We start from the raw sequence: 55366 nt of genomic DNA on the forward strand, positions 1-55366 counted from the left end.
CTTTCTTTTATTTTATTACATGAGAATGGATATTTTAAGAAAAAATAAAGGCTGTCGAGATTTTCTCGACAGCCTGAAAGAGCCTCCGGCTCTTTTTTGTTTAATCAAATGCAGTTTTTTTATCCGGATGACGCTGAAAGTCAAAAAGCATGCTGAGCTGTGACTGTGTGTTTCGTTTTGGAGAAAGCGGAGGGAGCCTGTCTTCCGGAAAAAAAGCGGCATGGTTCGTCTCAATCCCGGTTTTCTGCTGCCCGCCCGTTATGCTGCATTCAATGAAGATCTTATAGTAATGATAAGGCTGAGGGGGGTGAGGATGCTTATGGCTGTCCAGCACGGCCAGTAATCGAGAAGGCACTGTATCGTAACCCGACTCTTCTTTGATTTCCTTGATCACATTTTCAGCGGGTGATAAACCAATTTCACAAAACCCGCCTGGGAGTGACCACAGCTCGTCATGCTTCTCCCGGACAAGCAATATGCGATTCTCTCGAAATACCGCGCCGCGAACATCCGCCTTCGGTGTCGGATAGCCTTTCTCGCCCTTCCATAAATCAGTGATGACTTCAATGTCCTTCTCCGAGTAATCCGCCATCATCTCTGCGCTGAGCTTCATCAGCTCTTCGTACCTTTCCCTGTCATAAACATCCTTGGAAAAAGCAAGCCCCGCCTGTGCGATCGCCTGAATCCGCTGGGCCCGTTCCAGCCATTTGGTTTGCATAATTGATCACCTCACTACCATTTTATACTATCAATCTCTTTTAAATTAAAAAAGCATGCTCCGATTTTCCGGTGACATGCTCAAAAGATACCTTAATTCAGTTTTACGAAATATGTAATATCCTCTGTTTCAAAATTTAAAAATGATGGACTATATGACAGATTAAGGTTTTTTTCTCCTTTTGGAATCACGAAACTGACTGTGCCTGTTACCTTTTTACCCGAGGCTAACTTTCCTGATTTAAGGCTTGTTTTCAGGTCAGCAGTAGATACTATGTTTGCTCTGATTGATTGATCTTTGCCATCTTTCAATTCAAAACCGCCACTCGTATAATTGAAAGACTTGTCGCTTGTATTTTCGATCGTTACCTCAGCTATTAAAAATTCTTGATTATTATTTATTGTTTTTTCTTTCTCCCCAATTTTTGTCTTATACTCGCCTTGTTCTGCCGTCGTATATACTTTATTGACCGAGAAATTTGTGCTGGAAGCTTTAAAAGTTTCGCCTACTTTATGCACCTTTTCATCCGTTTTGGTTTCTTTTTCCTCTGTTTTCTTTTCCGTTGCTGTTGCTTCTTTCTTTTCTGTCTTTTGCTCAGCTGACGCATCACTGGACTGGCTACATGCAGAAAGCGCAAATCCAATCGTTAGCACAAACAAAATGAATAATGCTTTTTTCATTGCTGTTCCTCCATCTAAAGTAATCGTTTTCTATTATAATCACGCTTTTCCTTTTCTTAACAGGGAACAAAGTAACAAATTACTCTATCATATCCATTCATAGTATAGGTCAGCCAATGACATAGATATTTATCCTTTACTGGAAAAAATACTGGACAGGCCGGTGATGGCTTATCATTTTCCAAAACAAAAGCTTCTTTGTCTTGTTTCTAATTTAGATATTTCCTCCCAGTTCTAAAGACTCATCTCATACAAAAACCCGAGCTGGCATTAGCCGGCTCGGGCGGGTGTCAATCTCGCTTATCCATTCCCCTTTTCTCTCGGGGTTCCTGATGATGTTTTTGATGTTCCGGAGGCTGAGTTGTGCGTTCCAGCTCCTTTGTATCTTGTCCCATTCCTTTTAAAAAGGAGAAGAGCAGCGTAACCGCTTTGTTGATTTCCGGGTCTTTAAGCGAACGGATGATATCAAAATAACCTGTTTTCTCTTCGCTGTTCTTCTGTTCTACCGCGTTCGCCACACCGGCATTCACTTTCAAAATGAGCGGCTCCAGCTGTTTGACATCCAGCATGCCGAGCGTTCCAAACAAGAGAAGCAGGTTTTTAAGCATATTGGCCATTTCCTCTGTATCTGCCTTTTTCACTAGGATGTCAAGGACTTTATCACCTTGGCCAAAAAGGCCGCGGAGCAAAGGCAGCACGCCCCGTTCGTTCATGTGCCCAAGCATATGCAGGGTCTCCAGAACGGCTTCTTTGTTGTCGACTAAGGCATCTTCGATTTCTTCCAAATCACGTTTGCGCTGATCTTCTTCGGTCACCTGTACTTTCTGAATGCGTTTAATCGCTTTAGCCATTGTGCCCAATCCCCCTTTTCACAGCATCGCCAGGGAAGATGTAATCCTTCCGCGCCCATTTTTTATGAACCTGCACACCGATTTGCGGCTGCGGATTTCCGTTGCGGTGATTGATTTTAGGCAGCGGATTGATTCCATCCTGCTTCAAAATTTCCATCTTCGCTGATGTTTCTTTGTACGCAGGCGTGTCGGTATCCTTGTCCGCGTGGCTGCCTGTTAACAGGTTGATCGCCGCTTCCCCAGAATCGTTCATTGGCAGATACACTTCCTTCCCTTTGACACGATCAGTGATCAGGCATTTCACCTTCACATTTCCAAAAGGCGACGTGAGTCTGACAAGGGTCCCGTTCTGGATCCCCCGTTCTGCCGCAAGCTCTGGAGAAATTTCTAAGAATACATGCGGCGTTTTTTCAGAAATGCCTTTTGATTTATACGTCAGGTTTCCTTCATGGAAATGCTCCAAGAGTCTGCCGTTATTTACATGGATGTCATATTCCTCACCGAACTCCTCAGGCTCAGTCCATTGAACCGGATAAAGAATCGCTTTGCCGTCCGGAAAAGGAAAGCGTTCTGTAAAGAGTAAAGGTGAATCCTTCCCATCAGCACTTACAGGCCATTGCAGGGAGTTGTAGCCCTCAAGACGTTCATAAGTTACTCCTGCATAAATTGGTGACAGCATTGCAGCTTCTTCCATAATGTCGGAAGGATGCTCATAATTCCAATTAGCCCCAAGCTTATTCGCTACCGCCATAATAATCTGCCAGTCCGGCTTTGATTCACCCATAGGTTCAAATACCTGGTATAAACGCTGAATACGGCGTTCAGTGTTTGTAAAGGTTCCTTCTTTTTCAAGGCTCGGGCTCGCAGGAAGAACAACATCTGCAAATTCTGCCGTCCGAGATAGGAAAATGTCCTGCACAACAAAGAAATCAAGTTTTTCATATGCTGCGTGTACATGATTGATATTAGAATCGACAAGGCCCATTTCTTCCCCTTTTACATACATCGCTTTCAGCTGGCCGGAATGGATTTTTTCAATCATTTCATGGTTGGTCATGCCCGGCTCCTTCGGCAGCTGCACACCCCAAGCTTGTTCGTATTTCTTGCGGACTTGTTCATCCTTCACTTTTTCATAGCCCGGCAGGCTGTCTGGCATGCTTCCGAAGTCACTTGCTCCCTGCACGTTGTTATGGCCGCGTAATGGATAAGAACCCGCACCCGGTTTTCCGTAGTTTCCTGTGACAAGCAGCAAATTTGAAATCGCAGTGCTTGTATCGCTGCCTCCAATGTGCTGTGTCACGCCCATGGCCCACAACGCGCACACACTGTCAGCCTCATGAATCATTTCAGCCATTTGAATCAGGGTTTGTTTATCAATTCCGGTTTTCTCCTCTGCATATTCAAGTGTGTACGGCGCAAGGCTTTTCACGTATTCATCCCGGCCGTTGACCCTTTCCTGCAAAAAGCGTTCATCGGCCTTGCCGTTTTCAATCAGATATTTGGCGATGGCATTCAGCCAGACGATATCTGATCCGGCACGCGGCTGAACAAATAGATCAGAACGCTCAGCCATTTCGTGTTTTCTGATATCAGCCACGATAACCTTCTGCCCTCTCAGCTTGTGAGCCCGTTTAATGCGGGTAGACAATACCGGATGCGACTCTGATGTGTTCGAACCGATAATTAAAACAAGATCTGCCTGGGCGATATCTGTAATCGATCCTGAGTCACCGCCGTATCCGACTGTCCGGAACAGGCCGGCAGAAGCCGGCGACTGGCAATAGCGCGAGCAGTTATCCACATTATTTGTGCCGATAACCCCTCTGGCCAGCTTTTGCATCAGGTAGGATTCTTCATTCGTACATTTAGACGACGTGATAAAAGCAAGTGAGTCAGGGCCACATTCTTCTTTCAATTCAGTGAACTTGCTTGCGATCAGTGTTAAGGCTTCCTCCCACTCTGCTTCCCGGAAATGGTCGCCTTCGCGGATGAGCGGTTTTGTCAGACGCTCCTCGCTGTTTACAAAATCCCAGCCGAACTTGCCTTTTACACAAGTGGAAATGCCATTGGCAGGCGCCTCCTCCTGCGGCTCCACTTTCAGAATATCTCTGCCTTTTGTCCAAACATCAAAACTGCAGCCGACACCGCAATAGGTGCAGACGGTTTTGGTTTTTTTGATTCGTTCATCACGCATGGCAGATTCCATGTCAGAAATGGCGAGAATCGAGCCGTATCCTGTCTCTACGCCTTTCGTAATCTCGATCATCGGGCGCAGTGATTCGTTATTGATGCCTGTTAAATATCCGGCTTCCCCTTCCATTCCTTTTTCCATCATCGCGTTGCACGGACATACGGTTGAGCAATGGCCGCAAGACACACATGACGACTCGTTAATCGGCACGTCATGATCCCAAATGACGCGCGGGCGTTCCCGCTCCCAGTCAATCGTCAGTGTTTCTGTCACCTGTACGTCTTGGCATGCTTCGACACAGCGGCCGCACAAAATACATTGATCAGGATCATACCGGTAAAATGGATGGGATTCATCCTTATGATAAGGCTTTTGATCAAACGGGATGCTTTGGTGATTGATTTTCATTTCCTTCACCGTATTATGTATTTCGCATCCTCCATTGTTGTAATCGCAAACTGTACAGTAAAGCTCATGATTATATAAGATTTTATCCATCCCGATGACCTGTGCCTTTTTCACGTCAGACGCAAGCGTATCAATGACATCGCCATCCTTTATTTCAGCTGAACACGATCTCTTCAGTTCACCATTGATGCTGACGATACACGTATCACATGTTTCTATCGGCCCAAGGCTCGGATGATAGCATACTTGCGGCACTTCGATTGAACTGTTATTCAAAAGCTGCAGCACCGTCTGGTCTCCGGCTGTCTCCATCTCAACGCCGTTTATGGTTACTTTTTTTGTGTCCGCCATCTCCATTCCCCTTTCTTGCGTTTATATACCGAATTACCCATTTCAGTTCCCTTACATGTGCTGATTAAAACATACAGAGCGCATACAAATGTTTTAATGGACGAACACCGGGAAACGTCATGATAGACAAAAAAGGGAGGGATAACCATGAAGAAAACCATTTCCGCATTAACAGCGGCAGCAGCACTGTCAGGCACTGTTTTTGGCTTGGGGACGGCAATTCCGGAAAAAGCTGCCGCTCAGACAAATCCGCCTGCTGAAGAAACAACCTCATCATCCGCTGAGCTTGTAAAAAATCTTTATAATACCGCTTTTACAGGTGAACTGCCGCAGCAGGTACAAGGTCTTACGATTAACAAAAGCACAAAAGGGGATGTCCATGCCAAGATGGGAGAACCGGAAAGACCGGCTGGAGGAAACAATATGTTTGATCTATACAGCTGGAATATGGGAAATCCCGGCTACGGCTTTTCCTATAACAAAGACATGACCATTTCAGAAATCCGTTACTTTGGAACCGGAGTAGAACGCCGTCTGAATCTTGGAGGGGTTACACCGGATGTGCTGAGCGATCAAATTGGCCCCGCCGACCGAATTTTAACCGTCCCATTCACGGATGAAATCGACTATATCTATGATACAGGCCGTTATGAGCTCCATTTCGTCGTTGGAAAAGACCAGACAGCCGACCATGTCAATCTAAGAGCAAGATAAAAGCACTTGCGGCTCAGCCGCTTTTTTTATGGACAAAGTGAGGATGGATTCCTTACAATACATGGGAGGAAAATACGAGAAGAGGTATCAATCATTAATGAGTAGGAAACGGTTCATATATGCGGCCTTTACAATCCTCATCATTGGGTTGGGACTGGGGTCAAGAGCATTCTCTAGTTTTCTCCCGGATATCGTCAATGCCTATCTCGGAGATGCACTGTGGGCCGCAATGATTTTTACGGGCTGCGGCTTTCTGTTTCAGACGATGAAAACCATCACAACAGGCATTATCAGCCTTTTATTTTGCGTTATTATCGAATGCAGCCAGCTGTACCATGCTGAGTGGATCGACCGGATCAGGGGCACTTCGCTCGGCGGCCTCGTGCTGGGGTACGGATTTTTATGGAGCGATATCATAGCTTATACGATGGGAATTGTCACCTGCACACTCATAGAGCTGATCCATCAAAACATCAAAAAGCGCCGCTGACGTGACGCTTTTTCTTATGTCGAGAACAGCCCGCATTGAGACAGAATCGTCTCTGTATCCAAGAGTGTGGCCTCCTTTATATCGACCCGGTGTTTATTCATAAAAGACTGAACAGCGTGATATCCAACCGCATATCCGGCAAAAGCAGATAATCCCGCCGGCTCGAAGCCTTGCGCTTTCGCTATTTGATCTCCAAACATGTAACGGCTCACCTCCGAAAAGCCTTTTACATCAATCACCTCTTTTATGACTTCAATGGAATATTGCAAATCGTCCCGATCAAAGCGAGTAACCCAAGGGCCTAATTGTTCTTCGCCAAAGAGCTCCCGCGCAAACGACTCAGCCAGCCCTTCAATGACAAGATAATCCCCGACCGACACAGAACCTCGCTGAAAATCAAAATACGAAAACCGCAGATTATGGTGAAATTCATGGGCAATCATCGATGAAATCCTCAGAAGGTTATAGCTGTTCGGATACATCCAAACGTGAATAAAGCCTGGAATTCCCCCAAACCCGCAATACCCTTTTTGCAGCTTCAGCTTGCTTGGATCAGCAATGTAAAGCCCGAACCTCATTTCTTCCGCATTTACTCGCAGCTTTTCACGCTCGGCAAAATGTATACACTGCTGCAGCGCAGATTCAGCAGTCTCGGCAATATGCAATTGCTGCAGTTTTCTTAATGCTTTCTGTCCGGTTTCAGCATCACACACATCCAAATAACCAAGCATCTTTACAGCCATGATTACATCATATCCATTCGGTGTCTTCGCTTTTAGGGGAACCTGTATGGCGCTCCACATTTTTTCAAACGGTCCCATCATCGTATACCGAAATTCGTCCGCTCTTTCGTGTTCTTCCATCGAAAACAGCTTTTCATATTGCTGAAAGGTCTGTTCTATTACGATATTCATCCTAATCCCTCCTTACAAAAAAATATACGGTATGCCGCAGCGTAGGGGTCAACAGAAAAAATTAAGCCTTTCTGCCCTATAAAATCGAAGCCGGCCGCCGATAGGTAAGGCATAGGAGGTGTAGCAATGGATATTCCTGCATTATCAGTTGCCATGCATCAAGCAAATCTGGCCCAAAATATTGATATCGCTTTAACGAAAAAGATGCTGGACACTGCCCAGCAAAATGCTGACCAAACCCTTAAGCTGATTCAGCATCCGACGCTCGGACAAAAAATTGACCTGAAAGCTTAGCTTCACACCCCAGGCGGCCAAGTACTCCATCCTCCCGGCCGCCTTTATTTTTCACAAAAAAGCATGCATGTTTTGGCCTTTCCTCCGTATGATTTATTGTTTGTCATTTTAAGGAGGTCAGGAAGAAATGAAAAGAATGGTTCAAAAGGTGTCTTTGGTGTTGTTCGCATTCTTATTTATTTTTGCCATAAAGGGAGCACCCGCTCATGCGGAAACACATGCCTACGATGGAAAAAGCCCTTATTACAATGATTGTGCGTCCAGCGCCACCACAAAAAAATCTTCTAACTTAGTGAACGCAAACAATCAAGTCATCGGAGTCGTCGAGCTCAAGTTCAGCAGTACATGCAAAACGGCATGGGCAAAAATAACGATGAACAACACCTTGACAACAGGCTATGAAGCAAACGCGGAAATAACCCGGAACACAGACAAAAAGAGATATAACTGTGACTCTGCGGGCGGCAATGGCAAAGCGGTGGCAGGCCAAAAATCTTGTTATACGCCTATGGTCTATGACTTAGACCCGAGAACCTCCTACGCTTTCGGTAAATATTCAGGCCCCAACCTGAATGTATGGGCAACCACAGGCTCTTATTAAAAAGAAAAAAGGCTGTCCAACGGGCATTTCCCGCGACAGCCTTTCCACATTTATTTCGCTTCCCTTTGTTTTTTTACCTCTTCCAGCTGAGTGACCGTCACCAATTGATAGCCTTGATCGGTCAGTCTTTTGATAATCTCATCGGCCGCATCAGCAGAAGTGCCGTAAATGTCATGAATTAAAATCGTCTTTCCGTCAGCCGCGTGGCTCATGACTCGGTTGACAATTGTATTTTTATTTCGGTCTTTCCAATCTTCCGGATCAATGTCCCATAACGCGACATCCATTTTCAGCTTGCTGCGCAGTTCATCATTAATGCCGCCATATGGAGGACGCACAAGCGTCGGACGATACCCGCTTATTTTTTCAATCATGTCCTGCGTGTCATTGATCTGCTTGACAGCCTCTTTCACTGAAAGCCTTGTGAGAAGCGGATGGCTCCATGAGTGGTTCCCCACTTCATTTCCTTCTTTCAGCATTCTTTTTAACGTTTCCGGATAATATTGAACCCTGCTGCCCAGCACAAAAAACGTTGCATGCCCTTCATATTTCTTCAAGGAGTCCAGAATCTGATTTGTTGTCGCAGGATTCGGGCCGTCGTCGAAAGTAAGCGCAATGACTTTTTTATTCGGATCAACTGTTTCTTCTTTGGGTAATGAAATGACTTCGTGCTTCGGTTTTTGTTCTTTGATTTTATTTTTGTTTTTCGCTTTATCAATATACTGTTCTTTCAATATATCTTTCAAAAGATATTTCTTAATCGCAATCGACTGCTCTCCAAGATAGCCCGCAGCGACTTGATATGTATCAAAATAAAACTCGATATAATCTTCCTTGACGGCAAAACGGCTGAAATTTTCTTTTGCCGGTGCAGTTCCTTCTTTTAACAATTCGTCGTCCGCTGCAATGTCCTTATTCTTTTTAAGCTCATGATAAGCGATCAGCGAAAGCTTTTGTAAATAATCAGAGTCCTTTTTGAAAATATCATCAATAGAAAGAAAGGCTTCCTTGCTAAAATCAAAGTTAAATGTTTTTTTTACGGTTTGTCCATGCGCGCCGCCTATGTATTTATATTCATTAAAGACCACTGCCGCTGTCTGCTTGGCATAATGAACAATTTCATAATCGATGTTGAGTTCATTGCGCTTTTTTGTATGCTCCTGGTCAGCATCTTTCGTTTCCTTCTGAAATTGGCTAACCTCTTTCTCTGCGAAACTCTTTAATGCCGCATCCATTTTTTTATTTTTAAAGACAGGGTAGTTGACCGCGTAATTGAAGGTTTTCCCGTCATTCACAAGCGTTGCGATCTCCACATCTCCATACTGAGAATCGGTTTTCACCTGATTCATGACCGTTTCTTTTTTTGATGTATTATGGCAAAAGCCAATAAGCCCTGCCGCACAAACAACTGCTAATAATACTTGAAACCATTTGATTCTTCTCGCCAACAACACAAACTCCTTCTTTCGTAATCACTTCGATTTATATCCCATCAAAAGATTCAGATGATGTTCTTTATGCTCATTCGTACTCAATTAGAAATATTTTTGTAACATTAAAGTAACATTTATTTCACTTTTGTAATAATAGGAGATTTAGAAGTTCTTGTCAATCCCTTTCTGAGGATTTACTCAATTAAAAAAACAATTTGATCGATGGACATACACCCATTTCCCATATCAGGAATAAGGTAAACAGAATAAAAAATGCTAGGGAGGTAACCCCCTTGGAATTTCCTGTTAATTACGATCAGTTTGAGCAAGTTTCACCTTTTGATGAAAGACAGCCATATTACTACCCGCGTCCGCGCCCTAGACCGCCATTTTATCCGCCTTATTATTACCCAAGACCGTTTTATCCGTTTTATCCGCGTCCGCCTTACTACTACCCTCGCCCTCCTTACTACCCTTGGTACGGGTACGGCGGCGGGTACGGCGGCGGATATGGAGGATACAACAGATAGCAGGCGGTGTTTACCGAAAATGGGGGCAGTCCAGCTCCCCTTTTTTTGTATAAAAATTGACAATATCATGACAAATACAGGAAATAATTGTGATCTAGCTGGCCTCTTGGTACGATAACAAAAGCATGCAGTTTTGGAGGAGGCGTCTATTTTTGGAGAATTCAAGAGTTTCTGCTCCGATTTCTGAAACAAAATACATAAAAGCCTCGAACCGGGTATCCGTTTACGATTTTATAAAGCTTGCAAAACCCGGCATTATCATATCAAACTCGATAGCAGCCTTCGGCGGATTTTGGATCGCATTTGTGAGCTCAGAAATACCATTAACAGGACTCGCTTTTTTTATGACAATGATAACGGCAATGCTTGGAACCGCGTTCGTCATGGCCTCCGGCACTGTCTACAACAACTATTTTGATCGGCATATGGATGCAAAAATGGAACGCACCCGCAGCAGGGCCTCAGTCACAGGAAAAATGCCGCCGGCTTTGATCTTAACGTATGGCTCTGTTTTAGGAATATCAGGTCTTGCCATGCTGTATTTCCTCAACCCTTTAACTGCAATTCTCGGACTGGCCGCCTTTATTTTTTATGCCATCATCTATACAGTATGGGTGAAACGGGCCTCGGTATGGAGCACGTTTGTCGGAAGCTTTCCGGGAGCTGCTCCGCCGCTGATGGGTTATTGTGCCATCACAGGAGAAATCAATGTAACCGCCGTCATGTTATATGCCATTATGTTTCTGTGGCAGCCCCCGCATTTTTGGGCTATTGGGATAAGACGCAAAGAGGAATATCGGGCGGCTGGTGTCCCGCTCTTGCCTGTTGTAAAAGGAAATCATGTAACGAAAGTAAAAATGATTCAATATATTGCTGTCCTGGTGCCGGTCACGCTATTATTTCCTTTTTCTCTCGGCACCGGCCATATAAGCCCATTTTATTTTTTAACTGCCTTGGTTCTCGGAGGTATATGGATCAAAAAAAGCATGCAAGGATTCAAAACAGACGATGACGTAAAGTGGGCAAAGGATATGTTTGTCTACTCACTCATTTATTTTTGCTTGCTGTTTTTTGTCATGATGATTGATTCATTTGTAATGTTATTAATCTGATGATTTTATGCAAAAAGAGCCACACATTAATGTGACTCTTTTTTGTTTGGAAAAACAGTCTCTAATAGAAATGTCAGGATAATAAACACAGCCGCACAAATCAAAAATCGGACGATTTCAGTCAAAATCCAGCTATGGGCAATACTCATATCATCGGTTTCCTGGAGGGCTGCACATATTGAAAAAATAGTGAGTATGTATTTTAGGATTTCTTTGTTCATGGACACCATCACTTTCTGGATATGATCACCAATATCCAAAATAACACATAGCTGAGAGCGGCAAAAGCCGAAAGAGCAAAAAAGTACCAGCCCAGTCTGAACTAAAGCTCCAATGAAATACATACTGGCTCTCCATTCTAAGATATGAAATATTACAGATTAAGATCCTTTCCATTGTCAGCTATCCCAATCCGGAATAAAGAAAAAATTGTCCAACCACCTACATGATGATAATATATGATCTGCTTTTCTCATGTTCATTGATTTGGAGGCGTACGATGAAAGGGATTGTTTTAGTTGTTCAGCTTGGATTTTCATTCATGGCTTTTCTGTTTTTAGCCGCTGTCAATTGGTATCAAGGAAGCGAGCTTGTTTCAGATCAATTCGATTGGAATTACACAGCCAAATTTTCAAAGCTCCTTAAAGGCATTGACACCATCACCAGCCCCAAACAAATTTCACAGCTGGATTTTTTCATATACTCTGCGAAACACTATCCGGTCATAAGTATACTGATGATCTGTTCGTTTTTATATGTGTTAGTATCACTTTTTTTGCTGATTCGCGATTGCCACACGGCTCGGTAAAGAATATGTCATTACCACATGCCCCATTGAAATACCATAAAAGGAGCACCGTTATGATCCTCCCCCTTTTTTTTCTTTAATCGCCAGTTCATCTAGAGGATATGACAAGGCGTAGCTCGCTCCGCGCACTTGATTGCTAAGCATTCCACGATTAGTGCGCGATTTACATCTTCTCTATATTCGTATGGTCAATCAGAACTGCGTTTATATGATCCGAATTTGAATGTTCTTGCCTCATTGGTTATTTTCGGTTTCACCTTTTGTTTTTCCATCTTTCGGAACTTTTCTCTCGCTCTTTCGTATAACCTTACAGGAGGTATCACATGATGAAAGAGTATGAATTCGTTAGAGTCGAACTTAGTACCATGAGAAGAAGACCCAAAGAAGACTACCAACAAATCATTCGTGACTATGCTCAAAAAGGATGGAAGTTTATTCAGGTTTTCGCCCCTAGTATAGACGGGTATGGAGCAGCTGCTTATTTTGAAATGATATTTGAAAGAGATGTGGAAGATGCTTAGTCTTTATGGCTAAGCATTTTTACCATTGAGTAACTTATATTTATAAATGACAAATCATAAAAAGCTTACAATTAGTAAGCTTTTTTGACCCTTCATGACAAAGAAAGACTCTAGTTTTTTCAATCGTGCTTCAAACTTCGCTTTCGTTTTCGCTCGATAAAGTCCATGCATCAGTTCGATGCTTAATCATTTACTTTCCCAGTATACACATAGATCACCTGTCTTAGAAATTCAGCTAATCCCTCACCATGTTGATCGTAATATCGTTTAAAGCGCTCATCTGATACATACATCTCTCCTAGACCTGCATGAGCTTCTTTGCTGTAGTCGCTCCAATGATAAAGAAGCCATTTTTTGTGCAATTTCGCCGCTTTCAAGGCATCTTCACTTTTTGGATCTCCTTCTTCAAATGCTTTTTTAAGTTTTTCAAACATTTCTTTTTCTGTAGCGGTCAGCTCTTCATATTGCTCCTTTGTCATATTCAATACTTTTTGGTTAGTTTCTTCCACCGCTTCTTCTCCATACTTTTGGCGTATTTCCGCTCCGTATTTCCTCTCGTTTTCTTCCACAAGCTCTTTTTTAAATCCTATAAATTTCTCTTCATTTCTCATCTTCTCGTTTCTCTCCTCTGCATGAATTGTTTTCTCTACATTTTGTATAAGACTATCGATCCGGGCTCTTTCTTCTAGAAGCTCTGCATGATGATCCTTTAATGCTTTATGACGATTAAAAGATGGGGAAAAGATTAATTTTTTTATCTCCTCTAATTGGAAACCTAACTCTCGATAAAATAAAATGTGCTGTAATTCGTTGATTTCTTTTTCCCCATAAATTCGGTATCCTGATGAATTAATCCGTGCTGGCTTTAAAAGGTTAATCTCATCATAATACCTAAGCGTTCTTGTGCTGACTCCCGCTAATTTGGCTAACTTCTGAATGGTATATTCCATTTCTTCTCCCTCCTTATACATTAACCGTACACTTTGACGTAACGTGAATGTCAAAGCTTTTTTTTAAAAAAAGATCTCCTTGAATTTTCAAGGAGATGATTTATCTGCAACATGTCATATACCGAAACTTATTTGATGGCTCTATTAAGAAGTTCTTTTAAAAGTTGATTGAACTCCTCCTGTTGTTTTATATTTTTGCGGCCATTTCGATTAATTGCTGCTAGTTCACAGACAATTCCAGCCGAAATGAAAAACAATAAACCTTCAAGCATATAGCATCCTCCAACGTTTAAGAGATAGTCAACTGTGTTTGTTCATTTTCTAAAGACTGCTTATCATTTTTATCTTCCTTACGCTGAAAAATGTTATTTAGAATAAGCGCTGTCATGACAAGCAGTGTTCCTGCTACATCAAAAGTGGTTATTTTAGATCCTTGTATCATCATGATTAACAATGTAGTAATGGGAACAAAGTTAATAAATAAAATCCCGTTAATGGGTGATAAAATTTTAACACCATAGTTCCAGCTAAGGAGAGCTACGATACCTGGTAAAGTAATCATAAATAATAAGTCATACTTAATTTCAGCAATCACATTTATACTAGGTATGGACACGTATCCTTGAGCGGTGAGCGCAGCTGTTAGAATACCTGTTACAGCTGTACCGAATAAACACGTCAATGTTGAATAGCGAAGTGTAGACCATTCTTGAAATAGCTGTCCCCCCATTGTATAGATTACCCATCCCACAACACCCATTAAAATAAAGGTTAGCGAAAACAGGTTATCTCTCAATGTATAAAAGAAACCCATATCGCCTTTGGTAATAACGAATGCGGCTCCAAGAAAAGCAATTATAATAGATATAATCTTATATTTTTTCGGTTTCACATGTTTATATCCCCACAGGATAAAAATAGAAATGATTGGCATAAGTGCCTCTGCAATAGACGCAGTCATGATTCCAGACTTCCCCATCAACCTTTGGCCCCAAAAAATAAAAACGTTGTATACAGTAAACGCCATTACACCAAAAAAAATGAGCAATTTTGCTTTACCCTCTAAACGAAATGATTTCTTCCCCTCCCTTACCAATAATAAAATCACTAAGATAACTGCTACCACGCCATATCGAATAGATGAAAAATATAATGGATCAACAAATGCTAATGCATGATCTGCAACTGGAAACATTGCGCCCCACGACATACTTGCTACTAAACATGTGAGGACACCAATGAATAATTGACCGTTTTTCATTGCCATTCCCCTCCTTTTCTTGTATTGACAATGAGAATTATAAAAAGAAGGATGACATCATGTAAAATGAATAAAAATGATGAAAAACATCATTTATAATGATATTTTAAATGAAGGAGGGATACTAAATGGAACTGCGAGACTTACAAATTTTCCAAAGCGTTGCCCATCACAAAAGTATTACCAGCGCTGCAAAGGAATTAAGCTATGTACAATCCAATGTAACAGCACGTATTAAGCAATTAGAAAACGAACTCAAAACACCTCTTTTCAATCGGCATAAAAAAGGGGTCACATTAAATCCCGAGGGCCGAAAAATGCTTGAATACGTTAACAAAATCTTGAAAGATGTTGAAGAGCTAAAACAAGTCTTTCTTGATAGTGATATCCCCTCTGGAATATTAAAAATCGGTACAGTGGAAACAGTGAGGATACTGCCGACCATCTTAGCCTCCTATTATAAAAAGTATCCAAACGTGGATTTATCATTGCAGGCTGGTTTAACGGAGGAGCTTATTGAGAAGGTAACCAACCACGAATTAGACGGGGCTTTTATATCAGGGCCAATTAAGCATTCATTTCTCGAACAATATGATGTCTATACTGAAAAACTTACTCTAGTAACGGCAAATAAAACGTTTCAAATAGAGGATTTTATGACGACGCCGATCCTTGTGTCTAATCAAGGATGCGGATATCGTTCCAGACTGGAACATTGGCTCAAAGATGAAGGTTTACTGCCAAAAAGAATTTTGGAGTTTAACATTCTAGAGACCATTTTAAATAGTGTTGCACTTGGTCTTGGAATCACAGTCGTACCCGAATCTGCCATAACACATCTTTCAGCCGCAGGTAAGGTTTATTGTCACCCGCTGCCTGAGAAATATAGCATGATCTCAACCATCTTTATTCGGCACAAAGACGCTTACATGACAAATTCGATGCGCAGCCTGCTGATGACGATTAGTGAGCATCAAAGGATGAGTATGTCTTAAGGAAGTCTGCTACTGCTTTGTTCTCACCGCCAAACTTATGCATATTCCTGTTAGCTGCAAATAGCTTTTCATAATTAAGAGCAGGCACCATCTCTGCTCCCCCTTTACTCCTTATCATCCGTTTATTTGGACCCAGACGGTTTCTTACTATTTGAAATCATACTGATTTCTTGATCGTTTTTTTCTGTTATCAAGTTCATGAATTTTTTTGGTGCGGCACATATTACGGATACGTTATATAGAGAGAAAATAATGAATATGCATTGTGACAAACTTGTTATAGAGAGGACAATTAATTCTCGATTCATGGTAAATGAACATAAAAAGAATCACATGTATGGATATCAAATAGAAGAGAGGCTAAAGAGATGGTTCTCCTTGAAACGGATCGGTTACTATTAAAAACGATTGATGTTAACCTTCTAGACGCTGCATCTAAACTGGATCATCAGGCTATTATAGACCTGGGTTATAAAACAAATGGGGAATGGCCAAACTCCGATTTTTTTGAAGCAATTCCTTATTTCCGCGAGATTTTAATCAAAAATAAAGGAACAAGAGGATTTGATTCATGGATCATTTTAAAGAAGGATGATTATGAAATTGTCGGAGGAACTGGGTTTTTAGGCGACCCTGATACGGATGGCATGGTTGAAATCGGTTTTGCAACAAATAAAAGTCACCGCCGTAAAGGTTATTGTTTTGAGGCTGCTCAAAAGTTAATCAACTGGGCATTAAGCGAAGAGAATGTTAACTGTATTGCGGCAAGATGTGAACATGGCAATATGGGATCACAGCATATTTTGAAGAAGTTAGGGTTTAAACTGGACCGTGAAGAAAAAGACTTTATCCATTGGAGATACGCTAAAGTGTAAAACATATCCTTCACTTATAAGAAAGCAGGCTCTATGCCTGCTTTTTCAAGCTATTTTCCTCTATGCTTTTTTTTAGCTTTTTGCTTTCTGATGAGATACTTTTGTTCTTTTCTTTTTTCTCTTTGTTCTTTCGTTATATGTTTTTTCTTTTGCTTCTTCGCTTCCAACTCTTGTTTCATCGCATCCTGTGCCTTTAAGGATGCTCCGGCACGTTTCAATTCCTTCGAAACCTGACGTTGCAATCTTTTCGGATTTATCTTTTTCTGATCTTGGGCCTTTACACTAACTCCTTCCTGCTCAGACTGGGACAGAGTCTTTAAGAGTTGTCTATTAACAAAATCTAATACTTCAGAATCCTTCGGCTCTTTTCCAAACAAATGCTGAGAGGCCTTTAGTTTTCCGTTTTTCACAACCTCAATAACTCCTACCCAAAACTGACCATTGTAGTAAATCGTTAATTTCATAACGATTCCCCCCTCTTTTAAATGATGAAAGAATGATGGACATCCCGAGGAGGGGAAGGTTACTGACATGATAAAAATGCATTCGGACTACCAACCGAATCGTGTTTTTTCATTCTTCTGCTTAAATTTTATCAATTTTTCCCTTTAGAGAAAAGATATTAAAGAATAAGTCATGCATCAGCTTGAACCTTTTTTCTCTATTCAAAATCAAGGAATCCAAAGAAGACTGAAAAAGATTAAATAGTTGCATTCTCTTCTTTTAATAGAATAATTTCCTTTTGTTTCGCAAAAGCCGGCAGCTGTCAGGCGTTCACATAAAGCGTGGATACCACTATTTACATACCCCTTTATGAAAACAGCCTCTGCCAACCAGTTTCATCTTTGTACGAAAAACGGAACTAACTCAAGTTCATTCGAGTCAGCTCCGCTTGATTATTAGTCCAAGTTTTGGTCGATGGTTCCCTCAAAATAGTCATCACTGACTTGTTCATGCGTTTCAGCCAAACCCTGTTCCAATTGTGTGGTTCCTTTGTAATCTGACGGTTCAAAATATCTTCCTGCGACATCCATATTTTCGTTTGCTTCTTCTTTGTTATTGGTTTGCTCGTTCTTACCTAATGTCTCTGACTTAGGATCGCCATTTTGATTAAAATTAAAGTCCTTGTCGATTTCAGAAAATCTTTTATAATCATCAGGTCTGTCTGCTCCATTTTTTTGAGTCACATCATCCACTCCCATTCCTTATCAATCAATATGACAGGCCAAAAACAATTGGCCCAGATCTTGATATCAGGCTTTCCATTGAAACAAAACTTATTTGGTCCTCTTTGAACCTGTGCCATGTTTTTTAGGGTCATCTGCTTTGAATGCTGTTTCAGTCTCATGATCATTTCTTATTTGTTCAATACTTGAATTTTGAATCCCTTTTTTAGTCATGCTTTCACCTCTTTTCTGAAAACATTGGAATATCAGCTTCCCCCTTATTCTGTCTTTTGAGCAGGCATTCATTCACCCCTTTTGACCAATAACAAAAAAACTCTTAAGAGTGACCATTCGTCATTAGTTCTGTATCTGCCAAAGCATAATTTATCTTTCAGTCAACACAATAAGTTTAAAGAATGTAATATGCCAGAAACTGTTCCGTTTACTGTAAGAAAAACACTTTTTGTTAGAGGATCAGCCAGCATGAAAACAAGTCTAGAATTATGTATTAAGCCTAATTGCTGATGTGACTGCCGTTGGATCAGATACATTCATGCCTAGTCCAATCTGGTGTTTTTTCATTGAATCGGAAAAGCAGATTAGATTGAAAAAAGCCCTTCTCTCTGAGAAAGGCTAAGTAATGGTAATGACATTTACACAATCGGTTCATACGTTAAACCCCGCCATATTAATGAAGGCGGCGGGTGTATTCGCAAAGGGTGCAGCCGGTTTCTTTACATTTGCTGCTTATTTGATTACGAAATCACCGTATTCTGCTGAATGGATATTGATCGGTCCGTTCAGATTGTAGTTATTCGACTTGGCGATAGAGCGAAGCACGTCCACACGGGCAACCGATTCTCTCCACTCATCACGAGTGTCCGGATCTGCTGGATTCATCAGGTCGTCATAACGCACGTCCAGAAATTTATTTAACCATTTCTTCTCATCTATTCCGTCTTTAGGTGAGCCGCCTGCCTTTTTGTTCGTGCGTTTGATCAAGGCATAAAAAGAGTCAGGGTCATCACCATCGCCATGCTGAATAACTGTATCGTACATCACAGCTTTTGCCAGTGCCGTTTTCAATCCGGCATTCTCTGATCGTTTCATGGCAGGCTGATAATACAAGCGATCATTTACCTTGTCTTGGGCGGCACGGAAATCTTTATCATATCCAAGCGAACGCCAGGCAGAAGCAAATCCCTTGAGGTTGCTTATGTCATCGCTTTCTTCTTCGGCCAGACGGCGCAATTCAGGAAGATACTTTTTCAGTTTGTTATTCGGTACTGCCTTTGTGTATACTTCAACTACTTCCAATGCATCCCCGGTAGCCGTTGTAAAGCCTGCCCGGCCGCATGTATAGCCTCTTCCATCACCCAAGGGTTCCACATATCCGTATTGGATTTCCGTCGTACCGTTTTCAAAGATACTGGTCAGCTGTTCCGCCCGGCGCTTTTGATCCTTGTTCAGTCCGGCCGCAAAAACCGTATCACTCATCATCAGGGTAAAAAACATGGTAAAAATAAATGATGAAATCGCTGCCTTCTTCCAGAAACCTGCTTTTTTCTCCAAACTGATTTTCATTCTATTACCCCTTTCTACATATTGTAATTACGGACTCAGTATACATGAAGGGGCTGCCCTTTTGTTGAAAATACATCGATTTGTCAATATTTTGAATCTTAATTACTACTCTTAATGGTAATAGATTGCGGCTTGAACCTTATCCTCTCATTTAAAAGACAGACATCATTTTCACCACAGAGAGATTCTTGAGAGAAAAGGCTTTCCGACAAGGACTTCACTTGTTATCATTCGTTCCAATTTTAAAAGTAATCATTGCCAATCAGCTATCGGAGAAACTGTAACGAATAGGAATTCATGTAAGTCAAAAAAAAGAATCCTTCTTTGTAAGGACTCTTCCCAATACCAAGATGTTTTTATTTAAACCATGCTTTCTTTAAATTGCTGGTAAAGTTATTATCATTAAAAGGAACATTTGCTTTACCGAAATCTGTTGTATGTAATGCATTCCTTGCGGCAGGAGTTAAATCATCCCATCCGATTAACGGTTGAGTTCCGCCTACTACATCATCGCTCATAAGTAATTCATGGTTCAGCGGCCAAGTGCTGTCATATGCAATCAAAGGATGATGATCTCTCATGTTGCTTCCACTTGGTGCTGCATTTGTGAATTTTCCGTGTCCGGAATATGCAATGGATAAAACTTTTGGATGTTGATTTGCTGGATTATCAATCCATACAACGATTCCTTCCCAGTCATGTCTGTGACCTAATTTTGGAGAGGCTTCATCTTTTGGAAAATACCAGGAATACATAATTGCCCAAACACCATTGTACCAAGCAGAACGCGAATATACTTGTCCAGTATTTTTGCTGCAATGTCCTTCAGGCGCTCCAGTAGGCTCTAAACCTCCACTTGTATTGCCTTGTGCATCGACTGCAGGAAAAGGCACGCACCCGCTATAAACCTTCAAATATGGCTGAAAACGTTTCGCCGCTTTTTGAGTAACAGTGGCAGGCGCTACCTCTTTAAAGCCGACAACCTTGTCATGATCGATTACTGCTGCATTCGCTGTTGAAACAATGCTGACAGAAGCGAAAACGGATAAAAAGAGAGCCAAGAAAAATTTGTTCATGATTCCAACTCCTTTTGACAATATAGACAATTATTAGTTATCAAAAATTCGAGTTGAAATCAATGTCATTTTTACAAACTTCACACATTTTGTTTCTAAAGTATTATTTGAATTTTTCTTATGTTTTAAATTCGGTAAAAAGTATTCATTTCAAAAACGTGTCACAAACACACAATAAGCCCCATCCACTAAGGACAGAGCTTTTTGTCATTTTAGAGCCTTTCAAGCACGTTTTTCGTCTGTAGCACCGCCAGCAGAAAGCATCAGAAAAGAATACTAAAACTTCTCTGCACGAAGAGTCGGTTCTTCTGCAAACAATGTGATGTGCTGTTTCCTTACTCATCTTTTTTATCTTTATCGGCATCTTCATTATCCTCAACCGGATCTTCAGGATCATTCTCATTATCTTTTTCATCATCTTTATTGATCGTATCGTCCTCATCAACACCCGGCGCATTGTTACCGTTATTATCCTGATCGTTCTCCTCAACATCTGGAGTGTTGTCTTGATCATTATTATTTTGATCATTATTACAGCCCATTAATATAAAAGTGGATAGACATAACGCAGTTATTATTTGCAACCATTTTTTACTCATTTCCACCCTCCTCTCTTCTTTTTAATCCATATAAGTTTGTCCATTAAGTTCACTTTGATTCGTTCCATTCTAAATGTCTTCTTGATCAGCATATTAATTCAATCCTTTGCGAAAACTATAAACAAAGGTGCTTAGAAAGTGGTTAAGAAGAAAAAGGAATAACTATTCAATATGCAGTTAACCATGTTAAACCAAATAATGTAAGATCATTCATGCCGATATCCTGCAGCACAAAATTCTTTAAAAGTTGTTCTCTATCTTGAATATGTAGTTACCTTATGAGTTCTTCAGGCTATAAAAAACACCCCAATCGCTAAACTCATTGTCTAACAATTGGGGCGCAATTTACGATTCATTTATAATCTTAGGATTTGCTCCATATTGATTCTCTATTGTTTCACTATCTTGGCAGTTAAAGATCAGCACAATAATAGGACCGACCACCGGAATAAAGCCTATAAATATCCACCAGCCACTTTTGCCGATATCATGCAATCTGCGGATACTGAGAGCAAGAGACGGAAGAAAAACAGCTAACTGATAAAGAAAGATCAGAATATATGCCAGTAATCCCCCGCCATATCCAATTACATATCCTACTTGAGAACCGGCATATCCTTCTGCCGCCAATGGGCCTGATGTTAATAATCCAACTAGTATTAATGATAGCAGTAATAAAATAAAACAAATGATGCCATTAAAGAGATGAAACATCCAATATTCCTTTCGCCGAGCTCTCCCTTCAAAATTGACATAGTTCTTTAAGCCATTCCAATACCATTTCATATCATTTCCTCCGTTACCAACACTGTAAATTACTGAAAAACATATCCATTATATCATAAAAATGATTAAAAATAGCGAGGGCTATAAAACTAGTCAATGGCAAAAAGACCTTATTATCAAAGAACTTTCTATACAAAAAATGAAGGCAGTCTTTAAAACAAAAATGGACAAGCTGATTGTCCTCACTCCTTTAGTTCCATTCTTAGTCAACTGACAACAAAACAGGAATTAACGAAATACGCCAACATACACTTTGTATGAATGTAAACGAAGGAGTGGTTACTTTGTATCAGTACTTTTATGTTCCTGTGTTAATTCCTCACTTAACACCTGCTCATCACACGCAAAGAAATCAAGACTTTCCAGAAAGACAGCGAAGAAGAGAAATAACATTGAATGTAGATGGCTTTATACCGCCATCTTCTACCGAGGATCTCGGAGACGGCTTTTATTCTTACGCATGGACTAACCAACAGGTCATAGATCCCGGTGAATACCTTGTTTGTTATCTTGAAGGAAGAGATATAAAGGTAATAAATGGCGGGTTTAATCCACGTGATTATGCTCCAATGTATGCAATAGGCAGTTTTCCGAGGAGAAGAAACCAGTGGGTGATTACGATTCATAATCCTCTTCAAACCCAAAGAGCCCTATCACTTTATCTCATTGCGAAAAGATAACACAAAACAAAAACGGCAGGAACGCCTTTATCAGCGTTTCCTGCCGTTTTTTCGTGTATGATTCCGCCTAGGTTCGAACCAGTGGCCTCTCCCCTGTCAAGGTAGGGACTATATGCCGATACGAACTGACGTTTTATTTTAAAAACCATATTTTATAGGGTTTTCTAACAAGAATTTCTGATAAAAAACCTTTTGTTTTGACTAAAAAGTTTGTCCCCTATTCGTCCCCATCTATTCCCAAATGGCATTACAACATACTTCGTCTATTCACTGTGATCGAATCCTTTCACCTAACTTATATTTGGTTATCAGAAATAGCCCTATTAATAAATTATTAGTGAATTTGGCCATACCATATCATATAAACTTCATATATTAATATTGATTAAAATAATAGGAGGGCTTAAATTGGGTTATTATAAAAAATATAAAGAAGAGTGTTACACTTGGAAAAAAACTTATTACAAAAAGTATTATGACCACGATAAGAAGCATTATGATTGCGACAAAAAGTATTATGACTGCGATAAGAAGCATTATGATTGCGACAATAAGTATTATGATTTTGATCATGACAAGAAGTATGATGATGATCACGATTACCATTACGATAAAAAGTATTATGATGACGATGATCATTATTATGATTTTGTTGAATCGTATAAAAAACATCACTAAATCTCTTAAATATCTATAAAAGTTTCTTATATTTAATACGCTTTATATCAAGTGATGTGAAAATAGAAAAGCTCCCTATTGTGTGGGAGCTTTTCTTAGAAAATTGAGATTTTATGTTCCTATCCAGGTTGAACTTTTCAATGATTTTGACCCTAAAAAGGGACAGGATCAATGAATCTCTAAGCCAAAAAATCAAGTTTGCCCTTTTATTTCAAAGCCTATTGAATTGTACATCTGATGACTTCTGAATGAAAATGATGATTGTTGGCAGAGTTGGACAACAATCCGCCAACACTTTACTACTTAATTACAGGTGGTTGATTCTTAGCCATTGAATGTCTCTTTTTTAAGGAACCTTTTACTCATTCACATTGCTTTTCATTAACCATTCTACTTCCGTTAATTCTTGTTTTTGAACGTCTTTTGTGTGTTTTTTCGTGAAATGTTCTTTAACAGCTTCTTCGTTTTCCCAAATCTCCCAAAGCATTATTTTGCGTTCTGATGGTTCAAGCGGATATGCATGGAATGTAATACACCCTTCTTCTTTGTTTGTTTCTTCCTCAAGTTTTTTAAATTCCTTCATTATTTCATTAAGGTCTTTATCACTGATGATTTTTAAGCATGCCGTTATGTAATGCATCGAAATTCCTCCTCACATCATTTTATGACTTTTCATTATAACATTTTCTTGAAAAATGTAGATGTCATTTATAAATCATTAAACGACATCGATAGCCTTTTAGACCAATTTTCTATAAATTCTAAAGCAAGCTAAAGGGTCGATATCAGACGATATGGTCCTTATTTATGTTTATTCCGAACATTTTTAATCTAAATAGAGGGACTTTTCAAAAAATAATCTATTAGAGGGGTCCTTAGTGGTATAAAAATAAAATATATGTAAATAAAAGGAGGTATTTGATTGTCTGTTTCGGATTTAATCCCATATCATTATGTAACTACAGACATTAATCATTGGTATGTTGTAATAAAGCAGGGACGAGTTGAGAAAGCAAAAGAAATGAAAAGAAAAGTTGAAAAAGAATTCGATATGATGGAGAAAAATGAAAAGGTTGCAGTCTATCTTCAGCTATTAAAGCTACGGCACGAAATAATGCTGTCGTATCTCGAACCTGACTCTGTTAAAAATATAGATGGTGTTTATTCTGATCTTAAAAAGACAAGGGAGAATATGGCCCCTGAATCCCTTACGAATATAATAGAGTTCTATTATCATTTTTTTACCGGTATGTATCATTTCAGAACAAGAGATTTAGTTATTGCCTTAACATATTATCGCGAAGCCGAAAAATATCTTGATTTATTAGATGAAAACGCAAATACAGATAAGGCCGAGTTCTATTTTAAAGTATCAGAGGTCTATTACTATATGAAAGAGACTCATTTCTCAATGAATTATGCTCAGCGAGCATATTCTATATTTAAAGAGCAAAAAGATGCTCAGGGTAACCTTACATATGGCAAAGAAATGGTCCAATGTCAGTTTGTTGTTTTTGGGAACTGGCTAGATAAAATGTGTTATGAGGATGCTTTAGAAACAGCTGAAAAAGCCTTAAATGATGCTATAAAAATAGGGGAGCAACATTTAATTGGTTCAGCTCATTTTAACGTAGGATTATGTTATAATAACCTTGAATAACTTGACAATACTGAGAAACATTTTCAAATTTCCTATGAAATTCATAAGGATCGAAAACACATTTATGAGTCCAAAGCGATTTTTAATCTTGCATATGTCAAAGCAAAGAAAAATGATTTAAAGACTGCAGTAGAATTATACCAGGAAGGTCAGAAGGTTGCTGCCCGACACAACAACCAGGAAGTAACCGAGAAATTAAAACTGGTTAAAGGCCTTTATTTATCATTCGACTTACAAACACTTAGAGAAGTGTTCAAGTTCTTCGAAGAGAAAAACCTTTACGGTGATATGGAAGAATACGCTGTTGCTGTTGCTGATTTTTTGACCAACAAAGAAGACAGATATGATGCGGTTGATTTTTATCAAATGGCAATTGAAGCACGCAAACAAATTCAAAGGGGGAAACATTTAAATGAAAAAATGTAAAATTGCAATTTGTTTAGCGCTCTTGCTTGGCGTTGTTGGAGTATCTAGCGCTTCATACGCTCTTTCTGAGCAGTCCACTTATAAGGTCGCAGATAGAGCAGCAACTTAATATGAAATTAACCCCATTTTGGACTTTACAAATGGGGTTTTTATTTTATCTTCTCAACTCAATTTTTATTCTTGGGTTTTCATTAAATCATATACTGCATTAATAAAACCGACAACCCCTACAAAAAGTAAAAAACCCTTGCTGCGCAAGGGTTTAAGCTATGATTCCGACTGGGCTCGAACCAGCGACCTCTACCCTGTCAAGGTAGCGCTCTCCCAGCTGAGCTACGGAATCATGATATGTATGTGTTGCTGGGTATGTTGTTGTCTTTCTGACAAGTTCTATTATATAACCTTGACTTCTATTCGTCAACTGCTTTTTCAGAAAAACTTTTTTCGGACTTGCTGTTATGTTCATCGGCTATTATAATATGTCTTAATTTTCTAACAATAGGGGGTGATGGGGTTTTGCATTCTTTGATTTCTTCTGATGATGTATGGGTATTATGGGGATTTATTGCGGTGTGGGCGGCAGTGAGCATCGGGCTGGAGCAGCGCTTTAAGTGGGCGTCCGCTGTGTCTGGCGCTATTATCGCGCTCGCAGGTGCAATGGTGTTTACAAATATAGGAGTGCTTCCTGTTGAATCCCCTGTTTACGATACCGTATGGTCATATGTGGTGCCGCTGGCGATTCCTCTTTTGCTGTTTCAGATCAATGTGCGGCAGATTTTTAAGGAAAGCAGGCGTTTGCTGTTTATTTTTCTTATAAGCTCCTTAGGGACAGTGGTTGGCAGCATCATCGCTTTTTTTCTATTAAAACAGCATATTCCCTATCTAGATAAGATCGGCGGGATGATCAGTGCCTCCTATATTGGCGGCGGGATTAATTTTGCGGCGATGGCTGCGAAATTTGAGGCACCGGGCGAATATGTGTCGGCAACGGTTGTGGCAGATAACTTCATGATGGCGCTGTTGTTTTTTATTTTAATCAGCATTCCCGCACTCAAATGGTTTCGCCGGCATTATGCGATGCCGTTTGAAGATCAGGCAAAAGCGGAAGGAAACAGCGGTAACAGCGCGGAAAGCTATTGGAAGCGGAAAGACATTTCATTAAAGGATATTGCCTTTAACGCTGGAGCTGCTTTTGCCCTTGTTGCGGTAAGCGGTAAGATTTCCGGCTATTTCAAAATTACGTTTTCTCATCCCCTTTTGACCGGGACGCTTGGCGATCAGTACCTTGTGCTTACGTCTTTAACCGTTCTTATCATCTTTCTGTTCCCTCGTTTTTTTGAAAGGCTCAATGGATCTCAGGAGCTTGGCACCTACTTGATTTATTTGTTTTTTGTGGTGATTGGCATTCCTGCAGATCTCCGTTTAATCATCACAAATGCGCCTCTTATTCTCTTATTTGTCTTTATCATCGCCATCAGCAATTTAGCGGTTTCCTTAGCTGTCGGTAAATTGTTCCGCGTGCGCCTTGAGGAAATTCTGCTTGCCGTAAACGCCACAGTCGGCGGCCCTACAACAGCAGCTGCGATGGCGATTGCCAAAGGGTGGCGGGAGCTTGTTGCACCGATTATGCTGGTCGGCACACTCGGCTACTTGATCGGCAATTATGTTGGCACCTTTATGGGAAATTGGTTTTCTTCCTTTTTATAAAAAGGATTTTCACACTTTCCTCAGAATACTATGTAAGAGAAATTGCTGATGCGAGAACGGAGAGATCACTGTATGTTAAAAGGACATACCATTTATATAAGACCTTTAGAAACAGAAGATGCTGAAGTGAATCTTCGGCTGCAAAGCGAAAACCGGGCATTTTTTGAACAGTTCTCCATGATTCGCGCAGACGATTACTATACGATTGAAGGGCAGAGAAAAAGGATCGAACAATATCAGAAAAGACTGGAAAATGACCAAGAGTATCACTTCGGCATCTTCACAAATAAAGACCATACATTAATCGGGACGGTTTCCCTTTTCCAAATCATCCGCGGAGCGCTGCAATGCGCGTTTATTGGATACTTTTTAGATAAAGCCCATAACGGAAAGGGCCTTATGACAGAGGCGGTCAGACTGATTGTTGATTATGCGTTTTACGATCTGAAGCTGCATCGTATTGAAGCCGGTGTCATGCCTCGCAATCTGGGGTCCATGCGCGTATTAGAAAAAGCGGGATTTCATAAAGAGGGCATTGCCCGAAAAAACGTGAAAATCAACGGAAAATGGGAGGATCATCAAGTACTGGCGATTCTGAATCCTGATGATGAAAAATAAAAAGAAGCCGGGATATCGCCCGGCTTCTTTTTTAACGCGCAGCTACAGGCGCAATTTCTTTTAGCGCTTGTTCGAAATCGCGTTCTAAATCATCTGCATGTTCGACTCCCACACTTAGACGGAGCAGGCCGTCTGTGATGCCGCGTTTTTCACGTTCTTCCTTAGGCATTGCTGCGTGAGACATCGTTGCCGGATAGGACAAAATCGATTCCACGGCGCCAAGGCTCACAGCAAAGACCGGAAGTGATACATTCTCTACTAATTTCCTAACGGCCTCCTTGCTTTCTAGCTCAAAGGAAAGCACGGCTCCCGCTCCCATCGACTGACTTTTATGGGTTTGGGCCCCCGGATGATCAGACAGCCCCGGATAATACACGCGTTTCACCGCCGGATGCTTCCGGAAAAATTCCGCAAGCCGCTGCGCTGTTTGGCTCGCTTTTTCTAAACGGACCTGCAATGTTTTTAAGCCGCGCAGCACAAGCCAGCAATCTTGCACGCCAAGGACGGCGCCGAACGAGTTTTGCAGCTTATACAGCTGCTTCCCAAGCTCTTCATCCTTGACAGCAGCCAGTCCTGACAGCACATCGCTGTGTCCGCTCAGGAATTTTGTTGCGCTGTGAAGCACGATATCCACGCCGAGATCAAGCGGACGCTGCAGTGCCGGTGTCATGAATGTATTATCCAGAAAGGTCAGACAGCCGTTTTCTTTTGCAAGCTGGACAACCGCTTTAATATCAGTAATTCCAAGTGTCGGATTTGACGGTGTCTCCATATAAATGACCTTTGTGTTTGGCTGGATATTCCGCGCCACTTCGTTGATATCCGTCATATCAACAAACGTGTGCTCAATGCCAAAACGGGTCAAAACCTCTGTCACCATGCGGAAGGTTCCGCCGTATACATCTTCTGTCACAAGAACGTGATCGCCCTGTGAGAGAAGTAAAAATGCTGTTGAGATCGCAGCCATGCCTGAACTGAAAGCAAACCCTCTCGTTCCGCCTTCCAGGGCGGCAATTGTTTCTTCGAGAGCTGTTCTTGTCGGCGTGCCTGAGCGGCTGTAATCATATGCGCCAAATTCTTCAAATGAAGATTGATGGAAGGTCGATGCGTGCTGGATCGGTACACTGACCGCCCCGGTTGCACCGTCTGTTTTAAATGGATTGTGCACGAGCTGGGTTTCCAGCGTCCAATTGTGATTACTCAAATGAAACAGCTCCCTCTTTGACCTGACATAACGCCTGCTTTAGGTCCTCTTTTAAATCTTCCGCATGTTCAATTCCGACTGAAAAACGCAGAAGACGGTTACAGACGCCGTTTGCGATACGGATGTCTTCAGGAATATCCATGTGCGTCTGTGTGGCAGGGTATGTAATAAAGCTCTCCACCCCGCCGAGGCTTTCTGCAAAGCAAATCGTTTTCAGTGCTTTTAGAAATGGATTCACCCACTCTTCTTTTTGCAGACGGAAGGACAGCATGCCTCCTTTTCCCGGGTAAAGCACATCCTTGATTTCTTCTTGCTTCTCTAAAAAGGCCGCAAGCTCTTGCGCGTTCGCCTGATGCTGGCGCATTCTGAGACTGAGTGTCTTCATTCCTCTCATCAAAAGCCATGAGTCAAACGGAGGCAGGACGGCGCCGATGGCGTTTTGATGCTGAAACATTTCTTCTCCAAGCTGTTCATCCTTTACAACAACAAGGCCCGCGAGCAAATCGTTATGGCCGCCTAAATATTTGGTTGCGCTGTGAATGACAATGTCGGCGCCAAGCTCAAGCGGGCGCTGCAAAACCGGTGTATAAAATGTGTTATCAACAATCACCAGAAGACCGTGCTCTTTTGAGATCCGGACGATCTTTTCAATGTCCGCCTCCTGCATCAGCGGATTTGTCGGTGTTTCCACAAACACCGCTTTTGTATTTGGTGTAATCTTGGAGCGTAAACAGTCCTCATCGCTGAAATCATCATAATAAAAGGTCAAGCCGTATTTTTTCCATTCATTTTCAAACAGACGGTACGTGCCGCCATACAAATCCGATGAAACGATCAGTTCATCCCCGCTTTTAAACAGCGCCATAATCGTTTGAATCGCTGCCATTCCTGAACTGAAGGCAAGCCCTCTCGCTCCGTTTTCTAAACTGGCAATCGCGTCCTCAACAAGCTGGCGTGTCGGGTTTTTTGTCCGAACATAATCAAATCCGGTCGATTCGCCGATCCCTCTGTGGCGGTATGCAGTTGATAAATAAATAGGGGGACTCACTGTTCCCGTTACTTCGTCGCTTCGGTTTCCGATTTGGGCTAATTTCGTTTCAACGTGCTGTGACATATAGCTGACACCTTCCCTTTTCAAAATAAAAACCCCTTCTTCATAAGAAGAAGGGGTTTAACGCTTCTTCTTATCTTCCAAGCATAGTTCGCTTGCTGGATTTAGCACCTTGGCGCTTTGCACGTATGCAAAACAAGCCGGTTGCTGAGGTTTCTAAGGGCCAGTCCCTCCACCTCTCACGATAAGAAATATCGATTTCAATTTTCTGATTGTTTTATATTAGCGCAATTTGCAGTTTATTTCAATACTTTTTTCTTCGGGCACCGAACTGTTTAAAGAGAGAAATTTCTAATAATTCATGGTACAATAATTTCAAACGCAAGAAAGTCTAGTGATGTCCTGGAGGAATGTATTATGGCACCGAAAAACGGCACAGTTCAAGAAAAGAAGCTCTTTTCAAAAGAGCTTAACGAGGAAATGACAGTACTCGTTTATCTGCCGTCAAACTACTCCCCTCTTTATAAATATCATCTTATTATCGCGCAGGACGGCCACGATTATTTCAGGCTGGGGAGAATCGGCAGACAAGTGGAGGAATTGCTGTCCAAAAGAGAAATAGACCGATGCATTATTATCGGTGTTCCTTACAAGGATGTAAAAGAACGCAGAAAAACCTATCATCCGGAAGGTTCTAAGTTTTCGGCATATAAACGATTTATTGCCCACGAGCTAGTTCCTTTTGCGGACCATGAATTTCCGACGTACCAAGTCGGCTACGGGCGGACACTGATCGGTGATTCTCTCGGAGCGACCGTTTCTCTTATGACAGCGCTTGATTATCCGAATATGTTTGGTAACATCATCATGCAGTCTCCCTATGTAGATCAACATGTATTAAAAGCCGTGAAACAGTCAGACGACATCAAACACCTCTCTCTTTATCACCAAATCGGAACAAAAGAAACAGACGTCCATACGACAGACGGCAATATTTTGGACTTCACAGAACCGAATCAGGAGCTGAAAAAGCTTTTGGAGGAAAAGCTTTCCGATTATTATTTTGAGCCATTTGACGGAGACCACAAGTGGACATACTGGCAGCCGCTCATTACGCCGGCTCTGAAAAAAATGCTCTAACATACTTTATTTTCAGGAGGGACATACTATGAAATATGGAATTGTTTTATTTCCATCAAAAAAACTGCAAGATCTCGCGAACTCTTACAGAAAGCGCTATGATCCGAGCTATTCCCTGATCCCGCCTCATTTGACGCTGAGATCTTCATTTGAATTTACGGAAGAGGAAGCCGGTGAATTGGTATCACAATTGAGAGAAATCGCTAAAGAATCTCATCCGATTGTTCTCAAAATGACCAAATACAGTTCTTTTGCGCCTGTCAATAATGTCATTTACATTAAAGCAGAACCGACGGAAGAATTAAAAACACTAAATGAAAAACTTTACACCGGTGTATTAGCCGGTAATCAGGAATACAATTTTGTTCCGCATGTGACGGTCGGCCAAAACCTTTCCGACGATGAGCATTCGGATGTATTAGGGCAGTTAAAAATGCAGGAAGTATCTCATGAAGAAATTGTTGACCGTTTTCATCTGCTGTATCAATTGGAAAACGGTTCGTGGACGGTATATGAAACGTTCCTGTTAGGCGGAGGAGAATAAACGATTGGAAGCAGTTATCGCAAAAAATGAAGAACAAATGATAGATGCATTTTATGTAAGAAAAGAAGTCTTTGTCAAAGAACAAAACGTACCAGCTGAAGAAGAAATTGATGAGCTAGAAAACGAATCAGAGCATATTGTGGTATATGACGGAGATCAGCCGGTCGGCGCCGGAAGATGGCGGCTAAAGAACGGATACGGCAAATTAGAGCGAATTTGTGTCTTAAAAAGCCACCGCTCAGCCGGTGTCGGCGGCATCATTATGAAAGCGCTGGAAAAAGCGGCAGCAGACGGCGGTGCTTCAGGTTTTATGTTAAATGCGCAGACACAAGCAGTGCCATTTTACAAAAAACATGGATATCGGGTGCTGTCTGAAGAGGAATTTCTCGATGCTGGCATACCCCATTTGCAAATGATTAAGGATTAAACACCATCCGGGTCTTCTGAGATCCGGATTTTTCGCATATAAAAAACCGCTCTCTCATGTGAACGGTTTTTTATACATATCGATTAATAGATGTGCCTATCCCTTTTTCTCGCAATCTTTTATAAAGAGAGCGCTTACGTTTTGCCTCATTTACTTTCCTTTCAGCAGCCGTTAGATTCTCCTGCTGTTTTTCAAGTTCCTTGTATACCCGCTGAAACGGAACATAGCTGATCTTCTCTGTTCCGGCATAATCCTGTTTATGGCCTATAGTGCGATTGGCATATTGAGCGTATTGCTGGTTCTGAATCTGACCTGCATATATCATACGATACCCACCCTTCTGCTGTTCCTTTCCCTTAAACTTACTTTTTGAAACACGTTTCTTTTGATATGATAGTCTTTGTCTGTAATGAACACCTTTTTATTGGGAGGACCCCTTTTTGAAATGCGCCCGACTGAATGATCGAACCATACATTTACATACATATTCGAGAGAACATTATCAATTCCTCTATGAAGAAGGAATAAAAGGGAATTTATTTTGTTCTCATTGCGGAAAGCCTGTTTTGTTAAGGCTCAACATCGCTGAACCGCCTGCATTTATTCACCGGCAGCCTGGTGATTTCCCGGCGTGTGAGGAAGCCTGCGAACCGAAACCGGCGAAAGAAGAGAGAAAAGAAGACTTTCAGGAATCCGGCGTCTTTCGTTTGCCTAAAGGAAAAGCGATATCAGCTGATCCGGCACCCGGTGTCACGGATTGGCAGACTCCAAGACATATTAAACCTGGTACACCTTTTATAAAAAGACCGGAAACACCTGATATGAGCCTTTTTCCGACTGTCGGCTTAAACACAGATCAGCTGAAAGCTGTCACGGAAACGGAAGGCCCTTTATTGGTGCTTGCCGGTGCAGGAAGCGGAAAAACACGTGTGTTGACCGCGCGCGCTGCCCACATGATCGAACACTTAGACATACCGCCGGAACATATGCTGCTTGTCACCTTTACAACAAAAGCCGTCGCGGAAATGAAAGATCGCATGGCGAAGCAGTACGGATTACAGCCGTCAAAAGTCAGAAGACTTGTCACCGGAACATTCCACAGCTTGTTTTATAAAATCCTGTATCACTATGATTCTGCCAAATGGAATGGCGAACATTTGCTGAAAATGGAGTGGCAAAAGGAACAATATATGAAAAAAGCACTCTATGAAGAAGGCGTAGATGAGAAAGAGTTCCCCGTCGATCAGGCCTTGCAGCAAATCGGCTTCTGGAAGAACACTTATTTGCCGAATGAACGTATTCCTTTAAAGGATGAGTGGGAAAAACAAGTCTACCGCCTATACGAATATTATGAGCGCCAGAAAAAAGAACACCGCCAATTTGATTTTGATGATATGGCGTCAGCCTGCTATGAACTGTTTATAGAACGGCCTGACCTTCTGGAGCAATATCAATCTAGGTTTACGTATATATTAATTGATGAGTTTCAGGACATTAATCCGGTTCAATATAAAATCATGCAAATGCTGGCGAGTCCGGAACAAAACTTGTGCTGTGTCGGTGACGACGATCAGTCAATCTATGCGTTTCGCGGCAGCAGCCCTTCTTTTATTCTGGATTTTCAAAAGGATTATCCCGGTGCCAAAACAATCTATTTAACAGCGAACTACCGTTCAACACATCCGATCGTTTCCAGTGCTGATATTGTCGTGAAAAAGAACAAAAACAGGTATGCCAAGATGCTGGAAGCCGCACGTGATGACGCGCAGGTCCCTGTGCTGTTTTATCCTTATGACGAAGAAGAAGAAGCGACAATGGTGGTTTCCGATATGAAAGAAAAAATTCAAAACGGCGTAAAACCTGAAGATTTTGCGGTTCTCTACCGGACAAACAGCGCCGGCCGCGCCATTTATGAAAGGCTTCATCAATCATCAATTCCGTATACCGCAGATCGCGGCGTCCAGTCCTTTTACAGCAGAAGGATCGTCCGCCAGATACTCGCATACTTATACGCAAGCCAAAACGAGGATGATACTGAAGCGATTAAACACTTGCTGCCTGCCTTATTTCTAAAACAGTCTGCTTTAAACACGCTGAAGGCGCTCTCGATTACCGAGGACTGCTCCATGATCAAGGCGCTGGCCAAACTGCCGGATCTGAAGCCGTTCCAGCTGGATAAAATCAAAAAAATCGTTCCCTTTTTCGCAAGCATCCGCACCATGAAGCCGGTGGAAGCCATTACCTTTGCCGAAGGAAAAATGGGCTTCTCCGAATACTTAAAAAAACGGGGCAACGAAGGAAATAAGCTGGAAAAAGGCTCTGATGACCTGCGTGACGTCAAGGTTGTCGCCAAAAAATTCAAAACCATCCCTGACTTTCTCGCCCATGTTGATCACATGCGGGCTGCTGAAAAAAACAAAACGGATGAAAACGGCGTGCAGCTGATGACCATTCACCGGTCAAAGGGCCTCGAATTCAAAACTGTTTATGTATTAGGCACGGTAGACGGCTCCATCCCGCATGATTTCTCACTAGAAACAGCGAGAAAGGGAGACGAAGCTCCGCTTGAGGAAGAAAGACGCCTTCTGTATGTTGCAATGACACGGGCCAAACAGCATTTATATTTGTCTTGTCCCGCAAACAGGCGCGGCAAAACCGCCCACCGTTCAAGGTTTTTGTATCCTCTTTTGCAGCAAACGAGACAGCCCTTGCCCAAATAAACAGCCCGGCAGTGATACTGCCGGGTTTTTCACTGTAAAAAAGGCCCGCTGCCCAGGCCATCCGCTTATTTACTATCCAACATTTTAGAAATTGTTCCAAAATCAAGCTTTTCTTTTCCGCTTGTAATGGACTGGACAATCTTATCTTCCAGTTCTTTCGGCACGCGTCTGTTTGCCAGCTGCGCCACGCGTTTAATGACGCTGCGGACTGTGTTTTCATCTTTAAAATTGGCGTTTTGAAGTGATCCTGCAAGATTCATGACATCCTGCATGTTCACGCCTGTTTTCTTTTCAATGTTCTTAAAAAATTGATTATCCATGATACGCCTCCTTTTGGCGGAGTAATACAGTATTGTATGAACGCTTTACGCATAATGTGATGATTTGCAATCAAAAAATAAGTTACTGATTTAAAAAGCAGCAAAGGGTACACAATGTAAGGAAGAAGCACGGGAATCATCCGCACTTCCTCCTTCATTCATTTCTTAGTAGTTAAAAAAAGATGCACCTACGATGATGAGAAGAATGAACAGTACGACCACAAGAACGAATGTTGAACCGTAACCGCCTGAATATCCTCCAGAATAACCGCCGCCGTAGCAGCCGCCTCCGTAACCAAATCCCATAACTAAGCACCTCCTTTACTCTCTATACACTATGTGAGACATCATGATCGGCTTGGATATTCGCATAGGGCGCTTGCGGATTTATGATGGATCATGCTGAGCCTGCCGTTTTTTCAGTAAGGCTTCCGTCTTTTCAGCCAATTCTTCAATTTCTTGTTCAAACGACAGGCCGGCTTCGTCAAATAAAGCCAATTCCTTTTCAATATGTTTGATCGTCTTGTCATGTTTGTTTTGCTTTTGATCGTGCGGTCCATACCTGCCCTCTATGAATTTTTCAAACTCGTTCATGAGATCCCCCCCTCTCATGACATATGCTGAGCGTATCAGCATTGTTAAAAAAACAAAAAACCGGACATCTCCGGTCTCTTGTCAGTGTCAAGCTATTGAGGTTTTTTCTTTTTACTGCCGCATCCGCAGCCTTTCTTTTTGATCTTTTTTGTTTGATACGATGAATCTGTATATGGAGTTTTTTGGGAAGGTTTGTTAAATTGATTCACTTTGATCCCTTCCTTTCCTTATGTCATATATGCTACTTTATGCGGAAACTGACGGAAAGTTGCTGATGGGAATGCCTCATTCCTGCAGCCATTTTGATACAAGGGTTTCAATAATACCGGCCAGCCCTGCGATCGCCAGCAGCAAAACCAGCCACTGGGCCGCCTCTGGAATAAAGGCCTGGCACAAAATCAAAAAGCCGGCGCACCACACGCCTGTGCACCAATAGCAGCTCAGCAATTCACCGATAAACGCCCTGACACCCGTTCCCTTTATGACAATATACGTTTCAATGTTCCCGTCCGCATCCTTTTCCTCTTTCTCTTCATGAAAAAGGCTGCGAAGCGGCGCCATAATCGTATCAAACACGAAAAGACGCGCGAGCCGGAAGACCGCAAGCGAAAGAAGGAAAAGAGACAGCCAATTGATAACCACTTGTTCACTCCTTTGTCAAATATGATCCCTTCACATATATGCTAAAACCCTAAACTTCATGAGTTGCATCTTGTCCTCATGAAATTTGGTTATTTTTCTTATTCCGCTCTGCACCCTTTTTGCATTATATAAAGTATGGATAAGAAAGGAGTGAAGGTTATGTCGATTGATGAAAAAGTTGACTTCCTACAATCTGGAATATATGAGCAATTGACAAATGAATTTATTCAGCAGATTGAAATCATTGATTGCGAAAATATAATCATTGATACGACGCATATTACATCCGCCCTTTCTATACAAGCGACACTATCGGCAATACTCTTTTTGGCTATACAACTTGTCATCACCGATGAAGACTTGACTGATACAATCGCTAGCGAACTCCTCATTCTTGACAATAGCCAAACCAAAAAAAGAACAACAATAAAAATCATAAACAGCCGAAATATCAGAGTCACTCTTCTCTCAGATCAAACAATAACCTTTATTCAAATGCTAACTCAGATAATAGACACTTTTCTCATTGCATCTGGCATCCTTTAACTCTTTCTTTTTCACAAACTACAAATCGAGGTGAAAACAAGTGTCAGAAAATGAAAAACTGAAAGAAGAACTTTCAAAACTTCCAGCGATGGATCCAATGACTAAAATGCTTGTAGACAATGTTCTAAAAAAACATGGTGTTACAAAAGATAAAATGAAGAAATTATCAGATGAAGAAAAAGAAATGTTCTTGAAAATGCTCAACGATGTGAAAGAAAAAGCACAGGCTCTAGCAGATAATCAAAATAAAAATAGAACTGTTACAGAAAAAACGAACCTAAGAACCGAAAAACAAAATACCCGCAGAGAACAATTAATTCAGCAACTAAAACAGAAACGCCAAAATAAAAAAGAACAATAAAAAATAGTGATATGAACCAAGATGAATGCCCCAATCAAAATGAAACTATCTTTCATTTAATAAAAGTAAAAGAAAAGGAGGAATAAAAATGGAAAGCAGACCTTATTCATGGGTAGCATTAGATCCAGACTGTGATCACCCAAGAGAAATAAAAGAAGAGAAAAAATGCGATGGTTGCTGTAACTTAAAAGGCTTCGGTTTTAATGACGCCTTTGTAGATCAAGATGTTATTCAAGCTCACCTCAATAGACAAATCTCTGAAGAAATGATTGTGATTAGAGACTCTTGTGATGTTAACGTTCAATCAGTTGATCAACAAGCGTTAACTTCAGTATTTGTTTCTATCAATGCCTTAGTTGTAGTTGTTGTCTTGGCAGTTATCACAGATGAAACGCTTGCTGAACTTGTAGCTCAAGATTTATTACAGCTTACAGAAAGTAAGCAATTGAACCGTCAAAAAATTCTTATCGACAACTCACGCTGCGTAAACGTCACTACACTCGATCAAGATGCTGCAACCCTCGTTACAGTCTTAATCAATGCCCTTGTAGCAATTTTCGGAGTTCTGATTCTCCTTTAACTTCTAAAAGCAGAGCGAAAAACGCTCTGCTTTTTCTTATTTTCCCAGCATATGATGATTATATAGACGTTCACCCACACCAAGTGAGGCACGAGTACATATGTTGTTAAGGACTAAAGTCAAATACCCTATAAGAAGGAGCTGAAATCAATGAGCTGCGGAAAAACCCATGGCCGGCATGAGAACTGTGTATGCGATGCAGTGGAAAAGATTTTAGCAGAGCAGGAGGCAGTGGAGGAACAGTGTCCGACTGGCTGCTATACAAACCTTTTAAACCCGACGATTGCTGGAAAAGACACAATTCCGTTTCTCGTTTTTGATAAAAAAGGCGGATTGTTCTCCACATTCGGAAACGTGGGGGGATTTGTGGATGATATGCAATGCTTTGAGTCCATTTTCTTCCGCGTTGAAAAATTATGCGATTGCTGTGCAACACTGTCTATTTTACGCCCGGTCGATGTCAAAGGCGATACCTTAAGTGTTTGCCACCCTTGTGACCCAGATTTCTTCGGGCTGGAAAAAACAGATTTTTGCATCGAAGTGGATCTCGGATGCTTCTGTGCGATTCAATGCCTGTCACCAGAATTAGTTGACAGAACTTCGCCTCATAAGGATAAAAAGCATCATCACAATGGATAAACACTTGTAAAGAGGAATCCCCTTCCAAGCTCTATTACAAGTGCAAATCATTCAGCTGCTTCGAAAGTGAGGCAGCTGACTCTCCATCATTTCGCCAGTCTCAAAATTATAAGGCAGGAGGGATAATATATGAGCCAGAAAACATCAAGCTGCGTGCGTGAAGCAGTAGAACAAATTGAAGATTTGCAAAACGCGGTTGAAGAGGATTGCCCGACCGGCTGCCACTCCAAGCTTTTATCTGTAAGCCATTCATTAGGCGATACAGTGCCTTTTGCAATATTTACATCAAAATCAAAGCCTTTAGTCGCCTTCGGTAATGTCGGCGAGCTGGATAACGGACCTTGCTTTAATACAGTATTTTTTAGAGTGGAAAAAGTTCATGGCAGCTGCGCAACGCTATCCTTATTAATCGCTTTTGACGAACACAAACACATTTTGGACTTCACCGATAAAGACACGATTTGTGAAGTGTTCCGACTTGAAAAAACGCACTACTGCATTGAAGTGGATTTAGACTGCTTCTGCGCGATCAATTGCTTAAATCCCCGTTTAATCAATCGAACACATCATCATTCATGATAAGGCGGAAAAGCTTGCAGATTTGCAGGCTTTTCTCTATGTAAAAAAGCTGCCGGAACGATCTGCCGGGCAGCTTTTTGCTTTCATTAAAAACCTAACGGGTGCAGAGATGTGATATCATCGATCGCCAGCTCAGTCGGAGCGCCGTTTCCGGTCGTCCGAAGCAGAACGGAATCATTTCTTCTTCCGACAATCACGCCTCTGTACGTTTTCCCATTGGCTTCGATCAGACAAAGTGCTCTGGGCATGTTATGCGGCAGTTTTGTTAAAAAGTCGATTTTTTCATGGATGGACATCTTGCTCATCGGTTTTTTCACTTTTCTGGCCGGCGGTGTCTTTTCTTCAGCTTTAGCTGCATTATGAACGGCCTCCGGTTCCTTTTCAGGCTTACGGGCTTCAGGTGCAGGCTCTTCCTTTTTTTCCGCTTCCTGAGGTTGCTGTTTGGCGGTGTCTTCAATTGCCTGCGGCTCTTCTAACGGTTCCTGCTGCTTTTTCTGGTTATCCGGCTCTCTCGCCTCTTGTTTTTGCTGACTCACTTGTTCCTCTGCCTGTTTTTTCTCTGTTTGCTGAGCATCTTTTGCCTGAATGTCTTCCCGCTCTTTTTCCTCTGTTTCCAAAGCACCTTTTACCTGAATGTCTTCCCGCTCTTTTTCATGGTAAACCGGCTGTTCCTCTGCTTTTGGCGGAGCCGGTTTGGCTTTTCTTTTAATGACGATCTCCTGCATGGACGAGCGTGTTTCCATATAATCCGGCTGAACAATATACATGAGCGGTTTTTTATCCGCGTTTCTTTTCTTATTAGACATCTTCATCCCTCCGATTCTGTCATATTCTATCTATATGACAGAATGCTGAAAATCAGAAGAAATAAAAAAGCAATCCCTGTTAGGGACTGCTTGATGGTGAATCTGCTTAGCGGGCAGTGATATGGAAACCTGAATCAACATGAAGATTTTCACCTGTGATGCCTCGGGACATATCGCTAAATAAAAATGCTGCTGTATCTCCCACCTCTTCAGGTGTAGTCGTGCGGCGTAGCGGCGCACGCTCTTCGATGTCTTTTAAAATGGAGTTGAAGTCACTGATGCCTTTAGCAGACAATGTTCTGATCGGACCAGCAGAAATGCTGTTAACGCGGATATTTTCTTTTCCTAAGTCAGCAGCTAAGTACTTCACACTTGCGTCAAGAGAAGCTTTCGCTACACCCATCACGTTGTAGTTCGGCATAACGAGCTCTCCGCCAAGGTAAGTCAGCGTTACGATGCTTCCGCCTTCAGTCATCATCGGACGCGCCGCTTTTGCGACAGCGGTCAGTGAGTATGAGCTGATGTTGTGAGCTAGAAGGAAGCCCTCACGATTTGTGTTTAAGTATTCGCCGACAAGCTCTTCTTTGTTGGCAAACGCGATACAATGCGCGATACCGTGGATCACACCGACCTGCTCCTTAATGCTTGCGAAACAAGTTTCGATTTCCGCGTCGTTTGTCACGTCGCAAGGAAGGATAATGGAATCGTTTCGCTCTAAAGTTCCAGCGAGTTCATGAACAGATTTCTCCAGGCGTTCACCTGCATATGTGAAAATCAAACGTGCGCCCGCTTCATGTAAAGAGCGCGCAATTCCCCAAGCGATACTGCGTTTGTTGGCTACTCCCATAACAACAATGTTGCGGCCTTCAAGTGAAAAATTCATATGTATAAAGCCTCCTATATTTGTTAAAGACATAGTATTAGTACCTGATCTTAATACCTATCATATCATAACCTTGTCCAGATGAAAAGCGCATACCAAAGTCAAACATAAAAGAGACCACCATAAGCAGGTGGTCTCATCGGTTTATTTTTATACTGTTTCGTTTAAAAGCGAAATGATTTGTCGGCCCGTGGCCCGATCCGATGCCGAGCGTATTTTCCACAGCTTCGCGGACAAAGTTGGCAGCAACCTCGAATGCCTGATGGATGCTCTCTCCTTTAGCGGTTTGGGCTGTTAAAGCCGCAGCGAAGGTGCAGCCTGTGCCATGCGTATGCTTCGTATCGATATAAGGATGGCTGATTTGCATAAACATGTTTCCATCAAAAAGAAGGTCAGTAATGTGATTGTCCTCAGGCTGGTGCCCGCCTTTGATAATCACATGCTGCGCACCCATCTTCACCAGCTGTTCCGCAGCTTTCTTCCGGTCATCAAGCGAACGGATCGCCATACCCGTCAGCGCTTCTGCTTCCGGCACATTCGGCGTGATCGCATAGCTTCTTGGAATCAGCAGCTCCTTCAGCGTAGCGATTGATTCATCGCGAAGCAAGGACGCCCCGCCCTTCGCGATCATAACCGGATCAACGATCACCCGGCTTAATTCGTATTGATCAATTTTCCTTGCCACTTCTTCTATCATTTCCGCATTCCAAAGCATTCCTGTTTTTACGGCGTCCGGTCTCAAATCCTCCGCCACAGCGTTAATTTGCTCTCTCAGTGCCTCTGCAGTCAGCGGGTACACACCGTGGACGCCAAGTGTATTTTGAGCAGTTACCGCCGTAATGGCAGACATTCCGAATACACCAAGCTCCTGAAAGGTTTTAATATCTGCCTGTATCCCCGCGCCGCCGCCTGAGTCAGAGCCGGCGATCGTCAAGGCTTTATATATACTCATCAAACTACACTCCTTTTATTACCCAATCCATTTATGATAGATGGATTTTGCCCTGGCAATATCATTTGTTCCATGGATCAATGCTCTGCCATCCCTAAACAGCACCATTTTCATGTCATCCGAGCGGCAGGAAATTAAATACGGATTCGCTGCTACTTCCAGCCCCGCCTGCCTCAGCTGCCCCGCCATCACGTCAAGATCTGCTTCTTTTGTGAAAGAGGATCTGATTTGCACCGTGTTTCTGCCGCACAATACTGCTGCTTTCGTTTGATTTTCATATGATAAAAACGGAAAATCCTTTGTCCCGCAGCTTGGACACGAGTCATCTTTAAGTCCCGCTGCTCCTACCTCTGACCGCTCATTTTTCCACAGATCAAAGGAGCGCAGCACGGGCTCGCACTCCTCTCCCGTCAGCAGTTTCAGGGCGTCTGTCACCTGAAGGACAGCAACCTGCAGAACAGCCGGGCTGATAATGCCGGCTGTGTCGCATGTCGCACCGCCAATCGGAAGAGTATCGAGTAAACAATGAAGGCAGGGGGTTACTCCCGGCAATACAGTAAACGCGAGACCGTAGCTCCCCACACAAGCGCCGTAAAGAAACGGAATGCCTTCTTTCACCGCAGCATCGTTAACAATGAGCCGGGTTTCAAAATTATCGGCGGCATCTACAATGATTGATGCGCCGCGAATCAGCTCGGATACGTTTTCTGCTGTGACATCCATGACAAGTCCGGTCACATCCACATCACTGTTAATGGAACGAAGACGCTGCTCAGCAGCTGCTGCTTTCGGCAGTTCCTTTTTGACATCATTTTCTGTGTAAAGCTGCTGGCGCTGAAGATTGCTCCATTCGACGTAATCTCTATCGGCAATTTTCACCGATCCGACTCCCGCTCTCACCAGCATCTCTGCGCTGGCTGTTCCCAGTGCGCCGGCGCCGATGATCACAACGCGCGCCTCTCTCAGTTTCTTCTGGCCTTCGCGGCCGATTGGAGCAAACAGCTCCTGTCTGGAATACCTGTCCGTCATACAGGAAGACCTTCTCCCGGACTGCTAGCCGTCCCATATGACTTAGCTGGAATGCGGCCTGCTTCATAAGATAGACGTCCTGCTTCTACCGCGAGCTTCATGGCGTGTGCCATTTTCACCGGATCGTTCGCGCCTGATACGGCCGTATTCAGCAGTACGCCGTCTGCTCCAAGCTCCATTGCATATGCCGCATCTTTTGGCGATCCGATTCCGGCATCCACGATGACCGGCACTTTCGCCTGTTCAATGATAAATGACAGATTCAGAGGATTTAAAATCCCCTGTCCCGATCCAATCGGAGAAGCCCCCGGCATAATGGCATGAACACCAAGCTCTTCAAGCTTTCTTGCCAGCACCACATCATCCGAGGTGTACGGCAGCACAATGAACCCTTCTTCAAGAAGCTGTTCAGACGCTTTTAACGTTTCCACAGGATCGGGCAGCAAGGAGCGGCTGCATCCGATGACTTCGACTTTAATCATGTCACAAAGCCCGGATGCCTTCGCAAGCCGTGCAATTCGAACTGCTTCTTCCGCCGTGCTGGCGCCTGCTGTATTTGGCAGCAGCGTATATTTGGATAAATCAAGCTGCTCCAGAAAATTAGGCTGAGACGCTTCAAAGATATTCATTCTCCGCACAGCAAATGTTAAAATATCAGACTCTGAAACAGCCACCGCTTCCTTTTGAATGTCAAACGATGGATATTTTCCCGTGCCCAGCAGCAGCCTTGATTGAAATTGTTTCCCGCCAATTGTTAACATTCTCATCCGCCTCCTACAAAATGAACAATTTCGATGACATCACGATCAGAAAGCTCTACCTCGTGATATTGTTCTTTGCCGATAATTTCTTTATTTCTTTCAACGATCACGATTTTATTTTCAAGCTGATAAGACGCAAGCAGATCCTGAATCGTACCTGTGTCTCTATCCCACTCAACTTGTTTACCGTTCAGCTGAAGCATCATATCTGAACCGCCTCCTTGCGATCAATTCGAAAGGCGTGCAGCCAGTCTGCCTTGACCTCTTTATTCATAATGAGATCACCGATTAAAGCACCCGTTGCAGGAGCAAGCAGAATCCCGTTTCTGAAATGGCCCGCCGCAAATAAAATGCGGCTGTCCTCAGGGTGTCTGCCAATGTATGGTTTTCCGTCCTTTGTCCCCGGACGCAGTCCCGCCCAAAAACGATCAACCTTCATATTCTGAATCGCCGGCAGCATCGTTTTCGCTTTTTCCATAACCGACTGAAGTCCGCCAAGATCCGGCTTATCGCTCCAATCACCAGGCTTCATCGTCGCGCCGACAACCAGTCTGCCGCTTTTTCTCGGTACGATATAGCAATGATCATGATAAAGTGTTTTTGTCAGCGGAATATCATCATTCCAAACAGACAGGCACTCTCCTTTTACAGGAAAAAATGACTGGTTCAACCCGAGCTGTTTAAAAAACATCCCGCTCCAGACCCCGCTGGCAACCACGACATGGTCCGCATGCACGTCACCGGAACCTGTTTTGACCAAAATGGATTCACCGCCACGTGTCACATCGAGAACAGGAGTATGCTCAAAAATTTCCGTACCAAGCGCTTTAGCCGATTTAGCATATGCCTTGCATACAAAATAAGGCTCAACATGAACATCGTCCTGAATAAAGCTCGCCCCGTAAATCTCACCAGCCGTATACGGCTCTTTTTCCAGCACTTCTTCTTTTGTATGCCAGCTGACAGAATCCAAATCGTCCATCCGTCTCAGGCGTGACACGTCTTCTTCGGAGAATGCAAGCTTAAACATACCGCCATCATGCCTTCTGATATCAATGCCGGATAATGCAAATAGCTCCTCTCCAAGCCCCTGATACAAACGCTGACTGTGCATGGCGAAATCAAAAAACGCATCCCGCTCCTCGCACTCGGCATGGGCGCCAAGCATCCCTGCCGCGGCGCTTGTTGTTCTGCCGCCAATTGTTCCGCTTTCAAGCAATGCGGTGTTTTTCTTTTCTTTTGCCAACTGATAAGCTATCGCGGAACCAATCATTCCGCCTCCAATGACAACTGCATCATAATGCCTTTTCATACTGAATCTCCTTTAGCTTGCGGGAATATCGTCTGGCAGCTTCCAAAGGATCATCGGAAGAAAAAATTCCGGACATGACAGCGATACCGTTTGAACCTGCTTGTTTCACTTCTCTTAATCTGGCAGGTGTCATTCCGCCAATTGCAATAACCGGAATCGAGATCCTCTGTTTGATTTCTGAAAGCAAAGACACGCCTCTGCCCTCAAGGCCTTGTTTGCAATCCGTTTCAAACACATGGCCGAACAAAACATAATCAGCGTCTTCCTTTTCTGCCTGAAGCGCTTCCTCCAGTGAATGCACCGATCGCCCAATGTGCAGGTGAGGAAATCTGGCTCTTACTTGTTTCGGCGAAAAGCTGCTGCTCGGCAGCTGAACGCGATGAATATTTGAAAAAAGCGCAATATCAACCCGGCCATTCATCACCAGCTTTTGCTTATCAACACCGCCTTCAGAAATAAGCTCCAGCAGTTTCAAAATGTCAGCCGCCGATTTAGACCGTTCACGAATATGGATGAAATCAACCTCATCCTGAATGGCTATAATTGATCTCACTAGATCTTCAACCGGCTTGCGGTCATCAGTTATGGCGTGCAGCTCCAAGCCCTTCCACCTCTTTTACGCCGATGTCTGACCAGCCTTCTTTTCGATAAGCCATTCCCCAGAACTGATATTCATAATAGCTCGAAATAACGAAATTCTCTTTCATTTTGGCACGCACTTCCTCCGTGCTGTTTTCCGCCAGCTCATCTAGGCGGTTAATTTGTTCTTCCACCTGCTGTCTGAACCAGTCACCACCGTATGTGCTAATCCACTTCTGATAAATCGGATGCCCCGGATCACATGTCAGCAATTTCTCACCAACCTCATAGTAAAGCCAATAGCACGGGAGAAGAGCTGCCAAGATTTCTGCAAAATTCCCGCTCAAAACCGAACGGTACATATGGGATGTATAGGAGTAAGCGGTAGGAGATGGCTTAAATGACTTCAGTTCCTCCTCACTGATTTCCAAAAGCTCCGTAAACTCGCGATGAAGCGCCATTTCCGCTTCATATGTACCTTGAGCATGGCTGGCCATGCGTCCTGTTGTATAAAGATCCTTTGCATAAGCGGCACCGAACGATTGCACCTTTGCAAAATGAGTTAAATAGTAAGAATCCTGAAGCACGTAATATTTAAAGCGGTCGATCGGAAGAGTTCCGTCACCGATCCCCTGAACAAATGGATGGACAAAGCTGCCTTCCCACCATTCTGCGGCTGCACTGCGGCATTCTTCTGAAAACTTCACACGTCATTCCCCCTGTCTGATAATAAAAAAACCACTTTCCCGCAAGGAAAAGTGGTTTGGAATTGGCATAGTTATATAACACAAATACCGCTCCACTTCCCTACGCAGGTCTGAACCTGTTCAAGTTATGAGGGTCTAAAAGTCACACTTTTATCTCAGCCCTTATAAAGGACACCCCTAGTGGTTTTACGAATACATATTGAATTGTTCTGCACCTCTATCTTAACACGAATCCTTATTTGGTCAAGATATTATCCTTCCAATGTTTTCTTAAGATCGGTTACGTACCCGCGTGATCCGGTGACAATTAAGCGGTCTCCGATTTTCAGTCTTGTATCGCCGTGAGGAACGATGCTGTCGACACCCCGGAAAATCCTGACAAAAATCACGTCCCCTGTTAAAGGAAATTCACGGAGAATCACGCCATCGTATTTGCTGTTTTCCATATTAATTTGATACAGCGAAGACTCCTGGTTCGTGAGCAGTTTCATGACGCCAGGCGCTTCTATCAGCGCGCGAAGCAGCGTTTTGGTCGACAGCAAGATGGAAAAGATGCTGATGCCCTGCTCTTTCAATTTCGCTTCGTTCTCCGGTGATCCGGTGCTGGCAATGACTCTTTCTGTTCCTTTTTCTTTGGCGTATAATGCGATGTCCGTATTCATGTCTTCATCCCCTGTCGCCACTACAAGGATTTCTGTATCAAATATACCGAGAGATTCAAGTGTTTGATGCTCATAATCAGAAATCGGTTCGACGGAAAATACTGAGTCTGACAGCTTTTCCTCAGCGTTTTCTTGATAAACGTGCACGACACGCACTTCATACTCGTTCTCAGGCAATTCAAGTGTCACAGGCAGTGTCATTTGATTAGCGCCGATAAATGTGATCTTCTTTTTCTCCTCCGGCTGCTCCTGTTTTTTGTACAGCTTTTTAAAACCGACCGGCGTAAAAATACTTGCAATAACCGCCACCAGCGTAAGCGCTCCTGACATATTCGCGCTGATTACATGAAGCTGCTGGCCGATTGTCGCAGCGGCAATCACAAGAGAAAGCGTTGATGTCAGCAGGAAACCAGACGCCAATATTGTGCGGTTATCATACCATTTCTTCAAGTACAGGACAGGAAGAATTTTGCTTACTAACAGCGCCATAAGCAGCAGCGGAATCATCACTAAAATTTTCGGGTCCTGAAAAAGTGTCCAAATATCCAATTTTACACCGACCATCACAAAGAAAATCGGTATTAAGAACCCGTAGCCGAAGGAATCAAGCTGCTGAACCAATTCCTTGTTCGGCGAGAGCAGGGAAACAAGTACGCCCGCTAAGAAAGCGCCGAGAATATTTTCTGCCCCCAGTGATTCAGACAGAGCCACCAGTACGATAATTAAGGTGAAAATAGCACGAGTCCCGATCTGGATCGTCCCTTTTGACATGGACTGAACAAAAGAACGGTGTTTGAAGACCCGGCCGAAAAAGTAAAGCACTACTCCGGCTGCGAACAGGATCATCAAGAGCCACATGTTTCCGCTGTCCTCTCCGTATAGAGAAGAAAATACAGCAAGAAGAATCATAGTGACCAAGTCAGCAATCACAGCAACAAGCAGGATAATCTGCCCGATGTTTGAATCCATGATCCGTTCTTCCTTTAAGGTTGGAACAACAACACCTAACGAAATCGTAGAAATAATAAGCGTCATTAAAAAAGCATTTTGGATAAATCCTGCCAAGACGAACCCATAGGACAGCAGCAATGATAAAATAAAAATACCGATAAAAATAATGGATGCTGTGGCAAATGTATTGGGTGCTTCCTTGCCGTTTTGCAAAAACTGCTTTTTCTTTCCTCTCTCAAAGGATGAAAAATCAATTTCAAGCCCGCTTAAAAACATTAAAAAGATAAATCCGAGCATAGAGAGCGTCTGAAGCCAAGTATCACCCTCCACAACTAAATTAAGGCCGCTTTTTCCTATAATCAATCCCATAATAATTTCAGCAACTACAACAGGGATGCTGAGTTTAAACCGATGCAAAAGGATGGGAGTTAAAAATGCAACGATAAGTACGACAACTAATGATGCGACAGATGTATGCGCCATAATCTGAACCTCCTTTTAAAAAAACATAACGCGATTTTAACAAGGGTGATGATAAAAAATAAAGTAATAAGGTCTCATTTTTTTTTAGAAAATGATTCTTCTATAATTTGCACATAAAAGCTGGTGATGACTCACAGCAATTTGCTTCATAATAAATAAAATCATGAGTAAGGAGGATGCTGCATGGCTTACTACGATATTATCAGCGATATTCATGGCTGCTACGATGAAATGACAGCCCTGATAGAAAAACTTGGATACACAATAAAAAATGGATTGCCTGTACATGATGAAGGCAGGATGCTTGTTTTTGCCGGAGATTTGACAGACCGAGGCCCTAAATCAATTGAAGTCATCCGCTTTGTAGCCCGCGCTTATGAACAAGGAGCAGTGCGTTATGTCCCGGGAAATCATTGCAACAAGCTATACCGCTACTTAAAAGGAAATCCTGTTAAAGTAATGCACGGTCTTGAAACAACTGCGGCAGAGCTTAAAGCACTTTCTGAGGAAGAAAGAAAAAAAGTCAGCGAACAATTTATGAAGCTTTATGAAACTGCGCCGCTTTACGACATCTTACATAATGGAGAATTGGTTGTCGCCCATGCTGGCATAAAGGCTGACGATATCGGCAAAAACACAAGAAGAGTAAAGGACTTTGTGCTTTACGGCGATGTGACGGGTGAAACGTATCCGGACGGAAGACCCGTCAGGAGGGATTGGGCCGCCGCCTATAACGGGAAAGCATGGGTTGTATACGGACACACACCTGTTAAAGAGCCCCGCATCATAAATCGCACCATTAACATTGATACAGGCTGTGTGTTTGGGAATGAACTGACGGCCTTGCGTTTTCCCGAACTGGAGACAGTCTCCGTTCCAAGCTCTATGCCCTATGACGAATCTAGATTTCGCGCCATATAAAAAAGGAGAGAATCGTTTTAATGATTCTCTCCTTTAACTAATTCTTGCATATCGTGCGGCAGAGCCGCATGAAACGTCATTTTCTCCTGCGTCAGCGGGTGGATAAACGACAGCTGCTCACTGTGCAGCGCCTGCCTGTCAATCTTTTGTCTCGTTCCGCCGTACAACGTATCGCCGCACAGCGGGTGTCCGAGGTAGCTCATATGGACGCGAATCTGGTGGGTCCGCCCTGTCTCAAGCTGCAATGCCACCGAGGTTAAGTCATCTGTTATACGTGTGACACGAAAGTGAGTAACAGCCTTCTGACCGCCCGGTGTCACCATCCGTTCAATGATACTGTCAGGATGTCTGTCAATCGGGGCGTCTATCTTTCCCTCTGTCTCTGTCATACGTCCATGCACAACCGCAACATATCTGCGTTTCACAAGGCCGTTTTTTTGTGCCGACGATAAAATGGAGTGGGCAAAGCGATGCTTGGCAATCAGCATGACACCAGACGTGTCCCGGTCTAGCCGGGTGACAAGATGCACTGTGGCCCGCACTCCGTTTTTTTGGTAGTGATGGATGATGCCATTTGCGATGCTTCCCGCCGGGTGCTCTCGCGACGGAATAGATGACACATACGGCTGTTTGTTTATCACAAGCACGTGTTCATCCTCATACAGAATATCGAGCGGAACAGGCTCGGCCAAAAGCGTCTCGCTCACCTGTTCCTCAGGAAACTTTACAACTAGAAGGTCTCCGTCTCTCAATACGTATTTAACAGTCACATGCTCACCGTTAATGAGAAGATCTCCTCCGCTAAACTTGATATCGGTCAGCAGACGTTTCGAAATCCCCAGCTCGCCCGCATATTCCTTTAAGGTCATTCCGTCTTCAGCGGAAGTGATGTTCTTTTCAATAATAAATTGCTCCACGATACGTCCTCTTTCTACTCACCTTTTCCGATAAATGAATCCTGGACTCTTTTCCAAAACGGAAACGGACGGAATCTTGCAAATCTTACATTTTCGGATGCAACCTGGCAGCGGATGGACTTTACATCCTTATGAAGCAGGGTTAAATGGTCAATTGTTACTTGAAAGTCAACTTCGTTTCTCGGTTTAATCATGCAATCATGATGGGAAGGGAGAAGGAGCGGTGATCCGACCGTCCGGAATACGCGGTTATTGATAGATGCCATTTCCGCCAGCTGAATCGCTCTGATGGATGGGTGGATAATTGCTCCGCCCAGCGCTTTATTATAGGCTGTGCTCCCGGAAGGCGTGGACAGGCAAAGGCCGTCGCCTCGGAACGTTTCAAAGAGCTGCCCTTTGATTTCCACATCCGCCACAAGGCTTCCTTCTATGCTTTTAATCGTACATTCATTTAACGCCAAATATCTTTCCTCTCGCTCATTTTCATGATAGGTCACTATCACTTCAAGGAGCGGATATTCCACAGTATGATACGGTGTTTTCGCAATTGCGAGCACCAGTTTTTCAATTTCATGAGGAACCCAGTCCGCATAAAACCCAAGATGACCCGTGTGAACGCCGACAAAAGCTGTTTTATCTAACCTGTCGCTGTATCTGTGAAAAGCGTATAAAAGCGTCCCGTCGCCCCCGACTGAAATGACGATTTCCGGTTCATTTTCATCCAGTTCCATGTCAAAATCCAATAAATACGCCTGTATTTTGCTTTTCAGCGTATCAGAAACATTATCTCCTTTTGACGATACGGCAAATTTCATGCTTTTTCTTCCCCTTTACCTATTGATGCTCGCTTCCTTTTTTCTTTCTGGAAAAGGCAGCTTGAGCTTCCTGTATTTCACCCTTGATCTCCGACATCTCTTCATCAAGCCGCGAAGCCGCTTCAGAAGCGCGCTGGAGCCTCAGTTTTACTTTTTCAGGAATGTTTCCGCTGTATTTATAATTTAATGAATGCTCAATGGTCGCCCAAAAATTCATCGCCAGCGTACGGATCTGTATTTCAACAAGAACATGTTTCTCTCCGGATATCGTCTGCAAAGGATACATCACGACAAGGTGATATGACCGATACCCGCTCTCTTTATGTTCTGCAATATAATCTCTCTGATCCACAACGGTGAAATCTTTTCGGGCAAACAGCATTTCCTTTACAAATTGGATGTCATCGACAAATTGGCACATGATCCTAAGGCCTGCGATATCCTGCATGGTTTCAATTTCATGTAACGGTATGCTTTTCCGTCTGGCTTTTTCGAGTATACTCGCCACAGGCTTGACGCGTCCTGTCACAAACTCAATCGGTGAATGGTCATCCTCATATTCATAAAGCGTGCGGATCCCCTTGAGCTTCACTTTTAATTCTTCAACAGCCTGGCGGTACGGCACTAAAAAACGCTCCCATTGCTTGTCATCCATCATACATCCCCCAATTCAGCACCAGTTTCTATAGAAATACGCGTTTCACTTTTTCTTCCATTTCTTCTCCGTAGTTCGCATTATCTTTAATATTTTCTAAAAGATACTCCAGCTCCTCATAAAGGCCTGACAGCTCAATGCTTTCCTTCCCTGCCTCTAAAACAATCGGTTTTCTTTGATCATAGGCCTGCTTCAGTTCAGGCCATATATGTTCCTTTATCATGACATATTCAAAAGAATCAGCTAATTCAAGTATGTATACAAAAGCAATGTTGTCAGAATCAACAAGCATTTGACCTGACGGCTTGCGCTCTGCTTCGATTCCTTCTGTCTCACAGGTTAGGCGAAGCTCATCATCCGATAGTGTTGCATTTACGATTTCGATTCTGTTTTGCATAATGCTCTCCTTTATAAACAAAGTACAGATTCATTTTATCATATCAAGCTCGATATTGATAAACCTAACATCTAAAGAGATAATAGTAAAAATGAGATTTACAGAGCTGAAAGGAAGACAATCATGAGCCAAGAAATTGAAATTGAATTTAAAAATCTGCTGACAAAACATGAATTTGAAAACATAGCTGCAGCACTGCACTTGACAGAAAAAGAATTTACAAATCAAGAGAATCACTATTTTGATACAAACAGCTTCGCACTGAAACAAAAACATGCGGCGCTTCGAATACGCAAGAAAAATGGCGAGTATGTGCTGACGTTAAAAGAACCGGCTGAAGTTGGACTTCTGGAAACCCATCAGAAACTTTCCGGCGTATCCGATTTTACACGTTTCACGATTCCGAAAGGCCCTGTCGAGGACCAGCTGAAGAAGCTTCACATCGATACAGACGCGATTCATTATTTTGGATCTTTAGCAACAAATCGTGCAGAAAAAGAAACAGAAAAAGGTTTAATAGTTTTAGATCACAGCCGATATTTAAATAAAGAGGATTATGAAATCGAATTTGAGGCGGCTGACTGGAATGAAGGCAAACTGGCCTTTGAAAAGCTGCTCCAGCAATTCAGTATTCCTCTGCGCGAAACCAAAAATAAAATTCAGCGTTTTTATGAAGAAAAACGAAAGTCTATATAAGGTGGAATGACATAGTGAACGTAACGAATTGGGCGGCTCTCCTTCAGCTTCAGGCATTACAGTCTATATCAAATGCAAGCAGCACGGGCAGTCAAAGTGCCGAAAGCCCGCTTTCAAGCTTCAGCTCCTTGCTCAGCCAATATACAAATGGACTGTCCCAGCAAACAACAGCGTCAGCAGCATCTTCAAGCCCGCTCAGCCAGCTGAACAGCGTTTACGGGACATCGCCGTCACTGCTTTCAGCTTACGGGCTTACCTCCTATTCAAACGGCAATGCCGGCCAAATGACAAAAGCGAGTGAAAGCACTGAAACAGCCGCTGTTGATGTCTCCTCAAACAAACAAGAGGATAAAAACATCAGTTCGGGTGACTTCTCAATCGACAGCGCTATAAAAAAAGCCTCTGACAAATACGGAGTCGATGAAAAATTAATCCGCGCTGTCATCAAACAGGAATCAGGCTTTAATGCAAAAGCCGTCAGCGGTGCAGGCGCAATGGGCTTAATGCAGCTGATGCCGTCAACAGCAACCTCACTTGGCGTTTCCAATCCGCTTAATCCGCAGCAAAACGTTGAGGGCGGAACGAAGTATTTAAAACAAATGCTGGATAAATATGATGGCAATGTATCCATGGCGTTAGCAGCTTATAACGCCGGACCGGGAAACGTTGATCGATACGGAGGCATTCCGCCTTTCAGAGAAACTCAAAACTATGTAAAAAAAATAACAGCAACCTATTACGCGTAACCGGAGCGGCTCTTGCCCTCCGGTTTTTTTGCGGAGTGAAATCTTACACATTCATGATTTGTATGTGATATGATATGAAATACAAACCCGGCTCTAAAGCCGAACCCTGTCTTCAAGCACATAAAAGGCAGTTTGTTTGTAGAAATGATGCCTTGTTGCTAAAATAAATCATAGATGAATTGAAATAAATACAGAAAATAACTTTTTGCAATAGGAATTATGATTCCTATTAGCCATATTTAAAGGAGTAGTCAACATGGGACAATCGTTTAACGCACCTTATGAAGCGATTGGAGAAGAACTTCTATCGCAACTTGTTGATACTTTTTATGAGCGTGTCGCGTCTCATCCTTTGCTTAAGCCCATATTTCCGAGCGATTTAACAGAAACGGCCAGGAAACAGAAGCAATTTTTGACACAGTATTTAGGCGGGCCTCCCCTTTATACTGAGGAACACGGCCATCCCATGCTCAGGGCAAGACATCTTCCCTTTCCAATTACAAACGAGAGGGCCGATGCGTGGCTCAGCTGTATGAAAGACGCAATGGACCATGTAGGACTAGAGGGCGATATTCGTGAATTTTTGTTTGGCCGGCTGGAGTTGACAGCAAGGCATATGGTGAATCAAACAGAAGCGGAGGATCGATCATATTGACAAACTATCAGCATGAGCAATACTTCGCCCATTGCCACGGCCATCCAAAAAAACCGCTGGAAATCTACATGTTTGTTGACCCTTTATGTCCCGAATGCTGGTCCTTAGAGCCTGTCATAAAAAAAATGAAAATCAGATACGGACGTTTTTTTACCTTACGTATCATCGCATCCGCAAGCCTTACAGCGTTAAATAAGAAACGCAAAAAGCACCTTCTGGCAGAAGCCTGGGAAAAGATCGCTAGCCGTTCCGGTATGCCGTGTGACGGCAGTGTATGGTTTGAGCAAGATCAGCCGCTCTCTTCTCCATATATGGCCGCTCTCGCATTTAAGGCAGCCGAACTTCAAGGAAGAAGAGCCGGTATGCAATTTCTTCGGAATATGCAAGAGAGTCTGTTCGTTTCGAAGAAGAATATAACGGATGAAAACGTGCTTTTGGAAATAGCGTCAAAAACAAGCCTAGATCTCGAGGAATTTCAAAAAGACCTTCACTCCCAAAGCGCGGTAAAGGCGCTTCAATGCGACATGAAAATCGCGGCTGAGATGGATGTTACAGCCACCCCGACGCTGACGTTTTTTAATACGCAGCATGAAGATGAAGGACTTAAAGTCCCCGGCAGCTATTCATATCATGTATATGAAGAAATCTTATTTGAGATGCTTGGCGACGAGCCGAAGCCGTCGGAAACACCGCCTCTGGAATGTTTTATTGAATATTTCCGTTTCGTTGCCTCTAAGGAAATCGCTCTTGTATATGATTTGAGTCTTGAAGAGGTAGAAAAGGAAATGAAAAAATTGGCGTTTGCTAAAAAGGTTGCCAAAGTAGAGGCCAAGCACGGAATGTTTTGGCAGTCCCTCACAAGCAGTTCTGATGAATACCAATCATGTGAAAAATAGCCGCAGGCGTGTATATGCTTGAGGCTGTTTTTTTGCGCAAAAATAAAACATATGTTCTGTTCAAAGCACTAAAGAAACCGCGCCGGGATAAGCGCGGTTTCATATGTCTTAACGACAACAAAGGGGATGGGAGAAATTTTTCACGGTCAAACAAAGGGGTAATGTTTGTTTGTGATCAATTTCACATCCTTATCATATCAAAAGTTGTCGACTGTTGACAACCATTAAGCTTAATGTTCATATTTTTGTCACAAAACATAACTGACAGATTTCATTCATATGCTTGTAAGGAACAAGGACGAGGAGGATCGCCATGATGTTTAATGTAATCTCAATTGTGTGCATTGTTGTTTTTTTCTGTTTAAATTTATTAGCTATGATGCATATGCTGCCTCTTTACATTACATCCCCTCTGCTATTTCTCTCTATTCTGTTTACCTTGTACCGCCTGAACCATCGGAAAACCTTTAAAGGATTTTAAAAAGCCTGTGCATCATTTATGCACAGGCAATTTTTTAA

At 42.6% G+C, this 55366-nt stretch carries 71 protein-coding genes, 1 tRNA gene and 2 riboswitches (1 of these 74 cut by a window edge); of the genes, 31 read left to right on the plus strand and 41 right to left on the minus strand.

The window, feature by feature from the left end:
* Window positions 1-100: 100 nt before the first annotated feature.
* The 4 genes from MTN95_RS11600 to fdhF form a co-directional block, all read right to left on the minus strand.
* Entirely contained in the window at window positions 101-718 is a 618-nt protein-coding gene (locus MTN95_RS11600) for an NUDIX hydrolase (protein ID WP_248338223.1), read from the minus strand.
* Between the two features lie 92 nt (window positions 719-810).
* The gene (locus MTN95_RS11605; protein WP_248338225.1) at window positions 811-1398 is read right to left on the minus strand and encodes a DUF4352 domain-containing protein; all 588 of its coding nucleotides are present in this window, start codon (window positions 1396-1398) and stop codon (window positions 811-813) included.
* A gap of 290 nt (window positions 1399-1688) precedes the next feature.
* Window positions 1689-2249: a helical membrane plugin domain-containing protein gene (locus tag MTN95_RS11610; RefSeq protein WP_105953684.1), complete on the minus strand. Its 561-nt coding sequence runs from the start codon at window positions 2247-2249 to the stop codon at window positions 1689-1691.
* Window positions 2242-5199, minus strand: a complete 2958-nt coding sequence (gene fdhF, locus MTN95_RS11615; protein WP_248338227.1) for a formate dehydrogenase subunit alpha — start codon at window positions 5197-5199, stop codon at window positions 2242-2244. The genes MTN95_RS11610 and fdhF overlap by 8 nt, the downstream gene beginning before the upstream one ends.
* Before the next feature lie 147 nt (window positions 5200-5346).
* On the opposite strand from fdhF, the gene MTN95_RS11620 reads away from it, so the two are divergent.
* Entirely contained in the window at window positions 5347-5913 is a 567-nt protein-coding gene (locus tag MTN95_RS11620; RefSeq protein ID WP_105953686.1) for a YjgB family protein, read from the plus strand.
* Between the two features lie 97 nt (window positions 5914-6010).
* Window positions 6011-6403: a ribosomal maturation YjgA family protein gene (locus tag MTN95_RS11625; RefSeq protein ID WP_202852852.1), complete on the plus strand. Its 393-nt coding sequence runs from the start codon at window positions 6011-6013 to the stop codon at window positions 6401-6403.
* A 14-nt stretch (window positions 6404-6417) separates the two neighbouring features.
* Here MTN95_RS11625 and MTN95_RS11630 read toward each other — a convergent pair whose 3' ends face one another.
* On the minus strand, window positions 6418-7317 hold the full coding sequence (locus MTN95_RS11630) for a DUF2268 domain-containing putative Zn-dependent protease (protein WP_105953688.1): 900 nt from the start codon (window positions 7315-7317) through the stop codon (window positions 6418-6420).
* Between the two features lie 126 nt (window positions 7318-7443).
* Here MTN95_RS11630 and MTN95_RS11635 point away from each other — a divergent pair, with 126 nt between their 5' ends.
* Both MTN95_RS11635 and MTN95_RS11640 read left to right on the plus strand, forming a co-directional pair.
* Entirely contained in the window at window positions 7444-7611 is a 168-nt protein-coding gene (locus MTN95_RS11635; protein WP_248338229.1) for a YjfB family protein, read from the plus strand.
* 127 nt (window positions 7612-7738) lie between these two features.
* Complete coding sequence (locus MTN95_RS11640; RefSeq protein ID WP_248338231.1) at window positions 7739-8212, plus strand: YjfA family protein; 474 nt, start codon at window positions 7739-7741, stop codon at window positions 8210-8212.
* 50 nt (window positions 8213-8262) lie between these two features.
* Here the strand turns inward: MTN95_RS11640 and MTN95_RS11645 are convergent, their stop codons facing one another.
* Window positions 8263-9663: a polysaccharide deacetylase family protein gene (locus MTN95_RS11645; protein ID WP_248338233.1), complete on the minus strand. Its 1401-nt coding sequence runs from the start codon at window positions 9661-9663 to the stop codon at window positions 8263-8265.
* Between the two features lie 275 nt (window positions 9664-9938).
* Between MTN95_RS11645 and MTN95_RS11650 the strand changes: the two genes are divergently transcribed.
* Complete coding sequence (locus MTN95_RS11650) at window positions 9939-10175, plus strand: hypothetical protein (protein WP_024121014.1); 237 nt, start codon at window positions 9939-9941, stop codon at window positions 10173-10175.
* Window positions 10176-10300: 125 nt separating this feature from the next.
* The gene (gene cyoE / locus MTN95_RS11655) at window positions 10301-11287 is read left to right on the plus strand and encodes a heme o synthase (protein WP_248338235.1); all 987 of its coding nucleotides are present in this window, start codon (window positions 10301-10303) and stop codon (window positions 11285-11287) included.
* Window positions 11288-11313: 26 nt separating this feature from the next.
* Here cyoE and MTN95_RS21560 read toward each other — a convergent pair whose 3' ends face one another.
* The gene (locus tag MTN95_RS21560) at window positions 11314-11436 is read right to left on the minus strand and encodes a hypothetical protein (protein ID WP_255238331.1); all 123 of its coding nucleotides are present in this window, start codon (window positions 11434-11436) and stop codon (window positions 11314-11316) included.
* Window positions 11437-11786: 350 nt separating this feature from the next.
* Here MTN95_RS21560 and MTN95_RS11660 point away from each other — a divergent pair, with 350 nt between their 5' ends.
* Entirely contained in the window at window positions 11787-12095 is a 309-nt protein-coding gene (locus tag MTN95_RS11660; protein WP_248338237.1) for a YjdJ family protein, read from the plus strand.
* Window positions 12096-12421: 326 nt separating this feature from the next.
* Window positions 12422-12616: a DUF4177 domain-containing protein gene (locus MTN95_RS11665; protein ID WP_105953807.1), complete on the plus strand. Its 195-nt coding sequence runs from the start codon at window positions 12422-12424 to the stop codon at window positions 12614-12616.
* 182 nt (window positions 12617-12798) lie between these two features.
* Here the strand turns inward: MTN95_RS11665 and MTN95_RS11670 are convergent, their stop codons facing one another.
* From MTN95_RS11670 to MTN95_RS11680, 3 genes are all read right to left on the minus strand, one after another.
* A complete protein-coding gene (locus MTN95_RS11670; protein ID WP_227598245.1) occupies window positions 12799-13566 on the minus strand; it encodes a MerR family transcriptional regulator in 768 nt (255 codons plus the stop codon).
* Window positions 13567-13694: 128 nt separating this feature from the next.
* Entirely contained in the window at window positions 13695-13838 is a 144-nt protein-coding gene (locus MTN95_RS11675; RefSeq protein WP_202852856.1) for a YrzO family protein, read from the minus strand.
* Window positions 13839-13855: 17 nt separating this feature from the next.
* The gene (locus tag MTN95_RS11680) at window positions 13856-14827 is read right to left on the minus strand and encodes a DMT family transporter (protein WP_248338239.1); all 972 of its coding nucleotides are present in this window, start codon (window positions 14825-14827) and stop codon (window positions 13856-13858) included.
* Between the two features lie 128 nt (window positions 14828-14955).
* Here MTN95_RS11680 and MTN95_RS11685 point away from each other — a divergent pair, with 128 nt between their 5' ends.
* Both MTN95_RS11685 and MTN95_RS11690 read left to right on the plus strand, forming a co-directional pair.
* The gene (locus MTN95_RS11685) at window positions 14956-15822 is read left to right on the plus strand and encodes a LysR family transcriptional regulator (RefSeq protein ID WP_105953696.1); all 867 of its coding nucleotides are present in this window, start codon (window positions 14956-14958) and stop codon (window positions 15820-15822) included.
* Window positions 15823-16190: 368 nt separating this feature from the next.
* A complete protein-coding gene (locus MTN95_RS11690) occupies window positions 16191-16697 on the plus strand; it encodes a GNAT family N-acetyltransferase (protein WP_105990618.1) in 507 nt (168 codons plus the stop codon).
* A gap of 50 nt (window positions 16698-16747) precedes the next feature.
* Here the strand turns inward: MTN95_RS11690 and MTN95_RS11695 are convergent, their stop codons facing one another.
* The 7 genes from MTN95_RS11695 to MTN95_RS11725 all read right to left on the minus strand — a co-directional run bounded on the left by MTN95_RS11695 (window position 16748) and on the right by MTN95_RS11725 (window position 21908).
* Window positions 16748-17161, minus strand: a complete 414-nt coding sequence (locus MTN95_RS11695; RefSeq protein ID WP_248338241.1) for a YjdF family protein — start codon at window positions 17159-17161, stop codon at window positions 16748-16750.
* 435 nt (window positions 17162-17596) lie between these two features.
* Window positions 17597-17884, minus strand: coding sequence for a YozQ family protein (locus tag MTN95_RS11700; RefSeq protein ID WP_248338243.1), 288 nt, complete (start codon window positions 17882-17884; stop codon window positions 17597-17599).
* A gap of 90 nt (window positions 17885-17974) precedes the next feature.
* Window positions 17975-18097: a hypothetical protein gene (locus MTN95_RS11705; RefSeq protein WP_059292995.1), complete on the minus strand. Its 123-nt coding sequence runs from the start codon at window positions 18095-18097 to the stop codon at window positions 17975-17977.
* Window positions 18098-18610: 513 nt separating this feature from the next.
* Window positions 18611-19447, minus strand: coding sequence for a chitosanase (csn, locus tag MTN95_RS11710; protein ID WP_202852859.1), 837 nt, complete (start codon window positions 19445-19447; stop codon window positions 18611-18613).
* Window positions 19448-19803: 356 nt separating this feature from the next.
* Window positions 19804-20523 (minus strand): NPP1 family protein, encoded by a 720-nt coding sequence (locus MTN95_RS11715; RefSeq protein ID WP_248338245.1) that lies wholly within the window; start codon window positions 20521-20523, stop codon window positions 19804-19806.
* 335 nt (window positions 20524-20858) lie between these two features.
* Window positions 20859-21122, minus strand: a complete 264-nt coding sequence (locus tag MTN95_RS11720; protein ID WP_202852861.1) for a hypothetical protein — start codon at window positions 21120-21122, stop codon at window positions 20859-20861.
* 345 nt (window positions 21123-21467) lie between these two features.
* Entirely contained in the window at window positions 21468-21908 is a 441-nt protein-coding gene (locus MTN95_RS11725; RefSeq protein WP_248338247.1) for a DUF805 domain-containing protein, read from the minus strand.
* 284 nt (window positions 21909-22192) lie between these two features.
* On the opposite strand from MTN95_RS11725, the gene MTN95_RS11730 reads away from it, so the two are divergent.
* Both MTN95_RS11730 and cotU read left to right on the plus strand, forming a co-directional pair.
* A complete protein-coding gene (locus MTN95_RS11730; protein WP_202852863.1) occupies window positions 22193-22588 on the plus strand; it encodes a hypothetical protein in 396 nt (131 codons plus the stop codon).
* A gap of 408 nt (window positions 22589-22996) precedes the next feature.
* Window positions 22997-23266, plus strand: a complete 270-nt coding sequence (gene cotU / locus MTN95_RS11735) for a spore coat protein CotU (protein ID WP_202853970.1) — start codon at window positions 22997-22999, stop codon at window positions 23264-23266.
* A gap of 358 nt (window positions 23267-23624) precedes the next feature.
* On the opposite strand, the gene MTN95_RS11740 is transcribed toward cotU, so the two are convergent.
* Window positions 23625-23906: a putative quinol monooxygenase gene (locus MTN95_RS11740; protein ID WP_101860791.1), complete on the minus strand. Its 282-nt coding sequence runs from the start codon at window positions 23904-23906 to the stop codon at window positions 23625-23627.
* Window positions 23907-24188: 282 nt separating this feature from the next.
* On the opposite strand from MTN95_RS11740, the gene MTN95_RS11745 reads away from it, so the two are divergent.
* Together MTN95_RS11745 and MTN95_RS11750 are read left to right on the plus strand one after the other, a co-directional pair.
* Complete coding sequence (locus MTN95_RS11745; RefSeq protein ID WP_242521291.1) at window positions 24189-24926, plus strand: response regulator aspartate phosphatase; 738 nt, start codon at window positions 24189-24191, stop codon at window positions 24924-24926.
* A gap of 288 nt (window positions 24927-25214) precedes the next feature.
* On the plus strand, window positions 25215-25352 hold the full coding sequence (locus MTN95_RS11750) for a response regulator aspartate phosphatase I (protein WP_227598250.1): 138 nt from the start codon (window positions 25215-25217) through the stop codon (window positions 25350-25352).
* A gap of 270 nt (window positions 25353-25622) precedes the next feature.
* On the opposite strand, the gene MTN95_RS11755 is transcribed toward MTN95_RS11750, so the two are convergent.
* Window positions 25623-25695, minus strand: a tRNA-Val gene (locus MTN95_RS11755).
* 173 nt (window positions 25696-25868) lie between these two features.
* Here MTN95_RS11755 and MTN95_RS11760 point away from each other — a divergent pair.
* Together MTN95_RS11760 and MTN95_RS11765 are read left to right on the plus strand one after the other, a co-directional pair.
* Complete coding sequence (locus MTN95_RS11760) at window positions 25869-27059, plus strand: DUF819 family protein (protein WP_105990610.1); 1191 nt, start codon at window positions 25869-25871, stop codon at window positions 27057-27059.
* Between the two features lie 72 nt (window positions 27060-27131).
* The gene (locus MTN95_RS11765; RefSeq protein WP_105990609.1) at window positions 27132-27677 is read left to right on the plus strand and encodes a GNAT family N-acetyltransferase; all 546 of its coding nucleotides are present in this window, start codon (window positions 27132-27134) and stop codon (window positions 27675-27677) included.
* 31 nt (window positions 27678-27708) lie between these two features.
* Here the strand turns inward: MTN95_RS11765 and metC are convergent, their stop codons facing one another.
* Together metC and metI are read right to left on the minus strand one after the other, a co-directional pair.
* Window positions 27709-28881, minus strand: a complete 1173-nt coding sequence (gene metC / locus MTN95_RS11770) for a cystathionine beta-lyase (protein WP_105990608.1) — start codon at window positions 28879-28881, stop codon at window positions 27709-27711.
* Window positions 28874-29995, minus strand: a complete 1122-nt coding sequence (metI, locus tag MTN95_RS11775; protein WP_105990753.1) for a cystathionine gamma-synthase/O-acetylhomoserine thiolyase — start codon at window positions 29993-29995, stop codon at window positions 28874-28876. The genes metC and metI overlap by 8 nt, the downstream gene beginning before the upstream one ends.
* A 67-nt stretch (window positions 29996-30062) precedes the next feature.
* Window positions 30063-30183: riboswitch (SAM riboswitch) on the minus strand.
* 166 nt (window positions 30184-30349) lie between these two features.
* Between metI and MTN95_RS11780 the strand changes: the two genes are divergently transcribed.
* Genes MTN95_RS11780 through MTN95_RS11790 form a run of 3 tightly spaced genes read left to right on the plus strand, consistent with a single transcriptional unit; the run spans window position 30350 to window position 32043 of the window.
* A complete protein-coding gene (locus MTN95_RS11780; protein ID WP_095713602.1) occupies window positions 30350-31072 on the plus strand; it encodes an esterase family protein in 723 nt (240 codons plus the stop codon).
* Between the two features lie 28 nt (window positions 31073-31100).
* Window positions 31101-31616 carry a YjcG family protein gene (locus tag MTN95_RS11785; RefSeq protein WP_010333788.1) on the plus strand — a complete coding sequence of 172 codons (516 nt, stop codon included), beginning with the start codon at window positions 31101-31103 and terminating at the stop codon, window positions 31614-31616.
* A 4-nt stretch (window positions 31617-31620) separates the two neighbouring features.
* Window positions 31621-32043 (plus strand): GNAT family N-acetyltransferase, encoded by a 423-nt coding sequence (locus MTN95_RS11790; protein WP_248338249.1) that lies wholly within the window; start codon window positions 31621-31623, stop codon window positions 32041-32043.
* Between the two features lie 70 nt (window positions 32044-32113).
* On the opposite strand, the gene MTN95_RS11795 is transcribed toward MTN95_RS11790, so the two are convergent.
* A complete protein-coding gene (locus MTN95_RS11795) occupies window positions 32114-32368 on the minus strand; it encodes a hypothetical protein (protein WP_024120952.1) in 255 nt (84 codons plus the stop codon).
* A 115-nt stretch (window positions 32369-32483) separates the two neighbouring features.
* Between MTN95_RS11795 and MTN95_RS11800 the strand changes: the two genes are divergently transcribed.
* Window positions 32484-34763: an ATP-dependent helicase gene (locus tag MTN95_RS11800; RefSeq protein ID WP_248338251.1), complete on the plus strand. Its 2280-nt coding sequence runs from the start codon at window positions 32484-32486 to the stop codon at window positions 34761-34763.
* A gap of 65 nt (window positions 34764-34828) precedes the next feature.
* Here MTN95_RS11800 and spoVIF read toward each other — a convergent pair whose 3' ends face one another.
* The 4 genes from spoVIF to MTN95_RS11820 form a co-directional block, all read right to left on the minus strand.
* Complete coding sequence (gene spoVIF, locus MTN95_RS11805; RefSeq protein ID WP_024120950.1) at window positions 34829-35083, minus strand: sporulation-specific transcription regulator SpoVIF; 255 nt, start codon at window positions 35081-35083, stop codon at window positions 34829-34831.
* A gap of 165 nt (window positions 35084-35248) precedes the next feature.
* Complete coding sequence (locus MTN95_RS11810; RefSeq protein WP_105990606.1) at window positions 35249-35389, minus strand: YjcZ family sporulation protein; 141 nt, start codon at window positions 35387-35389, stop codon at window positions 35249-35251.
* Between the two features lie 81 nt (window positions 35390-35470).
* Window positions 35471-35677, minus strand: coding sequence for a hypothetical protein (locus tag MTN95_RS11815; RefSeq protein WP_095713604.1), 207 nt, complete (start codon window positions 35675-35677; stop codon window positions 35471-35473).
* 285 nt (window positions 35678-35962) lie between these two features.
* Complete coding sequence (locus MTN95_RS11820) at window positions 35963-36319, minus strand: DUF1360 domain-containing protein (RefSeq protein ID WP_010333781.1); 357 nt, start codon at window positions 36317-36319, stop codon at window positions 35963-35965.
* A gap of 159 nt (window positions 36320-36478) precedes the next feature.
* On the opposite strand from MTN95_RS11820, the gene MTN95_RS11825 reads away from it, so the two are divergent.
* The 5 genes from MTN95_RS11825 (at window position 36479) to cotZ (ending at window position 39024) form a co-directional block, all read left to right on the plus strand.
* On the plus strand, window positions 36479-36865 hold the full coding sequence (locus tag MTN95_RS11825) for a spore coat protein (RefSeq protein ID WP_105990605.1): 387 nt from the start codon (window positions 36479-36481) through the stop codon (window positions 36863-36865).
* A gap of 40 nt (window positions 36866-36905) precedes the next feature.
* Window positions 36906-37226, plus strand: a complete 321-nt coding sequence (locus MTN95_RS11830) for a spore coat protein (RefSeq protein WP_105990604.1) — start codon at window positions 36906-36908, stop codon at window positions 37224-37226.
* A gap of 88 nt (window positions 37227-37314) precedes the next feature.
* Window positions 37315-37806: a spore coat protein gene (locus MTN95_RS11835; RefSeq protein WP_044156363.1), complete on the plus strand. Its 492-nt coding sequence runs from the start codon at window positions 37315-37317 to the stop codon at window positions 37804-37806.
* Window positions 37807-37956: 150 nt separating this feature from the next.
* Complete coding sequence (gene cotY, locus MTN95_RS11840; protein WP_003239243.1) at window positions 37957-38445, plus strand: spore coat protein CotY; 489 nt, start codon at window positions 37957-37959, stop codon at window positions 38443-38445.
* Between the two features lie 129 nt (window positions 38446-38574).
* The gene (gene cotZ / locus MTN95_RS11845; RefSeq protein ID WP_095713608.1) at window positions 38575-39024 is read left to right on the plus strand and encodes a spore coat protein CotZ; all 450 of its coding nucleotides are present in this window, start codon (window positions 38575-38577) and stop codon (window positions 39022-39024) included.
* Window positions 39025-39110: 86 nt separating this feature from the next.
* Here cotZ and cotO read toward each other — a convergent pair whose 3' ends face one another.
* From cotO to MTN95_RS11895, 10 genes are all read right to left on the minus strand, one after another.
* Window positions 39111-39836, minus strand: coding sequence for a spore coat protein CotO (gene cotO, locus MTN95_RS11850; protein ID WP_248338253.1), 726 nt, complete (start codon window positions 39834-39836; stop codon window positions 39111-39113).
* Between the two features lie 100 nt (window positions 39837-39936).
* Window positions 39937-40713 carry an enoyl-ACP reductase FabI gene (gene fabI / locus MTN95_RS11855; RefSeq protein WP_024120941.1) on the minus strand — a complete coding sequence of 259 codons (777 nt, stop codon included), beginning with the start codon at window positions 40711-40713 and terminating at the stop codon, window positions 39937-39939.
* A 136-nt stretch (window positions 40714-40849) separates the two neighbouring features.
* Complete coding sequence (thiD, locus tag MTN95_RS11860; protein WP_248338256.1) at window positions 40850-41665, minus strand: bifunctional hydroxymethylpyrimidine kinase/phosphomethylpyrimidine kinase; 816 nt, start codon at window positions 41663-41665, stop codon at window positions 40850-40852.
* An 18-nt stretch (window positions 41666-41683) separates the two neighbouring features.
* On the minus strand, window positions 41684-42694 hold the full coding sequence (thiF, locus tag MTN95_RS11865) for a thiazole biosynthesis adenylyltransferase ThiF (protein WP_105953714.1): 1011 nt from the start codon (window positions 42692-42694) through the stop codon (window positions 41684-41686).
* Window positions 42691-43461 carry a thiazole synthase gene (thiG, locus tag MTN95_RS11870; RefSeq protein WP_081638278.1) on the minus strand — a complete coding sequence of 257 codons (771 nt, stop codon included), beginning with the start codon at window positions 43459-43461 and terminating at the stop codon, window positions 42691-42693. The genes thiF and thiG overlap by 4 nt, the downstream gene beginning before the upstream one ends.
* Window positions 43458-43658 carry a sulfur carrier protein ThiS gene (gene thiS, locus MTN95_RS11875; RefSeq protein WP_081638285.1) on the minus strand — a complete coding sequence of 67 codons (201 nt, stop codon included), beginning with the start codon at window positions 43656-43658 and terminating at the stop codon, window positions 43458-43460. The genes thiG and thiS overlap by 4 nt, the downstream gene beginning before the upstream one ends.
* The gene (gene thiO, locus MTN95_RS11880; protein WP_248338259.1) at window positions 43658-44767 is read right to left on the minus strand and encodes a glycine oxidase ThiO; all 1110 of its coding nucleotides are present in this window, start codon (window positions 44765-44767) and stop codon (window positions 43658-43660) included. Before thiO ends, thiS begins: the two co-directional genes overlap by 1 nt.
* The gene (gene tenI / locus MTN95_RS11885; protein ID WP_248338261.1) at window positions 44751-45368 is read right to left on the minus strand and encodes a thiazole tautomerase TenI; all 618 of its coding nucleotides are present in this window, start codon (window positions 45366-45368) and stop codon (window positions 44751-44753) included. Before tenI ends, thiO begins: the two co-directional genes overlap by 17 nt.
* A complete protein-coding gene (gene tenA / locus MTN95_RS11890; protein ID WP_248338263.1) occupies window positions 45346-46053 on the minus strand; it encodes a thiaminase II in 708 nt (235 codons plus the stop codon). Before tenA ends, tenI begins: the two co-directional genes overlap by 23 nt.
* A gap of 80 nt (window positions 46054-46133) precedes the next feature.
* Window positions 46134-46242: riboswitch (TPP riboswitch) on the minus strand.
* A 62-nt stretch (window positions 46243-46304) separates the two neighbouring features.
* Window positions 46305-48149 (minus strand): monovalent cation:proton antiporter family protein, encoded by a 1845-nt coding sequence (locus MTN95_RS11895; protein ID WP_248338265.1) that lies wholly within the window; start codon window positions 48147-48149, stop codon window positions 46305-46307.
* A gap of 183 nt (window positions 48150-48332) precedes the next feature.
* Here MTN95_RS11895 and prpE point away from each other — a divergent pair, with 183 nt between their 5' ends.
* Window positions 48333-49070, plus strand: coding sequence for a bis(5'-nucleosyl)-tetraphosphatase PrpE (gene prpE, locus MTN95_RS11900; RefSeq protein ID WP_248338267.1), 738 nt, complete (start codon window positions 48333-48335; stop codon window positions 49068-49070).
* A 17-nt stretch (window positions 49071-49087) separates the two neighbouring features.
* On the opposite strand, the gene MTN95_RS11905 is transcribed toward prpE, so the two are convergent.
* From MTN95_RS11905 to MTN95_RS11920, 4 genes are read right to left on the minus strand one after another with little or no spacing between them, the layout of a single operon-like run.
* Window positions 49088-49987 carry an RluA family pseudouridine synthase gene (locus MTN95_RS11905; RefSeq protein ID WP_202853253.1) on the minus strand — a complete coding sequence of 300 codons (900 nt, stop codon included), beginning with the start codon at window positions 49985-49987 and terminating at the stop codon, window positions 49088-49090.
* A gap of 14 nt (window positions 49988-50001) precedes the next feature.
* Entirely contained in the window at window positions 50002-50802 is an 801-nt protein-coding gene (locus MTN95_RS11910) for an NAD kinase (RefSeq protein WP_010333761.1), read from the minus strand.
* A 19-nt stretch (window positions 50803-50821) separates the two neighbouring features.
* Entirely contained in the window at window positions 50822-51457 is a 636-nt protein-coding gene (gene yjbM, locus MTN95_RS11915) for a GTP diphosphokinase (RefSeq protein ID WP_024120930.1), read from the minus strand.
* Between the two features lie 28 nt (window positions 51458-51485).
* Window positions 51486-51854 (minus strand): UPF0738 family protein, encoded by a 369-nt coding sequence (locus MTN95_RS11920; RefSeq protein ID WP_248338269.1) that lies wholly within the window; start codon window positions 51852-51854, stop codon window positions 51486-51488.
* Between the two features lie 123 nt (window positions 51855-51977).
* On the opposite strand from MTN95_RS11920, the gene MTN95_RS11925 reads away from it, so the two are divergent.
* From MTN95_RS11925 to MTN95_RS11945, 5 genes are all read left to right on the plus strand, one after another.
* Window positions 51978-52550 carry a CYTH domain-containing protein gene (locus MTN95_RS11925; protein WP_101863859.1) on the plus strand — a complete coding sequence of 191 codons (573 nt, stop codon included), beginning with the start codon at window positions 51978-51980 and terminating at the stop codon, window positions 52548-52550.
* Window positions 52551-52564: 14 nt separating this feature from the next.
* Entirely contained in the window at window positions 52565-53296 is a 732-nt protein-coding gene (cwlQ, locus tag MTN95_RS11930) for a bifunctional muramidase/murein lytic transglycosylase (protein WP_248338271.1), read from the plus strand.
* Between the two features lie 256 nt (window positions 53297-53552).
* Window positions 53553-53951 (plus strand): globin domain-containing protein, encoded by a 399-nt coding sequence (locus MTN95_RS11935; RefSeq protein ID WP_010333756.1) that lies wholly within the window; start codon window positions 53553-53555, stop codon window positions 53949-53951.
* Entirely contained in the window at window positions 53948-54847 is a 900-nt protein-coding gene (gene spxH / locus MTN95_RS11940) for a protease adaptor protein SpxH (protein ID WP_024120926.1), read from the plus strand. The genes MTN95_RS11935 and spxH overlap by 4 nt, the downstream gene beginning before the upstream one ends.
* A 313-nt stretch (window positions 54848-55160) precedes the next feature.
* Entirely contained in the window at window positions 55161-55328 is a 168-nt protein-coding gene (locus MTN95_RS11945; protein WP_024120925.1) for a hypothetical protein, read from the plus strand.
* Window positions 55329-55362: 34 nt separating this feature from the next.
* On the opposite strand, the gene pepF is transcribed toward MTN95_RS11945, so the two are convergent.
* Window positions 55363-55366: the 3' portion of an oligoendopeptidase F gene (gene pepF / locus MTN95_RS11950; RefSeq protein WP_248338274.1), read on the minus strand. Its footprint extends 1826 nt past the window's final position; only the last 4 of its 1830 coding nucleotides appear in the window; its start codon lies beyond the right edge, outside the window; the stop codon is at window positions 55363-55365.

Source organism: Bacillus sp. 2CMS4F (assembly GCF_023161785.1).
GTDB classification, from domain to species: domain Bacteria; phylum Bacillota; class Bacilli; order Bacillales; family Bacillaceae; genus Bacillus; species Bacillus halotolerans.

Bases quoted from the DNA above. Each gene is read 5' to 3' on its own strand.
- MTN95_RS11810 (WP_105990606.1), bottom strand. From the start codon at position 35,389: ATGGGATTTGGTTACGGAGGCGGCTGCTACGGCGGCGGTTATTCTGGA.
- csn (WP_202852859.1), bottom strand. From the start codon at position 19,447: ATGAAAATCAGTTTGGAGAAAAAAGCAGGTTTCTGGAAGAAGGCAGCG.
- fdhF (WP_248338227.1), bottom strand. From the start codon at position 5,199: ATGGCGGACACAAAAAAAGTAACCATAAACGGCGTTGAGATGGAGACA.
- MTN95_RS11685 (WP_105953696.1), top strand. From the start codon at position 14,956: ATGGAACTGCGAGACTTACAAATTTTCCAAAGCGTTGCCCATCACAAA.
- MTN95_RS11895 (WP_248338265.1), bottom strand. From the start codon at position 48,149: ATGGCGCATACATCTGTCGCATCATTAGTTGTCGTACTTATCGTTGCA.
- MTN95_RS11780 (WP_095713602.1), top strand. From the start codon at position 30,350: ATGGCACCGAAAAACGGCACAGTTCAAGAAAAGAAGCTCTTTTCAAAA.
- thiG (WP_081638278.1), bottom strand. From the start codon at position 43,461: ATGAGAATGTTAACAATTGGCGGGAAACAATTTCAATCAAGGCTGCTG.
- MTN95_RS11920 (WP_248338269.1), bottom strand. From the start codon at position 51,854: ATGCAAAACAGAATCGAAATCGTAAATGCAACACTATCGGATGATGAG.
- cyoE (WP_248338235.1), top strand. From the start codon at position 10,301: ATGCAGTTTTGGAGGAGGCGTCTATTTTTGGAGAATTCAAGAGTTTCT.
- MTN95_RS11725 (WP_248338247.1), bottom strand. From the start codon at position 21,908: ATGAAATGGTATTGGAATGGCTTAAAGAACTATGTCAATTTTGAAGGG.
- MTN95_RS11635 (WP_248338229.1), top strand. From the start codon at position 7,444: ATGGATATTCCTGCATTATCAGTTGCCATGCATCAAGCAAATCTGGCC.
- MTN95_RS11620 (WP_105953686.1), top strand. From the start codon at position 5,347: ATGAAGAAAACCATTTCCGCATTAACAGCGGCAGCAGCACTGTCAGGC.
- cotZ (WP_095713608.1), top strand. From the start codon at position 38,575: ATGAGCCAGAAAACATCAAGCTGCGTGCGTGAAGCAGTAGAACAAATT.
- cotO (WP_248338253.1), bottom strand. From the start codon at position 39,836: ATGAAGATGTCTAATAAGAAAAGAAACGCGGATAAAAAACCGCTCATG.
- thiS (WP_081638285.1), bottom strand. From the start codon at position 43,658: ATGCTTCAGCTGAACGGTAAACAAGTTGAGTGGGATAGAGACACAGGT.
- metI (WP_105990753.1), bottom strand. From the start codon at position 29,995: ATGTCACAGCACGTTGAAACGAAATTAGCCCAAATCGGAAACCGAAGC.
- MTN95_RS11715 (WP_248338245.1), bottom strand. From the start codon at position 20,523: ATGAACAAATTTTTCTTGGCTCTCTTTTTATCCGTTTTCGCTTCTGTC.
- MTN95_RS11910 (WP_010333761.1), bottom strand. From the start codon at position 50,802: ATGAAATTTGCCGTATCGTCAAAAGGAGATAATGTTTCTGATACGCTG.
- fabI (WP_024120941.1), bottom strand. From the start codon at position 40,713: ATGAATTTTTCACTTGAAGGCCGCAACATTGTTGTTATGGGAGTAGCC.
- MTN95_RS11815 (WP_095713604.1), bottom strand. From the start codon at position 35,677: ATGAACGAGTTTGAAAAATTCATAGAGGGCAGGTATGGACCGCACGAT.
- MTN95_RS11945 (WP_024120925.1), top strand. From the start codon at position 55,161: ATGATGTTTAATGTAATCTCAATTGTGTGCATTGTTGTTTTTTTCTGT.
- MTN95_RS11600 (WP_248338223.1), bottom strand. From the start codon at position 718: ATGCAAACCAAATGGCTGGAACGGGCCCAGCGGATTCAGGCGATCGCA.
- MTN95_RS11675 (WP_202852856.1), bottom strand. From the start codon at position 13,838: ATGCTTGAAGGTTTATTGTTTTTCATTTCGGCTGGAATTGTCTGTGAA.
- MTN95_RS11720 (WP_202852861.1), bottom strand. From the start codon at position 21,122: ATGAGTAAAAAATGGTTGCAAATAATAACTGCGTTATGTCTATCCACT.
- MTN95_RS11660 (WP_248338237.1), top strand. From the start codon at position 11,787: ATGAAAGGGATTGTTTTAGTTGTTCAGCTTGGATTTTCATTCATGGCT.
- MTN95_RS11825 (WP_105990605.1), top strand. From the start codon at position 36,479: ATGTCGATTGATGAAAAAGTTGACTTCCTACAATCTGGAATATATGAG.
- MTN95_RS11680 (WP_248338239.1), bottom strand. From the start codon at position 14,827: ATGAAAAACGGTCAATTATTCATTGGTGTCCTCACATGTTTAGTAGCA.
- MTN95_RS11935 (WP_010333756.1), top strand. From the start codon at position 53,553: ATGGGACAATCGTTTAACGCACCTTATGAAGCGATTGGAGAAGAACTT.
- MTN95_RS11785 (WP_010333788.1), top strand. From the start codon at position 31,101: ATGAAATATGGAATTGTTTTATTTCCATCAAAAAAACTGCAAGATCTC.
- MTN95_RS11670 (WP_227598245.1), bottom strand. From the start codon at position 13,566: ATGGAATATACCATTCAGAAGTTAGCCAAATTAGCGGGAGTCAGCACA.
- MTN95_RS11705 (WP_059292995.1), bottom strand. From the start codon at position 18,097: ATGACTAAAAAAGGGATTCAAAATTCAAGTATTGAACAAATAAGAAAT.
- MTN95_RS11665 (WP_105953807.1), top strand. From the start codon at position 12,422: ATGAAAGAGTATGAATTCGTTAGAGTCGAACTTAGTACCATGAGAAGA.
- MTN95_RS11610 (WP_105953684.1), bottom strand. From the start codon at position 2,249: ATGGCTAAAGCGATTAAACGCATTCAGAAAGTACAGGTGACCGAAGAA.
- MTN95_RS11740 (WP_101860791.1), bottom strand. From the start codon at position 23,906: ATGCATTACATAACGGCATGCTTAAAAATCATCAGTGATAAAGACCTT.
- MTN95_RS11750 (WP_227598250.1), top strand. From the start codon at position 25,215: ATGGAAGAATACGCTGTTGCTGTTGCTGATTTTTTGACCAACAAAGAA.
- prpE (WP_248338267.1), top strand. From the start codon at position 48,333: ATGGCTTACTACGATATTATCAGCGATATTCATGGCTGCTACGATGAA.
- MTN95_RS11765 (WP_105990609.1), top strand. From the start codon at position 27,132: ATGTTAAAAGGACATACCATTTATATAAGACCTTTAGAAACAGAAGAT.
- MTN95_RS11630 (WP_105953688.1), bottom strand. From the start codon at position 7,317: ATGAATATCGTAATAGAACAGACCTTTCAGCAATATGAAAAGCTGTTT.
- cotY (WP_003239243.1), top strand. From the start codon at position 37,957: ATGAGCTGCGGAAAAACCCATGGCCGGCATGAGAACTGTGTATGCGAT.
- MTN95_RS21560 (WP_255238331.1), bottom strand. From the start codon at position 11,436: ATGAGTATTGCCCATAGCTGGATTTTGACTGAAATCGTCCGATTTTTG.
- thiD (WP_248338256.1), bottom strand. From the start codon at position 41,665: ATGAGTATATATAAAGCCTTGACGATCGCCGGCTCTGACTCAGGCGGC.
- MTN95_RS11640 (WP_248338231.1), top strand. From the start codon at position 7,739: ATGAAAAGAATGGTTCAAAAGGTGTCTTTGGTGTTGTTCGCATTCTTA.
- MTN95_RS11695 (WP_248338241.1), bottom strand. From the start codon at position 17,161: ATGAAATTAACGATTTACTACAATGGTCAGTTTTGGGTAGGAGTTATT.
- MTN95_RS11605 (WP_248338225.1), bottom strand. From the start codon at position 1,398: ATGAAAAAAGCATTATTCATTTTGTTTGTGCTAACGATTGGATTTGCG.
- thiF (WP_105953714.1), bottom strand. From the start codon at position 42,694: ATGACGGACAGGTATTCCAGACAGGAGCTGTTTGCTCCAATCGGCCGC.
- spoVIF (WP_024120950.1), bottom strand. From the start codon at position 35,083: ATGGATAATCAATTTTTTAAGAACATTGAAAAGAAAACAGGCGTGAAC.
- thiO (WP_248338259.1), bottom strand. From the start codon at position 44,767: ATGAAAAGGCATTATGATGCAGTTGTCATTGGAGGCGGAATGATTGGT.
- MTN95_RS11835 (WP_044156363.1), top strand. From the start codon at position 37,315: ATGGAAAGCAGACCTTATTCATGGGTAGCATTAGATCCAGACTGTGAT.
- yjbM (WP_024120930.1), bottom strand. From the start codon at position 51,457: ATGGATGACAAGCAATGGGAGCGTTTTTTAGTGCCGTACCGCCAGGCT.
- MTN95_RS11690 (WP_105990618.1), top strand. From the start codon at position 16,191: ATGGTTCTCCTTGAAACGGATCGGTTACTATTAAAAACGATTGATGTT.
- MTN95_RS11925 (WP_101863859.1), top strand. From the start codon at position 51,978: ATGAGCCAAGAAATTGAAATTGAATTTAAAAATCTGCTGACAAAACAT.
- MTN95_RS11795 (WP_024120952.1), bottom strand. From the start codon at position 32,368: ATGATATATGCAGGTCAGATTCAGAACCAGCAATACGCTCAATATGCC.
- MTN95_RS11625 (WP_202852852.1), top strand. From the start codon at position 6,011: ATGAGTAGGAAACGGTTCATATATGCGGCCTTTACAATCCTCATCATT.